General features: G+C 68.1%; 51 protein-coding genes (1 of these 51 only partly in view). 29 read left to right on the top strand and 22 right to left on the bottom strand.

The genetic code is table 11. From position 1 onward, the window contains the following. A protein-coding gene (locus LRR16_RS16935; protein WP_232206593.1) for a hypothetical protein crosses the window boundary here: on the bottom strand, nt 1-86 show its 5' portion. It extends 1,558 nt beyond the left edge of the window; the window shows 86 of its 1,644 coding nt (coding positions 1-86); it begins with the start codon at nt 84-86; its stop codon lies off the left edge, out of view. A 181-nt stretch (nt 87-267) separates the two neighbouring features. On the opposite strand from LRR16_RS16935, the gene blaOXA reads away from it, so the two are divergent. Continuing rightward, nucleotides 268-1,185 (top strand): OXA-837 family class D beta-lactamase, encoded by a 918-nt coding sequence (gene blaOXA, locus LRR16_RS16930; RefSeq protein WP_232206592.1) that lies wholly within the window; start codon nt 268-270, stop codon nt 1,183-1,185. A gap of 51 nt (nt 1,186-1,236) precedes the next feature. On the opposite strand, the gene LRR16_RS16925 is transcribed toward blaOXA, so the two are convergent. The 3 genes from LRR16_RS16925 to LRR16_RS16915 all read right to left on the bottom strand — a co-directional run bounded on the left by LRR16_RS16925 (nt 1,237) and on the right by LRR16_RS16915 (nt 3,172). After that, nucleotides 1,237-1,563, bottom strand: coding sequence for a GTP cyclohydrolase (locus LRR16_RS16925; protein ID WP_232206591.1), 327 nt, complete (start codon nt 1,561-1,563; stop codon nt 1,237-1,239). 26 nt (nt 1,564-1,589) lie between these two features. Then, the gene (locus LRR16_RS24520) at nt 1,590-1,967 is read right to left on the bottom strand and encodes a hypothetical protein (protein ID WP_370646835.1); all 378 of its coding nucleotides are present in this window, start codon (nt 1,965-1,967) and stop codon (nt 1,590-1,592) included. Between the two features lie 245 nt (nt 1,968-2,212). Further along, nucleotides 2,213-3,172 (bottom strand): chemotaxis protein, encoded by a 960-nt coding sequence (locus LRR16_RS16915; protein WP_232206590.1) that lies wholly within the window; start codon nt 3,170-3,172, stop codon nt 2,213-2,215. 916 nt (nt 3,173-4,088) lie between these two features. Here LRR16_RS16915 and LRR16_RS16910 point away from each other — a divergent pair. From LRR16_RS16910 to LRR16_RS16895, 4 genes are all read left to right on the top strand, one after another. Next, complete coding sequence (locus LRR16_RS16910) at nt 4,089-4,733, top strand: hypothetical protein (protein WP_232206589.1); 645 nt, start codon at nt 4,089-4,091, stop codon at nt 4,731-4,733. Between the two features lie 250 nt (nt 4,734-4,983). Further along, entirely contained in the window at nt 4,984-10,791 is a 5,808-nt protein-coding gene (locus LRR16_RS16905) for an ESPR-type extended signal peptide-containing protein (RefSeq protein WP_232206588.1), read from the top strand. 128 nt (nt 10,792-10,919) lie between these two features. Continuing rightward, nucleotides 10,920-11,351: an outer membrane protein assembly factor BamE gene (locus LRR16_RS16900; RefSeq protein ID WP_006575714.1), complete on the top strand. Its 432-nt coding sequence runs from the start codon at nt 10,920-10,922 to the stop codon at nt 11,349-11,351. A 177-nt stretch (nt 11,352-11,528) separates the two neighbouring features. Next, nucleotides 11,529-12,095, top strand: coding sequence for a hypothetical protein (locus LRR16_RS16895; protein WP_232206587.1), 567 nt, complete (start codon nt 11,529-11,531; stop codon nt 12,093-12,095). A 358-nt stretch (nt 12,096-12,453) separates the two neighbouring features. Here the strand turns inward: LRR16_RS16895 and LRR16_RS16890 are convergent, their stop codons facing one another. Both LRR16_RS16890 and LRR16_RS16885 read right to left on the bottom strand, forming a co-directional pair. Continuing rightward, the gene (locus LRR16_RS16890) at nt 12,454-13,074 is read right to left on the bottom strand and encodes a ParB-like protein (protein ID WP_064573976.1); all 621 of its coding nucleotides are present in this window, start codon (nt 13,072-13,074) and stop codon (nt 12,454-12,456) included. Between the two features lie 19 nt (nt 13,075-13,093). Continuing rightward, nucleotides 13,094-14,929, bottom strand: a complete 1,836-nt coding sequence (locus LRR16_RS16885; RefSeq protein ID WP_232206586.1) for a BON domain-containing protein — start codon at nt 14,927-14,929, stop codon at nt 13,094-13,096. Between the two features lie 278 nt (nt 14,930-15,207). Here LRR16_RS16885 and LRR16_RS16880 point away from each other — a divergent pair, with 278 nt between their 5' ends. The 11 genes from LRR16_RS16880 (at nt 15,208) to LRR16_RS16830 (ending at nt 28,208) form a co-directional block, all read left to right on the top strand. Beyond that, nucleotides 15,208-15,753, top strand: coding sequence for a low affinity iron permease family protein (locus tag LRR16_RS16880; protein ID WP_172682443.1), 546 nt, complete (start codon nt 15,208-15,210; stop codon nt 15,751-15,753). Between the two features lie 137 nt (nt 15,754-15,890). Then, nucleotides 15,891-16,847, top strand: a complete 957-nt coding sequence (locus LRR16_RS16875) for a hypothetical protein (protein ID WP_232206585.1) — start codon at nt 15,891-15,893, stop codon at nt 16,845-16,847. 44 nt (nt 16,848-16,891) lie between these two features. Next, complete coding sequence (locus LRR16_RS16870) at nt 16,892-19,606, top strand: ABC transporter transmembrane domain-containing protein (protein WP_232206584.1); 2,715 nt, start codon at nt 16,892-16,894, stop codon at nt 19,604-19,606. A 169-nt stretch (nt 19,607-19,775) separates the two neighbouring features. Further along, on the top strand, nt 19,776-20,243 hold the full coding sequence (locus tag LRR16_RS16865) for a heme-binding protein (protein WP_232206668.1): 468 nt from the start codon (nt 19,776-19,778) through the stop codon (nt 20,241-20,243). Nucleotides 20,244-20,721: 478 nt separating this feature from the next. After that, on the top strand, nt 20,722-21,462 hold the full coding sequence (locus tag LRR16_RS16860; RefSeq protein WP_064573971.1) for an SDR family oxidoreductase: 741 nt from the start codon (nt 20,722-20,724) through the stop codon (nt 21,460-21,462). Next, entirely contained in the window at nt 21,462-22,118 is a 657-nt protein-coding gene (locus LRR16_RS16855; RefSeq protein ID WP_232206667.1) for an HAD family hydrolase, read from the top strand. The genes LRR16_RS16860 and LRR16_RS16855 overlap by 1 nt, the downstream gene beginning before the upstream one ends. After that, entirely contained in the window at nt 22,115-23,311 is a 1,197-nt protein-coding gene (locus tag LRR16_RS16850; RefSeq protein WP_232206583.1) for a glycosyltransferase family 9 protein, read from the top strand. The genes LRR16_RS16855 and LRR16_RS16850 overlap by 4 nt, the downstream gene beginning before the upstream one ends. A 33-nt stretch (nt 23,312-23,344) precedes the next feature. Then, nucleotides 23,345-25,111, top strand: coding sequence for a carbamoyltransferase C-terminal domain-containing protein (locus LRR16_RS16845; protein WP_232206582.1), 1,767 nt, complete (start codon nt 23,345-23,347; stop codon nt 25,109-25,111). Continuing rightward, a complete protein-coding gene (locus tag LRR16_RS16840) occupies nt 25,098-26,144 on the top strand; it encodes a glycosyltransferase family 2 protein (protein WP_064573968.1) in 1,047 nt (348 codons plus the stop codon). Before LRR16_RS16845 ends, LRR16_RS16840 begins: the two co-directional genes overlap by 14 nt. After that, the gene (locus tag LRR16_RS16835; RefSeq protein WP_232206581.1) at nt 26,141-27,268 is read left to right on the top strand and encodes a glycosyltransferase family 9 protein; all 1,128 of its coding nucleotides are present in this window, start codon (nt 26,141-26,143) and stop codon (nt 27,266-27,268) included. The genes LRR16_RS16840 and LRR16_RS16835 overlap by 4 nt, the downstream gene beginning before the upstream one ends. Then, nucleotides 27,261-28,208 (top strand): glycosyltransferase family 4 protein, encoded by a 948-nt coding sequence (locus tag LRR16_RS16830; RefSeq protein ID WP_232206580.1) that lies wholly within the window; start codon nt 27,261-27,263, stop codon nt 28,206-28,208. The genes LRR16_RS16835 and LRR16_RS16830 overlap by 8 nt, the downstream gene beginning before the upstream one ends. A 257-nt stretch (nt 28,209-28,465) precedes the next feature. Here LRR16_RS16830 and LRR16_RS16825 read toward each other — a convergent pair whose 3' ends face one another. From LRR16_RS16825 to LRR16_RS16805, 5 genes are read right to left on the bottom strand one after another with little or no spacing between them, the layout of a single operon-like run. After that, nucleotides 28,466-29,383 (bottom strand): glycosyltransferase family 2 protein, encoded by a 918-nt coding sequence (locus LRR16_RS16825; RefSeq protein ID WP_232206666.1) that lies wholly within the window; start codon nt 29,381-29,383, stop codon nt 28,466-28,468. A 14-nt stretch (nt 29,384-29,397) separates the two neighbouring features. Beyond that, nucleotides 29,398-30,132, bottom strand: a complete 735-nt coding sequence (locus LRR16_RS16820) for a PIG-L deacetylase family protein (RefSeq protein ID WP_006578788.1) — start codon at nt 30,130-30,132, stop codon at nt 29,398-29,400. A 3-nt stretch (nt 30,133-30,135) separates the two neighbouring features. Next, a complete protein-coding gene (locus LRR16_RS16815) occupies nt 30,136-30,339 on the bottom strand; it encodes a hypothetical protein (protein WP_023263497.1) in 204 nt (67 codons plus the stop codon). Next, on the bottom strand, nt 30,336-31,433 hold the full coding sequence (locus tag LRR16_RS16810) for a UDP-glucuronic acid decarboxylase family protein (RefSeq protein ID WP_232206579.1): 1,098 nt from the start codon (nt 31,431-31,433) through the stop codon (nt 30,336-30,338). The genes LRR16_RS16815 and LRR16_RS16810 overlap by 4 nt, the downstream gene beginning before the upstream one ends. A 13-nt stretch (nt 31,434-31,446) precedes the next feature. Continuing rightward, nucleotides 31,447-32,718 carry a glycosyltransferase family 1 protein gene (locus LRR16_RS16805; RefSeq protein WP_064573960.1) on the bottom strand — a complete coding sequence of 424 codons (1,272 nt, stop codon included), beginning with the start codon at nt 32,716-32,718 and terminating at the stop codon, nt 31,447-31,449. A 499-nt stretch (nt 32,719-33,217) separates the two neighbouring features. On the opposite strand from LRR16_RS16805, the gene LRR16_RS16800 reads away from it, so the two are divergent. Continuing rightward, nucleotides 33,218-34,231, top strand: coding sequence for an SDR family oxidoreductase (locus tag LRR16_RS16800; RefSeq protein ID WP_064573959.1), 1,014 nt, complete (start codon nt 33,218-33,220; stop codon nt 34,229-34,231). A 9-nt stretch (nt 34,232-34,240) separates the two neighbouring features. Next, nucleotides 34,241-34,831, top strand: coding sequence for a diguanylate cyclase (locus LRR16_RS16795; protein ID WP_232206578.1), 591 nt, complete (start codon nt 34,241-34,243; stop codon nt 34,829-34,831). Nucleotides 34,832-34,852: 21 nt separating this feature from the next. On the opposite strand, the gene LRR16_RS16790 is transcribed toward LRR16_RS16795, so the two are convergent. The 3 genes from LRR16_RS16790 to LRR16_RS16780 form a co-directional block, all read right to left on the bottom strand. Beyond that, nucleotides 34,853-35,182 carry a hypothetical protein gene (locus LRR16_RS16790; protein ID WP_006576900.1) on the bottom strand — a complete coding sequence of 110 codons (330 nt, stop codon included), beginning with the start codon at nt 35,180-35,182 and terminating at the stop codon, nt 34,853-34,855. Between the two features lie 17 nt (nt 35,183-35,199). After that, on the bottom strand, nt 35,200-35,682 hold the full coding sequence (locus tag LRR16_RS16785; protein ID WP_232206577.1) for a hypothetical protein: 483 nt from the start codon (nt 35,680-35,682) through the stop codon (nt 35,200-35,202). Nucleotides 35,683-35,863: 181 nt separating this feature from the next. Continuing rightward, the gene (locus tag LRR16_RS16780; protein ID WP_232206576.1) at nt 35,864-36,193 is read right to left on the bottom strand and encodes a hypothetical protein; all 330 of its coding nucleotides are present in this window, start codon (nt 36,191-36,193) and stop codon (nt 35,864-35,866) included. A gap of 315 nt (nt 36,194-36,508) precedes the next feature. On the opposite strand from LRR16_RS16780, the gene LRR16_RS16775 reads away from it, so the two are divergent. After that, a complete protein-coding gene (locus LRR16_RS16775) occupies nt 36,509-38,533 on the top strand; it encodes an ATP-binding protein (RefSeq protein WP_232206575.1) in 2,025 nt (674 codons plus the stop codon). A gap of 308 nt (nt 38,534-38,841) precedes the next feature. Here the strand turns inward: LRR16_RS16775 and LRR16_RS16770 are convergent, their stop codons facing one another. After that, nucleotides 38,842-39,351: a CinA family protein gene (locus LRR16_RS16770; protein ID WP_232206574.1), complete on the bottom strand. Its 510-nt coding sequence runs from the start codon at nt 39,349-39,351 to the stop codon at nt 38,842-38,844. Nucleotides 39,352-39,662: 311 nt separating this feature from the next. On the opposite strand from LRR16_RS16770, the gene LRR16_RS16765 reads away from it, so the two are divergent. Then, the gene (locus tag LRR16_RS16765; protein WP_232206573.1) at nt 39,663-40,115 is read left to right on the top strand and encodes a BON domain-containing protein; all 453 of its coding nucleotides are present in this window, start codon (nt 39,663-39,665) and stop codon (nt 40,113-40,115) included. 70 nt (nt 40,116-40,185) lie between these two features. Then, nucleotides 40,186-40,653, top strand: a complete 468-nt coding sequence (locus tag LRR16_RS16760) for a hemerythrin domain-containing protein (RefSeq protein ID WP_006576894.1) — start codon at nt 40,186-40,188, stop codon at nt 40,651-40,653. Nucleotides 40,654-40,792: 139 nt separating this feature from the next. Here LRR16_RS16760 and LRR16_RS16755 read toward each other — a convergent pair whose 3' ends face one another. From LRR16_RS16755 to LRR16_RS16740, 4 genes are all read right to left on the bottom strand, one after another. Next, nucleotides 40,793-41,191 carry a BON domain-containing protein gene (locus LRR16_RS16755; RefSeq protein ID WP_064573947.1) on the bottom strand — a complete coding sequence of 133 codons (399 nt, stop codon included), beginning with the start codon at nt 41,189-41,191 and terminating at the stop codon, nt 40,793-40,795. A 91-nt stretch (nt 41,192-41,282) separates the two neighbouring features. Beyond that, nucleotides 41,283-41,903: a DUF4142 domain-containing protein gene (locus tag LRR16_RS16750; protein ID WP_232206572.1), complete on the bottom strand. Its 621-nt coding sequence runs from the start codon at nt 41,901-41,903 to the stop codon at nt 41,283-41,285. A 53-nt stretch (nt 41,904-41,956) separates the two neighbouring features. Further along, nucleotides 41,957-42,145: a DUF3008 family protein gene (locus tag LRR16_RS16745; protein ID WP_006576892.1), complete on the bottom strand. Its 189-nt coding sequence runs from the start codon at nt 42,143-42,145 to the stop codon at nt 41,957-41,959. 131 nt (nt 42,146-42,276) lie between these two features. Continuing rightward, nucleotides 42,277-42,750, bottom strand: a complete 474-nt coding sequence (locus LRR16_RS16740) for a CBS domain-containing protein (RefSeq protein WP_082928328.1) — start codon at nt 42,748-42,750, stop codon at nt 42,277-42,279. Between the two features lie 199 nt (nt 42,751-42,949). Here LRR16_RS16740 and LRR16_RS16735 point away from each other — a divergent pair, with 199 nt between their 5' ends. Then, entirely contained in the window at nt 42,950-44,449 is a 1,500-nt protein-coding gene (locus tag LRR16_RS16735) for a BON domain-containing protein (protein WP_232206571.1), read from the top strand. Nucleotides 44,450-44,603: 154 nt separating this feature from the next. Continuing rightward, nucleotides 44,604-44,915, top strand: coding sequence for a hypothetical protein (locus LRR16_RS16730; RefSeq protein ID WP_232206570.1), 312 nt, complete (start codon nt 44,604-44,606; stop codon nt 44,913-44,915). A 24-nt stretch (nt 44,916-44,939) separates the two neighbouring features. Here LRR16_RS16730 and serA read toward each other — a convergent pair whose 3' ends face one another. From serA to LRR16_RS16715, 3 genes are all read right to left on the bottom strand, one after another. Then, nucleotides 44,940-46,172 carry a phosphoglycerate dehydrogenase gene (serA, locus tag LRR16_RS16725; protein ID WP_006576888.1) on the bottom strand — a complete coding sequence of 411 codons (1,233 nt, stop codon included), beginning with the start codon at nt 46,170-46,172 and terminating at the stop codon, nt 44,940-44,942. A gap of 61 nt (nt 46,173-46,233) precedes the next feature. Continuing rightward, the gene (locus LRR16_RS16720; RefSeq protein WP_232206569.1) at nt 46,234-46,914 is read right to left on the bottom strand and encodes a hypothetical protein; all 681 of its coding nucleotides are present in this window, start codon (nt 46,912-46,914) and stop codon (nt 46,234-46,236) included. Nucleotides 46,915-47,035: 121 nt separating this feature from the next. Further along, nucleotides 47,036-48,343 carry an MFS transporter gene (locus LRR16_RS16715; RefSeq protein WP_232206568.1) on the bottom strand — a complete coding sequence of 436 codons (1,308 nt, stop codon included), beginning with the start codon at nt 48,341-48,343 and terminating at the stop codon, nt 47,036-47,038. 142 nt (nt 48,344-48,485) lie between these two features. On the opposite strand from LRR16_RS16715, the gene LRR16_RS16710 reads away from it, so the two are divergent. The 6 genes from LRR16_RS16710 (at nt 48,486) to LRR16_RS16685 (ending at nt 56,522) form a co-directional block, all read left to right on the top strand. Further along, nucleotides 48,486-49,400, top strand: coding sequence for a LysR substrate-binding domain-containing protein (locus tag LRR16_RS16710; protein WP_232206567.1), 915 nt, complete (start codon nt 48,486-48,488; stop codon nt 49,398-49,400). Nucleotides 49,401-49,564: 164 nt separating this feature from the next. Beyond that, nucleotides 49,565-50,539 carry a damage-inducible protein gene (locus LRR16_RS16705; protein WP_232206566.1) on the top strand — a complete coding sequence of 325 codons (975 nt, stop codon included), beginning with the start codon at nt 49,565-49,567 and terminating at the stop codon, nt 50,537-50,539. Beyond that, complete coding sequence (locus LRR16_RS16700) at nt 50,472-52,100, top strand: DNA polymerase Y family protein (RefSeq protein ID WP_232206565.1); 1,629 nt, start codon at nt 50,472-50,474, stop codon at nt 52,098-52,100. Before LRR16_RS16705 ends, LRR16_RS16700 begins: the two co-directional genes overlap by 68 nt. Nucleotides 52,101-52,206: 106 nt before the next feature. Beyond that, nucleotides 52,207-52,449 (top strand): antitoxin, encoded by a 243-nt coding sequence (locus LRR16_RS16695; protein ID WP_006577142.1) that lies wholly within the window; start codon nt 52,207-52,209, stop codon nt 52,447-52,449. Beyond that, nucleotides 52,446-52,838 (top strand): type II toxin-antitoxin system VapC family toxin, encoded by a 393-nt coding sequence (locus LRR16_RS16690; protein WP_006577143.1) that lies wholly within the window; start codon nt 52,446-52,448, stop codon nt 52,836-52,838. Before LRR16_RS16695 ends, LRR16_RS16690 begins: the two co-directional genes overlap by 4 nt. 240 nt (nt 52,839-53,078) lie before the next feature. Beyond that, entirely contained in the window at nt 53,079-56,522 is a 3,444-nt protein-coding gene (locus LRR16_RS16685; RefSeq protein ID WP_370646840.1) for an error-prone DNA polymerase, read from the top strand. The last annotated feature ends 349 nt before the right edge of the window (nt 56,523-56,871 follow it).

Here is a 56,871-nt window from a genome sequence, read left to right as displayed (position 1 = left end):
ACCAGCAGCCATACCGACTGGTAGGGCGCCCGGAGGCCATTGACGGTTTGCGGGGCGCACAGCTCGATTAGCAGGGGTTCGGGCATGGAGGCGGGCACAGAGAAGCGGAATCGGGCACAGGGACGTGACAGCCGTGACAGCGGATGCAGATTGTCGCACGCACCGCGTTGGACTGGCGCATGCCTGTGGCTACGATGCGGGCTGTCCGGTCGGTGTCGCGCCACGCCGCCCGGACCGGCGCGCCATTCCCAAGTACAAGGAGAGACCATGAAGTCCCGAACGAACGAGCAGCCTCTGCATGGGCAACGTCTGTATCGCCGCCGTCTGCTGCAATTGGCCGGAGGCGCGGCGTTGCTGCCGGCCGCCCGGCTGGTGCAGGCCGACGACATCGCCCGGGTGGTGCAGCGGGCCGAGACCGCGGCGCCAGCCGAAGCCATCCGCGAGGATCTGATGTCCCACTTCCGCGAGCTCGATGTCGACGGCTGCTTCGCCATGCTCGACGTCAAGGCGAACCGGCTGTCGCTGGTCAACGCGCCGCGCGCGAAGACGCGCATGGTGCCGGCCTCGACCTACAAGATTCCGAACAGCTTGATCGCCTTCGAAACGGGCGTCGTGGCCGATCCCGACCAGATTCAGCCGTACGGCGGCGGCAAGACGCGATTTCCGCAGTGGCAGCGCGACATGAACCTGCGTGAGGCGATCGCGATGTCGAATGTGCCGGTGTACCAGGGCGTCGCGCGCCGCATCGGCATGCAACGAATGCAGACGTGGGTCGACCGCCTCGACTATGGCAATCGCGATTTGGGCAAGCAGGTGGATCAGTTCTGGCTGCGCGGGCCGCTGGCCATTTCGGCCGTGGAGCAGACCCGTTTTCTCGCGCGGCTGGCGCAGCAGCAGCTGCCGGCCTCGCGGCTCAGCCAGCAATGGGTGCGGGAGATCCTGAAGGTCGAATCGGGCGGCGACTACGCGCTATTCGCGAAGACCGGCTGGGCGATGGACGCCGGGCTGAACCACGGCTGGTGGGTGGGTTGGGTCGAGCGCAACGGTGGCGTGTTTACCTTCGCGCTCAATATGGATCTGCAGCGCGAGGAACTGGCGCCAAAGCGCCTGACCATCGCGCGAGCGCTGATGGTAGAACTGGGCGCATTGCCCGCGGAAGGCGGGTCGGCGCGCAAGACGAGTTAGCGCGGGGGCTTGCCGCGCCTGTCGGATGACGACGGTGCGCGGGCCTCACGCCTACGAGGCGGTGGTCAGACTGTCGCGTCCAGCCGACGCGCGAGCTTTCGCCACGGCGGCCTTGCGCTTGCCCTTGGTGAAGCTCGACAGGCCGTCGATCACATCGCGCCCGTAGGCGACGGCCGCTTCGATCGCCTCGCGCGGGCTATTGGCGCGGTGCGAACGCAGCGCGGGCAGTCCGGTCGACGGCGCTCCGCCCAGGGCAATGATATTGATCGTTGCCTCGAAGCTGTCGCGCGCGGTGCCCGACTTGCCGGCCTGTTCGGCGGTGTGATGGACGTGGGCCGAGAGGCGATAGCCCTTGTAGACGGCGTGGTTGGCGTACATGGTGGACTCCTTGGTAATGCGCGCGCTCAATGGCGGCGCAAGCGCGCAATCGCGCGTTCGCCCGCTTGCCGGGCAACCTGCTTGGCCTGCGCTTCCGTGCGATGCAGCGTGTCGCGTACCGCGACGTTTTCGAGCACCCGCTCGCGGCCGCTTTCATAGCGGCTGACGATGTAAGTGGCGAACCACTGGCCGGGGCTTTGCTGGATCGGATGGACGGCGACGGTGTATTGATTGTGGTTTTGTTGTGGATTCATGTGATTGGAATGGGGCGGTCCCTTGCCCTGTCCGGTGGATCCGCGCGCGAATGCGTCAGCGTGAGAAACGACGCGTGCAGGCGGACTTCGGGCGCCGTGGCGCGTGGTGACACGCGCGACTTGCGACTTACCGAAAACGGCGATGGTCACTGCGCGTGATGCCGGCTCGGAGTGAGCGGGAACATCCGCGATGCGATGACTGATTGGGAACGCTTGGGTGGTGAATGCCGGACGTCAGGTCGGGCGGCGGGGCCCTCGGGGCCAGCCGGACAGTGTCTTGTCTTAATAATCTGTCCGGGTTTTCGCCTCTTGGGGCGAAGGCACACACTATAGCACGGTTACCTCGCGAGCACGGCGGCGCTGGAATTGCCGCCGTGCTGACGCGGGTCACATCCTCACAGATGCAGCACGCCCCGAATCGTCTCCGCCAGATCCTTCGCCAGGAACTTCGACACATACGCATCCGCGCCAACCTTGCGCACATGATCCTCGCTGGCATTGCCCGACAGCGACGAGTGGATGACCACCGGAATGCCCTGGAAGCGCTTGTCCGCCTTGATCTTGCGGGTCAGCGTGAAGCCGTCCATTTCAGGCATTTCCAGATCGGTCAGCACGCAAGCAATCTCATCGCGCACCGCGCGTCCGGCTTTCGCCGCGTGGGTGGCGATGTCGTTGAGCTCGTCCCACGCTTCCTGGCCGGTCTTGGTCATCACCACGGACACACCCATCGCATCGAGGCCCTGCTCGATCAGGCTGCGGGCGAGAGCGGAATCGTCTGCCGCGAGGATCTTCGTACCCGGACGCAGCGAGAGCTTCGGTCCCACAGTCGAAGGATCGACATCCGGCTGGCTGGTCGGCAGCACGTCGCGCAGGATCTGTTCGACGTCGAGCACCTGCACCAGCCGAGCGTCCGGGGTGTCTGCATTGAGCTTGGCAATGCTGGTCACCAGTCCGCCCTTGGTGCTGGCCTCGGCCGACACGACCTCGTTCCACTCCAGCCGCACGATCTCCTCGACACCTTCGACCGCGAAGCCCTGCGTTGAGCGCGCGTACTCGGTGACCAGCAGGATGCCGCAGCTGCCGCCCTGTGGCTGGCATCCAACGATTTTGGCCAGATCGATGACCGGGATAACCTGTCCCCGAATATCCGCCATGCCAAGCATGGCCGGCGCGCCGCCCACCACCGTGGTGATTTTCGGCATTACCAGAATTTCGCGAACTTTGAATACATTGATCCCGAAAATCTCGTTCTGACCCGACCGCTCCGCATTTCCTAGCCGGAACAACAACAATTCGAACTGATTATTGTTGGTCAGGTTGGTCCGCTCGTCGATTTCCTTCATCAAGCCGCTCATGACTTCCCTTTGCTCCTCGCGACGCCCGCACGAGCGGTGGCGCTGTGTCTTGTCAATGTCACACGAACGTCGAGCCGGGATACGCGCCCGGGCCGCTCGTGGTACGGACCATTAACGGCCTCGGCGCGCCAACCTTGAGCGGCCGTGTCTGCACCAAGACAGGGAATTTTGTAAACAGATATTTACTTAAGTCAGATGTAAAAACTTCTGAAGGCAGATTTTCAAATTCGCCGCTATGATCCCGTGTGCGTCGATGTAACACCATTGATACATCAATTACAAATAGACATCGTTCCCGGTACGCGCTCGGCTCGCGTGGCCGGAACGAGGCAAGGCAGCACCCGCGCGGTTTGCGGGATGTTTCCTGCTACGGGTAGAGCAAGAAGGGGCGGTTAGACCGGGTAAACCGGCGAATCGGGTAGGAGTAGTAGCTATGCACGAGCCGAATAGGGTGCAGTGGCGTCAACCCAGGCGCCTGCTCCCGACTGGCATGCGTTCGCGTCGCGGCGAAGGCATGCTGTCAAGTTGCGTCCATTCCACTTTGCAGTTCATCGGACCGCGAGGACGAGCCGTTCGTCCCGTTGCGACCGCGGTCGACGTTCGCCGTTTCCTGCTGCGTTCCGCCACAGGCGCTTTGCCCTGATGGCGGTCCTCGGCACGACCGTTTGATTCGTGCGACAAATTTTCCGCAGTTCACATTCGTTTTAATTCCTGTTCGCGGTCCGTCGCTATCATCGGCAACGAGCCCTTCGATGTATTTTCTTTAATACAAAGAATACATTTGAGGTGCATTGTTCCGGTTTGACGAAGGCTTACGCCACCAGAACAACAAGGCCACCGCTAATCCCGACCCGTAACGGATGGGAACTCGGTAGGGCCACAGCGGCGAAATCGGGACGGGACCAGGCAATTTGGTATGGAGAAATTCGAGATGCTCGAGCCGAACACCACAGCCCTGTCGCAAGGCTGTGACGCGCCCCTGGGCCACACCCTCCGTGTGGGCCGCATCGGCGTCCGCACGCCGATCGCCGCGCTGGCTATTGCCGCATCCGTGGGCCTTGGCGCAGTCGCGACCAATGCCGCGGCGCAAGCCGCACCGGCGAACGCGCCGCAAGGCGCTGCCGCAACGTTCCAGAAGCAGGCCGCCGACCTCGGCATCAAGTCGTGCGCGAACCTGTTCGCCGCGCTGGGCGAGAGCCTGACGCGCGGCACCACCTACGCGTCCAACGCGTCGACGCAAAAGGACGCACCGAACGATCACGCCGCGCAAGCCGTCGTCGGCATGCGCTATGACACGCCGAACTACAAGGGCCAATCGGCCGGCGTTATCTTCACGTCGCCGACCAAGACCGGTTGCGAGGGTGGGCTGGTGCGCGTCGCACCGTTCCCGCAATCGTGTCCCGATGTCGTCAAGCAGCTGCCGCAAGGCAGCTCCTTGGCCACCACGCTGTCCGGTACGCCGCTGTACAACCTCGGCGGCAACCAAGGGCAGGCGCTGCTGGTTCCCAGCGGCTCCAGCTGTGTCGTTGTCACGGTCGCAAGCGCCATGGATCGCCGATGAAGTGATCCAGGCAGCGGGCGCACCGCTTCTCTAACGCATCGGCCGCTTCAGGCCGGGCGTCTTTCTTATTCGATTTGGGGATCGAAACCCGGCTGGCGCCGGGGAAGGGGGGCTTTTTGTCTTCGCAAATGGCCCATGTCAGTTTGGCGAACTTTCTGGGGGTAGTCGCCATGCATCAAACCACTACGGTATGGCTGGCCAGTGCTCGGTCCAGCCTTGGCAATAACACAATCGCGCGGAGGGCTTTGGCATGAACAAGTCCTATCGCACGATCTGGAACGAGTCTCTCGGCGCGTGGGTTGCAGCCTCGGAGCTGACCAAGGCGCGCGGCAAGCCCAACAAGAGCGCGGTAGCTCTGGCCGTTGGGGCGATGCTGATCGGCGGCATGTCGCCGGCACTGGCGGGGCCGCAAGGCGGAGATAGCGGCGTAAACACCGGCGTAGGTGGCGCCATCGCGGTGTCGTCGAACATTGCTGGTTTTGATCCAGCCCGCGCATGGGCTGGCTCCATTGCGATTGGCGCTGGCGCGTTTGCCGATTCGATCAACGATACCGACGCGGCTTTGGCTGCCGCCAACGGTGGGATCGCCATCGGCAATGGCGCCACAACAGGAACAAATACGGGCAACCGCCAGGTTGCACTCGGTGCGCGCGCACAGGCATTCGGCACGGACAACGTCGCCCTCGGCACGCAGGCAAGTACCGCAGCGGGTACGGTCAATTCGGTGGCCATCGGCAATGCGGCTTCTGTGACGGCCAGCAATGCGCTGGCCTTCGGCTCTTCCTCCGTGGCTGGCGGCCTGAATTCCATCGCGATCGGTTTCCAGGCGAACGGGTCCGGAGCGGACGCTATTGCATTCGGACGCATGGCACAGGCAACGAATGCTGCGGCCACATCGCTGGGCAATGCCGCGGCGGCGCGGGGTAACAGTTCACTGGCACTTGGTCCGCAAGCACTTGCGATGGGCGACAGCACGGTCGCCGTTGGGCAGGGTGCAGGCGCCGGCTCCACCGTGGCCAATAATGGCTCCATTGCAATGGGGGTGGCAGCGGGCGCACTCGTTAGCGGCGCACAGAACACCGCCATTGGTGGAGGTGTTCCGAGCGCCATGCGTGGCGCGGGTTCCGGCGTATCAGGCGCGCGAAACGTCGCGGTAGGTGTAGGGGACGGCACCGTAACATATGACGGCACGCTGGACGCTGCCGCAGGTAGCCTGGTTTCGGGCAACGACAACGTAGCCATTGGTACCAATGCGGGCATCGGCGTCACCGCGAACGCAACCACCTCGATCGGCTATAACGCGAGCGCAACGGCCGAAAAAGCAACGGCCCTCGGCGTGAACAGCGTCGCGTCTGCCACAAACGCCATCGCGATCGGCGACGCGGACGCGACCGGTGGTGCCTCCATTGCTGCTGGTTACGGTAGCCAAGCGCAAGGCGTTACCTCCACGGCGCTTGGCTACAACAGCCGCGCGATCGGGGACAACACAACCGCTGTAGGACAGAGTGCCGGCTTGGGTTCAACTGTTGGCAGCACCGGCTCCCTAGCGCTAGGCGGGGCAGCCGGCATGAACGTCAGCGGTGCGCAGAACGTCGCTGCGGGTGGGGGCATCATCAGCGTCATGACAGGTGCAGGTTCGGGTGTTACGGGCACGCGGAACGTCGCCGTGGGCACCGGAGATGGCTCCGTCATGTATGACGCGACCTTCCAGGCTGCCGCCGGCAACAACGTGACGGGCAATGACAACGTCGCCATCGGCACGAACGCCGGTATCGGCGTTAGCGCCAACGCGACGACGTCGATCGGCCTCAATGCGAAAGCGAACGGCCTCAACGCGATCGCGATGGGTACGGGTGCGCAGGCTACCGGCGCGAACAGCATCAGCATCGGTACGGGCAACGTCGTCAGCGGCGCGAATTCCGGTGCATTCGGCGATCCCAGCACCATTACCGGTACGGGCTCCTACTCGCTGGGTAACAACAACACCATCAACGCGAACAATGCGTTTGTGGTCGGCAATGGCGTGACCATCCCGACGGGCCTCGATGGTTCGGTGGTGTTGGGCAATGCGTCGACGGTTGCAGCCCCGGTGCCGACGGCCAGCACCGTCATCAGCGGCACAACCTACAACTTCGCCGGAGCCGCGCCGACGAGCGTCGTCTCGGTCGGTGCCGCCGGTGCCGAACGCCAGATCCAGAACGTCGCGGCAGGCCGCATCGCCGAGACCTCGACCGACGCGATCAACGGTTCGCAGCTGTATGCGAGCAACCAAGCCATTTCGGCGGCAATCGCGGGCGCCGCGACGCATTACTACAGCGTGAATGACAACGGCACTCCCGCGGCGAACTACAACAACAATGGCGCTACCGGGCTCAATGCGATGGCGGCCGGCGTCGCTGCGACGGCGACGGCGAATATGGCCACCGCGATCGGTTATCAGGCGCGGAGCGAAGGGGCGTCCTCGGTCGCGATTGGTCACGGAGCCAACGTTACCGGCGCGTCGAGTACCAATTCCATCGCTATCGGATCCACTGCGACGGTGACCGGGTCAGACTCCATTGCGATAGGCGATGCCGCGCGCGCGCTGGCGCCGAATGCCTACAGCTTCGGGACTGGCGCGACGGCATCCGGGACGAACTCGATGGCGATGGGCCCAGGCGCCACTGCATCGGCAGATAATGCCAGCGCGTTCGGCCCGCACAGTTCCGCGACGGCCGTCAACGCTACCTCCCTGGGCAACAGCGCCCAGGCCGTAGCGACCAATTCGACCGCTCTCGGGACCGGCGCGGTCGCCAACAACGCGGGCGACGTGGCGCTGGGCCGGGGTTCGGTGACGGCTGCGGCGGTCGGTACGCCGGATGCCGTGATCGGGGGCAACACGTACACGTTCGCGGGCACTACGCCAACTTCGACGGTCAGCGTGGGTACACCTGGCTCGGAGCGCACCATCACCAACGTCGCGGCCGGGCGCCTGAGCAACACGTCGACCGACGCGGTGAACGGCTCGCAGCTGTACGCGACCAACCAGCAGGTGACGCAGAACACCACTGCGATCTCCAACATCAACAACGGCGCCGGCATCAAGTACTTCCACGCCAATTCGACGCTGCCGGACAGCCAGGCCATCGGTACGGATTCGGTCGCGATCGGTCCGAACGCCGTCGCCAACAACGCTGGCGACATCGCGCTCGGCTCGGGCTCGGTGACGGCAGCAGCGGTCGGCACGCCGGGTGCGACCATCGGTGGCAACGCTTACACCTTCGCGGGTGCCACGCCGACCTCGACGGTCAGCGTCGGTGCGCCGGGTGCCGAGCGGACCATCACCAACGTCGCGGCGGGACGCCTGAGCAACACCTCGACCGACGCGGTGAACGGCTCGCAGCTGTACGCGACCAACCAGCAGGTGGACCTGAACACCGCCGATATCACCAATCTGAACAACACGATCGACAACATCAACAACGGCGGCGGCATCAAGTACTTCCACGCCAATTCGACGTTGCCGGACAGCCAGGCGCTGGGTGCAAACTCGGTGGCGATCGGCCCGAACGCCGTCGCCAACAACGCCGGCGATATCGCGTTGGGCGCGGGTTCGGTCACTGCTGCCGCAGTGGGTACGGGCGGCGCGACCATCGGTGGCAACGCCTACACCTTCGCCGGTGCCACGCCGACCTCGACGGTCAGCGTGGGCGCGGTGGGCGCGGAGCGGACCATCACCAATGTCGCGGCTGGCCGCCTGAGCAACACGTCGACCGACGCGGTGAACGGCTCGCAGCTGTACGCGACGAATCAGCAGGTGGACCTGAACACCGCCGATATCACCAACCTGAACAACACGATCGACAACATCAACAACGGCGGCGGCATCAAGTACTTCCACGCCAATTCGACGTTGCCGGACAGCCAGGCGCTTGGCGCGAATTCGGTCGCGATCGGTCCGAACGCCGTCGCGAACAACGCCGGCGATATCGCGTTGGGCTCGGGTTCGGTGACGGCAGCGGCGGTGGGTACGTCGGGTGCGACCATCGGTGGCAACGCCTACACCTTCGCCGGTGCCACGCCGACCTCGACGGTCAGCGTGGGCGCGGTGGGCGCGGAGCGGACCATCACCAATGTCGCGGCGGGTCGCCTGAGCAATACGTCGACCGACGCGGTGAACGGCTCGCAGCTGTACGCGACCAACCAGCAGGTGGACCTGAACACGGGCAACATCGCCACCAACACGACCAATATCGCCAACCTGAACAACATCATCGGCGATATCAACAACGGCGCTGGCATCAAGTACTTCCACGCCAATTCGACGCTGGCCGACAGCCAGGCGCTCGGCACCGACAGCATCGCGGTCGGGCCGCAGGCGGTCGCCAACAACACGAACAGCATCGCGATGGGTAACGGCGCCGTCTCGAGTGTCGATGGCGGCGTGGCGCTGGGTTCGGGGTCGGTGTCGGATCGCGCGCTGGCGCCGGTCAGCGGCACCATCACGGCCGGTACCGCGATCGTTCCGTACAACACCACCGACGTGAACCTGGCCGGTGCGGTGTCGGTCGGCAATGCCGCGACCAACACGCTGCGCCAGATCACCAACGTGGCCGACGGTACCAGCGCGCATGACGCCGTGACGATCCGCCAGCTGCAGGGCGCGATCGGCTCGGTGACGGCCACCGGTACCAAGTACTTCCACGCGAACTCGACGCTGGCCGATTCGCTGGCCGTGGGTGTCGACTCGATTGCGGTGGGTCCGGAGACGATCGTCAACGGCGACAACGGCATCGGCATGGGCCGCAACGCCCAGGTCGCGCAGACCGCTCCCGGCGGTACCGCGATCGGCCAGAACTCGCTGGTGTCGCAGGCCGACGGCGTCGCGCTCGGTACCAACGCGCAGTCGCAAGGCATCCAGTCGCTGGCGCTGGGCGCGGGCTCGCAGGCGGTGTTTGCCAACAGCGTGGCGCTCGGCGCAGGCTCGGTGACGACGGTGGGCGCGCGTAGCGGCTACATCGGCTACGGCGTCGGCAGCCAGAACTCGGTCGGTGAAGTGTCGGTCGGCAATGCAGGCGCCGAACGCCAGATCACCAACGTGGCAGCCGGCTCGGCCCCGACCGATGCGGTCAACGTCAGCCAGCTGAACCAGGTCGCGCAGAACACCGCGACCTCGCTGGGCGGCGGTGCTTCGTACGATTCGACCACGGGTTCCTACACCGCGCCGACGTACTCGGTTGGCGGCGCCACGTATAACAACGTGGGCGACGCGCTGGGCGCACAGGACACCATCGTCAAGAATCAGGGTGACAGCATTGCCAACCACCTGGGCGGCGGCACGACCTACAACCCGGCAACCGGCACCATCGGCGGCGGCTTCACGGTCAACGGCAAGACCTACGCCAACGTGGCCGACGCGATCGGCGACACCGCCGGTCAGGTCGAGAACTCGATCCAGTACGACAACTCGGATCGGTCGCAGATCACGCTGGGCGGCACCAACGGGACGAAGATCACCAACGTCGCGGCGGGCAATATCAGCGAGAACTCGACCGATGCGGTCAACGGTTCGCAGCTGCACCAGACCAACACCACGGTCAACAACCTGGTCGAGGGCAAGATCGGTATCGTCAAGCAGGAAACGAGCAACGGTCCGATCTCGGTCGGTGGCGACACCGGCGGCACCACGGTCAACATGGCCGGCAAGGATGGCGATCGCCGCATCACCGGCGTGGCCGAAGGCACGGCGCCGACCGATGCGGTCAACGTCAACCAGCTGAACCGCATCAGCCAGGGCATCGACCAGAAGTTCGCGGGCATGGACAGCCGTATCCGCGCGGTCGAGAACCGGGCGAACGCCGGTATCGCGTCGGCGATGGCGATGGCTGGCCTGCCGCAGGCCTACCTGCCGAACAAGAGCATGCTGGCCATCGGTGCTGCCACGTTCAACGGTGAAACGGGCTACGCGCTCGGTCTGTCGCGAGTCTCGGACAACGGCTCGTGGGTCTACAAGGCGTCTGGTGCCGCTTCGTCGCGTGGCGACTACGGTGGCGCGGTGGGCGTCGGCTATCAGTGGTAAGCCGCACGGGATTGTCCGTGTAGCACGGGCGTGCGCCAGTCCCCCAGCTGGCGCACGCCCGACCACTACCCGATCATCAACGTCCCGCCGGCGCGATGACGCCATGCCGGGACAAGGAGTTCGAAACCATGTTTGATTCGATGAAACGCCATGCCGCACCCTGCGCCGCCTTGCTCGCGGCAGCGCTGCTGGCCGGCTGCGGCAACCTGAGCAAGATCGACGACAAAGGCCACACCGCTGCGCCGGTCTGGCCGAAGATGGATGTCGAGAACATGACGCTGCTCGAGGGCATCCATCCGGACCCGAACAGCCTCGCGCTGGTCAAGGCCGGCATGACCAAGGACCAGCTGTATCACCTGCTGGGCCGCCCGCACTTCCTCGAGGGCTTCTTCTTCGTGCGCGAATGGGACTACCTGTTCCATCTGCAGACGCCGTCCGGCGACAAGGCCTGCCAGTACAAGGTCCTGTTCGACCGCGACACGCGCGCGCAGGAATTCCTGTGGCGCGAGAAGGAGTGCGAGGAAGCGGCGAAGGCGTTGATCGCGAAGGCGAAAGCCTGACGCGTTGTGTTGGAAGCCGCTGGGCCCCCGCGTTCGCGGGGGCGTCGGAAGAATAGCCGTCGTCCCCGCGCAGGCGGGGACCCAGCGACTTGAGGTAGCATTGCCGGGCCTGTTTATTCGAGCAGACCATAGATATCTTGATCGGGCCGGTAACGGCCCTTGTTTTTTGGAGTTGCCATGTATCGCGCCGCATCGGTTGCCGCTTCCGTTCTTGCCGTGTTCGCCCTCGGCGCCTGCCAACAGATGCCCGCCCAGCAGGGTCAGCAGGCCGCGCCGATGGCGCCTGCCGCTGCGGCTCCTGTACCGGCTCCCGCTTCCGCACAAGCGCAGCGCGCCGCCGCTCCTCAACAGGCAGCGCAGCCCGCGGTTGAGTTCCGCCTGGCGCAGCCGGAACGCGCCCCCAACCTCAACGAACTGCGCATGGCCAATGCGACGTTGTGGGTCGCGCCGCAACCGGTTCTCGCGCGCGGTGATCTGAGCACGGTCGTGCCCGTCAAGGCGAAGGACGGCAAGTCGTACGTGCGCTTCAACTTCACGCAGCCCGGCGCGCAGAAGCTCGCTGCGTTGACGCAGCGGTTCTCCGGCAAGAACCTGGTGCTGACCGTTGGCGGCAATCTGGTGGCAACGCCGCGCATCGGCCGGCCCATCACCAACGGCGTGCTGTTCGTGCCGATGGCCAGCGAGCAGCAGGCGCTGAATGTCGCGGCCGTGATCGGCGGCGCCGGCGCGCCTGCAGCGCGGTAACACGATCCACCGTCGTCCCCGCGAACGCGGGGACCCAGTGACTTGATTGGGGCTGCAAAAGCCGCTGGGCCCCCGCCTTCGCGGGGGCGACAAAGACACGGGGCGACAAAAGACATCCCCGTCGTCCCCGCGAACGCGGGGACCCAGTGACTTGATTGCGGCCGCAAAAGCCGCTGGGCCCCCGCCTTCGCGGGGGCGACAAAGACACGGGGGCGACAAAGACACGCGGGCGACAAAAGACATCCCCGTCGTCCCCGCGCAGGCGGGGACCCAGTGACTTGATTGGGGCTGCAAAAGCCGCTGGGCCCCCGCCTTCGCGGAGGCGACAAAGACACGGGGGCGACAAGACCTTCCCGACTTATTTGCCGATATAGCCAGGCAGTCCTCGCGCCTTCGGACTCCTGGCCGCCTTGACGGCCAGCGCCAGCGCGTAGGCAAAGCACTCCGGGTTGTCCATCGGCCCGCGAATCTCGCGGCGGAAGAAGTCCGCCCATTTGAAATCCGGATAGGCCTGCTTGACCTTGCGATATCCGCCCGCGATGCGGGCGAAGGCCTCGAGGCTGCGATACGGATCGTCGCGCATGCCGGCGACCGAGCGCGGCAGGGCCGACAGCGGCTGGCGCCGGCCATGCTCGTCGTAGGGGTGGACCTGATGGCGGCGCAGCATGTACTCCCAGAACTCGTCCTCGGAGCGGTCGCTCAGGTCCTTGCGCACGAACACCGGGATGATCTCGAAGCCGAGCTCGTGCCACGCCCGCACCCAGTGGTGATGGTCCACGACCCACAGCACGTGCTGCGGTCCCACCACCACGTGAATGCGGTGCTTGTCGAAGAAGGCCTCGAGCCGGTCCTCGGGCTGGCGGCGCGTCGTCTGCATCTTGCGCTTGACATGCAGCGCGCCGACCGTGATCTGGGTCGGCCGCAGCTCCGCGATCGGGGCGCGGAGCTTGCTGCCTTTGGCCAGGGTCTTGGTGCCCACGTGCGCCGTTCCAGCGGGATCAGCGGTTGGTTCCCTTGCCGGTCGAACCGAGCCCGTCGCCGATATCGGGCGTGCTGCCAGAGGCCGAGGAGACCGACGAACCGGATGCGCCCGTCGTCCCCGTCGTGGCCGACGTTCCCGTCGTTCCCATCGTGCCGGTACTGCCCGTGGTGCCGGACGTGCCCATCGTTCCTGACGACAACGGCGAGCCGGTGGACGTGGCAGAGGTCGATCCCGACGAGCCAGTGGTGCCAGAGGTGCCAGACATGCTGCCGCCACTGCTGCGATAGTCGCCGCCGGCCTCCGAACCGGCGCCCGCGCTGCCCATGCTGTCGCGCGTCACGCGGATCTGGTTGTGGACTTCCTGGACGCCGAAGATCTCATCGGCGATATCCTCGATGACGAACTTCTCGTGCCGCTCGCGCACCGTGCCGGTCAGCGTCACGGCGCCGCCGCTGACCTCGACCGAGACCTGGCTGACGTCGACCATCGGCACATCGGACAGCCGCTCGCACAGGTCCTCGCGGATGCGCTCGTCCGAGCGCTGATAGCCCTTCGGGCCGACGCGACGGCGGCGCTGCTGTTGCCCGTATTGCTGGCCTTGCTGGCCGTACTGCTGGGATTGCTGGCCGCCGTATTGCTGCCCTTGCCCGTACTGCGATCCGTATTGCGAACCGTACCCCGACTGATACTGCGAACGCCCCCGGCCGCCGGATTCGTAGCTCTCCAGGCCATAACCGCGGCCGCCCTGGCCGGAACTGCCGCCATAGCCCGAGGTACCGCTCTGGCGATAGCCGGGGTCGCCCGGATAGGTCCGCTGTCCGCCGCTGTACGACTGGCCGCCGCTCGAACTGCTGCCGTAGTAGCCGCCGCCATAGCCGGCCTCGTTGCCGCGACGCAGACGTTCCCGCGCCTCGAGGTCGCGCCACGTGTCGCCGCCGCTTCCGCCTCGCCCCTGCTCGCGCCCATAGCCGCCGTACTGCTGGCCGCCATAGCCCTGTATCGAACTTTCACCGGAGCTCTGGCCCATCCGTCCATCATCTCGGCCGGTATCGCGCACGCCGTACATGCCGTAGCGCTCCACGCCGCCGCCGCTGGGGTCGTAGCCGGCATAGCCGCTGCTGTAGGGATTGCGCGCGCCGCCCATGTCGGTCGGGTCGTAGCGGCCCTGGCCGCCGCCGCGATAGCGCGGCGACGATTGCTGTTCGTACGAGGAACCGCCGCCGCCGCTGCGCGAACGATCGCCGCCGCCACGTCCGGCGCCCCATTCATCGCGCCACCGTTCGCGTTCGTTTTCAAAGCGTTGCTGGCCCTGTCCTTGGCCCTGCCCATAGCGCTGTTGGCTTTGACCCTGGCGCTGACCGCCATATTGACCGCCATATTGACCGCCTGATTGGCCACGGCCCGATTGCCCGCGGCCGTATTGCTCCCGGCCGCCGTATTGTTCGCGCGATTCGCCTTCGTCGCCGTACTCGCCAAACCGCATTTCTTCGCCCATATCGTCACCGTCCTTGTCACGCCACCATTCGCTGCCGCTCCCCTGATCCCGCCCCGGACCGCTGCCGTAGCCACCGTAGCCGCCGGGGTAGCGCTGATTGCTGCCGTTGCTCATCTGTCCCTCCTTGCGTACCGAGTGGCGGCACGCGCCGCGCACTGCGCCGGACCATTGCCCGACCGGGTAGAGAACCGCAAGAACCGTACCCTTGTGCGCGAGGGGCGGCATGCGAAAGCGACGCGCGGGATCGTCGTGCAGGACGTGCCAGACCTGAAAAGTTTGCCGCCGGCACTTGTAAAAAGTACGGCGCATGGTGGCGGCGGCGCCGAAGCGCAGTCTCTTTCGTCGTTGGCGTGTCATTGACGTGTCCCGTGCGCCCCGTGCTGCCGAGGCAGGTATGGAACTTGCCGTATGTCGAGATATTGCCGATTGTCCGGCGGGGCGCGCTTTGCTTGCTGCAGGCCGCGATGCCGGGAGGCGCCTAGAGAACTGCCATGCCCGATGTAGCCAGTACTGACCGCGAACGCCTCGCCAGCGTCGCCCGCGAAGTGATCAACGGCAAGTCCGCCAACGGCAATGCCAATGGCGCCGGCAGCGGCTCCTTGGAGGAAGACCGGCCGGGCTGGCGACGCAGGGTGATGCATGCCTTCGAATGGTTTGCCGGTCATGCCACCCGGGGCGCCGGCTCACCGATCGCCTTTGCGCTGGCGGTAGGCGTGGTGCTGCTGTGGGCGGTGACCGGCCCGATGTTCGATTACTCGGAGACCTGGCAGCTCGTGATCAATACCGCTACCACGATCATCACCTTCGTGATGGTGTTCCTGATTCAGCAGACGCAGAACAAGGATTCGCTGGCGGTGCATCTGAAGCTGAACGAATTGCTGGCTTCGCATCGCCACGCCAGCAGCCGGCTGGTGTCGATCGAGGATCTGGACGAAGAGGACCTGAAGAAGCTGGCGGCGTTCTACCGGCAACTGTCCGAGCTGGCCGAGCGCGAGAGCGATATCGAGGAAACCCACGGGCTCGACGACGCGCTGCAGACGCATGTTGCCAAGAAGGAAGCGCGGCACGACCTGGAGGAAGAGGTAGCGGCCGAGCTCGGATCGAAGGAGCGCCGTGGCGACGGTAGCCGCGACGGCGGCACGCCGGGCTCGCGCGGAAGCGGATCGGATGAGGCCGTGTAGTTCGGTGTGCGTGTTGCAAGTTCGACATGGGCTACCGATGCCGCCGTGACGACGGGGCGCGCCAGGTCCGCACGGCACGCGCGGGCGCATTCCTTGCACGACACCGGGAATGTCGTTGCCGAACCCAGGAGCCAATCATGTCGACCATCGTGGCAGGGCGTTTCGAATCCTTCGCCGACGCCGAGCGCGCGGCGCGAGGGCTTTATGGACACGGATTTTCGGTATGGGACGTGTCGATCTTCACGATCGGCACGCCGCAGGCCGCCGAGCAGCTGGCGCGCCCGCCCGGCGTGCTGCTGGCCGCGCGCGTCGAGCCCGAACGGCTGCAGACCGCGGCCGAACTGATCCGCCTGGAAGGCGGGCGCGACCTCGAGCAGGCGGAGGGGCAGTGGGAGAACGGCCGCTGGACGGACTTCGACCCGCTTGGTACGCCAAGGCCGCTGCAGGAGACCGCGCCCCACGAGCGTGCCGGCCAGTTGGGCGAAGGCGCGCTGAACCCGACCGGCAACGAGGATCCGGGCAGCGAGATCGATCAGTCGGTCCGGCAGGACGAGGATCGCCACGGTAGTCAGGCGGGTACCGGTGCAGCCGCGAACGGTGAGCGCGACCTCGGCGTGCTGCTGACGCCGGGCCAGCACACCACCACGCACGAGGGCGTCAGCAAGGGCGACCAGGCACGGATGGAGGGCCAGAGGGCGGGCGAACCGCGGCAGCAGGGTGGCACGGGCGAGACGCCGCCGGCCGGTCTGCGAGCGGAGCAGGGGGCGAGCCAAGGTCAATTCCAGGACCAAGGCCAGGGTCAGAGCCAGGACCAAAGCCAGCACCAAAGCCAGGACCAAAGCCATGGCCAGCACCCCGCCGAACAACAACCGCGCGAAGCGTGGGAATCGGCGCAGTCGCATCGCCAGCCGGGCGAGAAGGACAACGAGCCTGAACTGGTGCGCGGCGCGACGACCACGCCGGAGCCCAGCGGGCCGAACGACACCTTCCGCCAGATCCGCCGCGGGCAGTTCCCGCCGGGTGTCGGGGAGGGCGACCTGCGCGACCCGGGCAGCACCACGCCGGACGCGCCGAAGGTCGACAACCGTTCGTGACGGCCTGAGGGGTCCGCTCCGCGCCGCCCCCAACCAGAGAGACGATGGCGACGACCAACGGACATCCCACTCCCGCCTCCAAACGCCGGATCGCAGCCGAGCTGTGGGCAACGATCTGGCGTTTTCGTGCGCGCGTGGGCGTGGCGGTGCTGTTGCTGGTGCTGGCCAAGGCCGCCGCGGTGGCGGTGCCGCTGGTGCTGAAGCTGGTGGTCGACGATGTCGCCCCGGTAGCCACCGGCGCCGCCGCGATGGCCGGCGCGGCGATCACGATGCCGGTCTTCCTCGTGCTGGCCTATGCCGCGCTGCGCCTGCTCGGCAATGCTTTCAACGAACTGCGCGACGTCGTGTTCGCGCCGGTCACGCAGCGTACCGTGGCGACGTTCATGGAGCGCACGTTTTCCCATCTGCATGCGTTGGGGGCGCGCTTTCATGCGCGCCGCGAAACCGGCAGCGTGATCCGCGACCTGGAGAAGGGCACCGCGGCAATCGGCTTCCTGCTCGGCGTTGCCGTCTTCACGATCGTGCCGACGCTGATGGAGATCGGCTCGGTACTGATCATCATGATCGCCGCCTATGGTGGCGCCTTTGCGGCGATCATCGTCGTCACGTTCTCGCTGTATGCGGGGTACACCTTCGTGATGACGCGGCGTCGGACCAAGGTGCAGCGCAAGGTCAATGCGGTCGAGGCGCAGACCAACAGCAAGGTGGTCGACAGCTTGCTGAACTACGACACCGTCAAGTTCTTCGCGCGGGAGAAGTTCGAGACGAAGCGGTTGTCGGGGCTGCTCGAAGGCTGGGTCGATGCCAGCGTCGAGAACCAGTACGCGCTGTCCGCGCTGCATGTCGGCCAGAGCTGCTGCATTGCGCTGGGCGTGGCGGCAGTGATGCTGCTGGCGACCGAGCGCGTCGTCACCGGCGCGCTGACCGTTGGCGACCTGGTGCTGATCAACGCCTACATCATCCAGGTGGTGCTGCCGCTCAATACGCTGGGCTTCATCTTCCGGGAGTCGAACGACGCGATGACGCAGGTCGAGCGGCTGTTCGCGCTGCTCGATGCGCAGGGGCCGCCGGGCGAGGACCACGATGCGCCGGGCGCGCGGCCCTTGCACGTGTCCCGCGGCGAAATCGTGTTCGAGAACGTCAACTTCAGCTATGACCCGAGCCGGCAGACGCTGTGGGACGTCAGTATCCGCATCGGCGCCGGACAGACCGTGGCGGTGGTCGGCGGCAGCGGTTCGGGCAAATCGACGTTGGCGCGGCTGCTGTTCCGGCTCTATCTGCCGGACAGCGGCAAGATCAGCATCGACGGACAGGACCTGCGGCTGGTCACGCAGCAGAGCCTGCGGGAGGTGATCGGCATCGTGCCGCAGGACACCATCCTGTTCAACGACACCATCGCCTATAACATCGGCTATGGCCGCGAGGGCGCGACCCGTGCCGATATCGTCGAGGCCGCGCGCGCCGCGCAGTTGGACACCTTCATCGACCGGCTGCCCGACACCTACGAGACCCGCGTCGGCGAACGCGGCGTACGGCTGTCCGGCGGCGAGCGCCAACGCGTGGCGATTGCGCGCGCGCTGCTGAAGAAGCCGCCGATCGTCGTGTTCGACGAGGCCACCTCGGCCCTCGATACGCGTTCGGAGCGGGCGATCCAGCGCGAGCTGGCCGAAGTGGCGAAGGGCCGTACCGCACTGATCATCGCGCACCGGCTGTCCACCATCGCCGATGCCGACCACATCCTGGTGATGGAGCATGGCCGCGTGGTCGAGGAGGGCACCCACGATGCGTTGCTGGCGCGGCGCGGCGTCTACGCGCAGATGTGGCGGCTGCAACAGCAGCAGCGCGAACTGGAACGCACCGAGCAGAAGCTGGCGCTGCAGCCGATCCGGCTGGAGGCGATCGTGGCCGCGGTGGTCGACGGTCTGCGCGAGCTGATCGCCGAGCGGCAGGTCAATCTGTTTACCGTGCTGGGCGAGGCCGAACTGCGCGTGACGGGCGACCCTGGTGTCGTGCAGAAGGCGGTGTGGGAACTGTGCCATGCGCTGATCGACGACATGGAACCGGGCGGACGCATCGAGCTGCGGCTCGAGCGGCAGGGCGGCGAGGCGTCGCTGTACGTGGCCGCGCCGGACCGGCAGGCGCCGCTGCCCGATATGCGCGAACTGGAGGGCTTGCTGGAGGACCATGCGGTCCGCCTGACGGTCGACCCGCATGGCCACGGCTATCGGATGGCGATGCCACTGCGGCCGATTCGCGAAGCGCCGGTGCCGCCGCCGGTGGCCCCGCCGGATGTCACATCGACGCTGCCCGCTGCCGATGCGCTGAAGGGTTTGCGCATCCTGGTGCTCGACGACGACGAACCGACCCGCGAGGTGCTGACCAGCACGCTGGAGGACTATGGCGCCGAAGCACAGGCCTTCGGCCGCGGCGACGATCTGCTGGCACTGCTCGACCAGGCCGATCCGCAGCACTGGCCGCAGGTACTGCTGTGCGATATCGCGCTGGACGAGGAGGACGGCTACACCGTGCTGCGGCGCGTACGCCGGCTCGAGACCGACCGCAACGTGCCACTGGCCTGCCGCCTCAGCGCGATCGCGCTGTCCGGCCATGCCGAGGCGCAGGACCGCATGCGCGCGATGATGGCCGGCTTCCAGGTGCACCTGTCCAAGCCGGTGCAGATCGGCGAGCTGGTGATCGCGATCCATTCGATGGTGCGGCATCGCGATGCCGACGCCACGGTGCCGGGGCCGCGAGGTTAGCGCGGGGGCCTGCGGGCCGCGGTCGCGGTTCGTCGAATTTCGCTTGATTTTCCATTTCTCATTTCCCGATCGAGGAGAAACCATGCAGCCTCACGACAGGCCCGACCTGCCCAGTTCCACGCCTTCCCGATCCTCCGCCGACGTTCCCGGCGCCACCGCCTCGCCCGGCATGGCGCTAGGCAGCCGTTTCGCCGATGCGGCCAGCGCCGAGCGCGCCGTCGCGCTGGCGGTGCCGATGCTCGAAGCGGCGGTGCGCGACCGCGAGGTCGGCGAGGGCGGCTTCCTGCATGTGGTGGTAATGGACCCGGGCAAGTGCCCGGCGGACTGCCCGTTCGAGCAGGCGATCCTGTTCGAGTATTCGACGCCGGGACGGGAACGCTGGGACGCCGACTATGCCTGGTACGCCCGCGAGAAGGCCAAGGTCGCCTGGCGCACCGGCATGGCGACCGACCAGATCCAGGCGCGGGCGCCGCACCTGCTGCGCGCCGAAGAATCGATGCTGGGCGGCGCGGCAGTGCTCGACGGCATCGTCGTCGCGGTCAGCGGGGCGAACCCCTGGTACGACGAGGCTTTCGCGCTGAGCGTGGCAGCGCTGCTGCGGGCAGTGGCGCAGCAAAGGCGCAGAGCGGAGAAGTAGGGAGCGACCGGTCCTACATCGGTTCGAGTTTACCCAGCGCCTCCGCACGCCGCCGGTGTTCTCCCTCTCCCGCAAGCGAGAGAGGGGAGCAAAACCGCAAGCCGTACGCAAGCCGCCGGTGTTCTGCCTCTCCCGCTTGCGGGAGAGGGCCGGGGAGAGCCCGACCCGCCGCCACCACCCGCCCTGCAACTTTTACCAGCCACGGCATAAACGCCAACGCCCCCCATGTAACTCCTGACATGGGGGGAACCGTTTCCCCCGAAACGGCAAGCCACGGCGCCATCACGCGTCTGGCATGCAATTCGCTGAAGGCATCCCCACAGAGAACCGGATTCGCCGCCGTCGCACGGAGCGGCGGGCCACCGGAAATGGGGAGCGGTGCCGTGCGTTTCCCCTTTCCGTCCTGCCCGTCGAACGCGCCGATTCCATGCGCGCGCGCATCCGGTCAAGCCTTCCAAGCCAAACTTCAGGAGCCGAAATGACCGATGCGCCAGACGCCAGCCTGCAAGGCAAGACCTTTCTCGTAACCGGGGGAGGGCGCGGGCTGGGCGCCGCGATCTGCCAGAACCTGTCGGCCGCCGGCGCCAGCCTGGTGGTCGCCGATGTCGACGAAACCCTGGCCCGCAACTGCGCCGAGAAGCTCGATGCCAGCGGCGAGCGGGCCTATTCGCTGTCCTTCGACGTGGCCGAGCCGGCCGCCGTGCGCTCGGCCTTCGAGCAGGTGCGCGAACGCAGCGGCCGCCTCGACGGCATCATCAACAACGCCGCCATCGACATCACGCTGCCGGTCGACGAGGTCGAGACCGAACGCTGGCACCGCGTGCTGATGGTCAATCTGTACGGCCCCTATCTGATGTCGCACGCGGTGGTGCCGATGCTGAAGGCGCAGGGCGGTGGCCATATCGTCAATATCGCGTCGACCGCGTCCAAACGCGCCTGGCCCAATGCCTCGGCCTACCACGCCACCAAATGGGGGCTGCTGGGCTTCTCGCACGCGCTTCACGCGGAACTGCGGCCGCACGGCATCAAGGTGTCGGCCATCGTCGCCGGCGGCATGCGCACGCCATTCCTTCTCGACCGCTTCGCCGATATCGACCAGTCCACCCTGCAGGACCCGGCCAATGTCGCGCGCGCGGTGCGCTTCGTGCTGACGCAGCCCGAAGAGACCGTGATCCCCGAGGTCATGGTGCTGCCGATGAAGGAAACGTCGTGGCCCTGATCGACGACCCTGGCGCCGCCGTTCGGGCCGGAGCACGCAGCGCACTCGCCGGACTCCCCGGCGCGGTACTGCTGGACAAGGACGGCACGGTGCTGCAGGACGTGCCGTACAACGTCGACCCCGACAAGATGCGGCTCGCACCGGGCGCCGCGCGCGCGCTGCGCCGGCTCGGCAAGCTGGGCGTGCCGCTGGTGGTGGTGTCCAACCAGCCGGGCCTCGCGCTCGGCCGCTTCACGCCCGAGGCGCTGGCGCCGATGCGTCAGCGCCTGGGCGAGCTGTTCGCGACCCACGGCGCGCGGCTGTCGGGCTTCTTCTTCTGTCCGCACCATCCGGAAGGCGTGGTGCCGCGCTTCACCCGCACCTGCCTGTGCCGCAAGCCCTTGCCGGGGTTGCTGCGCAATGCCGCGACGCTGCTGCATTTCGATCTGCGCCGGTCCTGGATGATCGGCGACATCCTCGACGACATCGAGGCCGGCCAGCGCGCCGGTTGCCACACGATCCTGGTCGATTGCGGCAACGAGACCGAATGGGTGCGCGGGCCGTACCGCACGCCCGAGCATGTCGTTGCCGATCTGGATCAGGCCGCGCGCATCGTGGTCCGTCATCTGGGCGGCACGGTGCGGCACGCCGAACGTTGCCGGGCGGAGGCCTCATGACGATGACGGCATGGCGCGACGCCAAACGCATCCTGTGCGTGAGGCTGGACAATATGGGCGATGTGTTGATGACCACGCCCGCGATGCAGGCACTGAAGGACAGCGACCCGTCCCGTCATCTGACCTTGCTGACCTCGAGCGGCGCCGCGGCGCTGGCCAGCCACCTGCCGATGATCGACACGCTGCTGACGTGGGATGCGCCCTGGGTCAAGGGCAACGGCACCGGCAACCGCACGGCCAGCAGCGTGCTGCCGTGGGCGCAGCGGCTGCAGGCCGCCCGCTTCGATGCGGCGGTGATCTTCACCGTCTACAGCCAGAACCCGTTGCCGGCCGCGCTGCTGTGCACGATGGCCGGCATTCCGCTGCGGCTGGCGCATTGCCGCGAGAACCCATACGAGTTGCTCAGCGATTGGGTGCCGGAGACCGAACCGCAATCGCAGGTCCGCCACGAGACGCAGCGCCAGCTCGACCTGGTGGCCACCGTCGGCGCGGTGGCCTTCGACACGCGGCTGCGCTTTCGCGTGCAGCCGCACGATCGGCGCGCGGTGCAGCGGCTGCTGCAACGCTGGCAGGGCGAGGGCGAGCAAGAAGGCGCCGTGCCCCGCCGCTGCGTGGTGATGCATCCGGGCGCGACCGCCGAGTCGCGCCGCTGGCCGGCGCCGCGCTTCGCCGAGGTCGCCCGCACGCTGGCCGAGCAGGACGGCGCGCTGGTGCTGCTGACCGGCGGCGTCAGCGAGCAGCCGCTGGTCGACAGCGTGTGCCGTGCCGCCGGCCATCCGCGCGTGCTCGGCATCGCCGGCGAACTGACGCTCGGCCAGATGGGCGCGCTGGTCGAGCATGCCGACCTGCTGATCTCGAACAACAGCGGGCCGGTGCATCTGTCGGCCGCGCTCGGCACGCCGGTGGTCGATCTGTATGCGCTGACCAATCCGCAGCACACGCCGTGGCAGGTGCCGCACCGCACGCTCTACGCCGACGTGCCGTGCCGCTATTGCTACAAGAGCGTCTGCCCGCAACAGCACCACCGCTGCCTCAACGATGTCGCGGTCCCCGACGTGGTGGCCGCTGCGCGCGAACTGCTGGCCGGCGCGCCGGCGGAGGCCGCGAACGTGCTGCCGCCGCTGGTCGTACCCGCCCCCGTCATGCCCCCGTTGCCGCCGGTACGCGCCAGTGGCGCGGTGCTGGCCACCTGAATCGGACACAAGGAATCGCGCAGAGGAGCCGCCATGTACACGCTTGGAATCAACGCCGCCTATCACGACACCTCCGCCTGCCTGGTGCGCGACGGCGAGGTCATCGCCGCGGCGGAAGACGAACGGTTCACGCACATCAAGCACGGCAAGCGGCCGGTGCCGTTCACCGCCTGGGAGCTGCCCTACCACGCGATCGACTATTGCCTGAAGGAGGCCGGCATCACGCTGGCCGACGTGGACCATATCGCCTATTCCTTCGACCCCGCGATCATGCTCGGCGAGCGTCGCAACGACGAAACGGTGACGCTGCCGCTCGAGCCGTCGAAGCACGCCAGTCCCGGCGTTGCCGATTCTCCGTGGGACCCGCTGTTCCTGTCCTATGTCGTCAACGCGCCGCGGCAACTGGTGTCGGGCGTGCCGCATCACCTGCAGAAGCGCTTCGCCACCGTGCGCAGCAGCGCCGAGGCGCCGTATCGCTGGCACTACGTCGAGCACCATATGGCGCACGAAGCCAGCGCCTTCCTGGCGGCGCCGTTCGACCGCTGCGCGGTGCTGACGATGGACGGCCGCGGCGAGAGCGCGACCACCAGCTATGGCGTGTTCGACGGGCGCGACTATCGCCGCATCAAGCAGATCGACCTGCCCGATTCGCTGGGCCTGCTGTATGAGCGCGTGACCCGGCATCTGGGCTTCCTGCATTCGTCCGACGAGTACAAGGTGATGGCGCTGGCCTCGTACGGCGAGCCGACCCGTGCCGACGTATTCCGCGCAATGGTCCATGGCGATCGCGAGGGCGGCTACCGCATCGACCAGGCCGATCTCGAAGCGGTACTGGGGCCGCCGCGCGTGCGCGGCAGCGAATTCACGCGCGAGCATTTCAATATCGCGCGCTCGCTGCAGCTGATCCTCGAGGAAACGGTGCTCGGCATGACGGCCTGGCTGGCCGCCGAGACCGGCGAGCGCAAGCTGGCAATGGCGGGTGGAGTTGCGCTGAACTGCGTGATGAACGCGCGGGTGCGCGACCAGGGCGCGTTCGACGAGGTCTGGGTGCAGCCGGCCGCCGGCGATGCCGGCACCGCGCTGGGCGCGGCGCTGTGGGTCGACTGGCAGCAGCGCGGCAAGCCGGCGCGGCGCTGGGCGATGGAGCACGCCTATTACGGCCCGGCCTTCGACGAGCAGGAAATCGCGGCCTTCCTGGACCAGGCCAAGCTGCCGTACCGCCGGCTCGACGACGTGGCCGGCGAGACCGCCGAGCTGCTGGCGCAGAACAAGATCATCGGCTGGTTCCAGGGGCGCATGGAGTTTGGCCCACGCGCGCTAGGTGGCCGCTCGATCCTGGCCTCGCCGATCGATCCGTCGATGCAGCAGAAGCTCAACCAGATCAAGGACCGCGAGGACTTCCGTCCGGTCGCGCCGGTCGTGATGGAGGAGCGCGCGGCCGAATGGTTTACCGCCGCCTGTCCGGGCAACTGGCGCGCGCCGTTCATGCTGTTCGTGTTCAACGTCAAGCCGGGGCGCGAGGATCGCATCCCCGCGGTCTGCCACGTCGACGGCACGGCTCGCGTGCAGACCGTACGGCGCGAGCAGAATCCCGCCTACTACGACGTGCTGGCGGCGTTCGAGCAGCGCACCGGCGTGCCGATCCTGGTCAATACCTCGTTCAACACGCGCGGCGAGCCGATCGTCTGCACGCCGCGCGATGCGGTCGAGTGCTTCTGGACCTCGCCGCTCGATGCGCTGGTGATCGGCCCGTTCCTGCTGGAAAAGCCTGCGCGGGAGGGCGCCCATGCCGGTGCATGAGCCCGCCGACCGAACCATCGACCGTGTCGAAACGGCGGAGACGGCGGAGACCGCGGACGAGCCGCTGATCTCGGTCGTGATCCCGACCTATCGCCGGCCGGACCTGCTGCACCGTTGCCTGCGCGCGATCGGCGTGCAGCAGTTCGGCGCCGGTTCGTTCGAGGTGATCGTCGCCGATGACGGCTGCCAGCCCGAGGTCGAGCGTCTGGTTCAGGAACTGAACGGCGCGTGGCCACGCTGCGCGCTGCGCTATCTGGCGGTGCCGGACACGCAAGGGCCGGCCGCCGCGCGCAATGCGGGCTGGCGCATCGCGCGCGCGTCGGTGATCGCGTTTACCGACGACGACACCATCCCCGATCCGGGCTGGCTGCGCGAGGGTTGCCTGGCACTGTCGACCTCGCCGCAATGCTGCGCGATGACCGGCAAGGTGGTGGTGCCGCTGCCGGCGCGGCCTACCGACCATCAGCGCGATACCGGCGGCCTCGCCACCGCGGAATTCGTCACTGCCAACTGCTTCGTCCGCAAGGAAGCGCTGGTCAAGGTCGGCGGCTTCGACGAACGCTTCAAGCGCGCGTGGCGCGAGGACTCCGATCTGCAGTTCCGCCTGCTGCAGCAGGTCGGGCCGATCGGCAACGCGCCGGACGCGATGGTCGTGCATCCGGTGCGGCCGGCCCCGTGGGGCAGCAGCCTTGCCGCGCAATCCAAGGTGTTCTTCGACGCGCTGCTGTACAAGAAGCATCCGCGCTGGTATCGCGAGCGCATCCGGCCGATCCCGCCGTGGCACTACTACGTGTCGGTGCTGGGCTTGCTGGTGGCGTTGATCGCCGCGCTGGTTGGCCACGCGCCGCTGGCATGGAGCGGCTTCGGCCTCTGGTTGGCACTGACGGCGTGGTTCTGCGCCCGCCGCTTGCGTGGCGCCGCGCTGACCCCTTCGCATGTCGCCGAGATGATCGCGACTTCGATTCTGATTCCCCCGCTTTCCCTGTACTGGCGCCTGCGCGGCGCCCTTGCCTTCAAGGTTGGTTTCCTATGATCAGATTCGCGGAGCGTCCGCGCCGGATCGCTGTATTCCGAGCGCTGCAACTGGGTGACATGCTGTGCGCGGTGCCGGCGCTGCGCGCGCTGCGCAAGGCGGAGCCGCAGGCGAGCATCACGTTGATCGGGCTGCCATGGGCAGCCTCGTTTGTCGAACGCTTCTCGCATCTGGTGGACGACCTGATGGTGTTCCCGGGCGCGCCCGGCATGCCCGAGCAGCCGATCCGCGAAGAGGAAGCCCAGGCCTTCTACGAGCAGGCGCGCGCGCGCCAGTTCGATCTGGCGATCCAGCTGCACGGCAGCGGACTGGTGACCAACGCGATCGTGCGGCAGCTTGGCGCGCGGCAGATGGCCGGATTCCGGCCGGTGCCGGCGGCGCCGAGCGCTGGCCGCGCCGAGCGCAAGTGGCAGCCCGGCGTGTTCTCGTACGGTGCTCGGCCGGTCAACGAGCTGCTGATCGACTGGCCGGGTGGCAACGAGATCGAGCGGCTGCTGGCGCTGACCAGCCGGCTCGGCTATGCGCCCGATGGCAACCACCTCGAATTTCCGCTGCGCCCGGCTGATAACGCGGCGTGGCAGCGCCTGGCGCTGATGTACGACCTGATACCGGGCAATTTCATCTGCGTGCACCCCGGCGCGCGCATGCATTCGCGGCGCTGGCCCGTCGAGCGCTTTGCCGCGGTGGCGGACATGCTGCGCCAGCACTGGAAGATCGTCGTGACCGGCACGCCGGACGAGGCCGAACTGACGGGGCAGCTGTGCGATGCGCTCGGCTCGCCGGTGATCAACCTGTGCGGCAAGACCGATCTGGGCGCGATGGCGGCGGTCGTCAAGCACGCCCGGCTGCTGTTGTGCAACGACACCGGCGCCTCGCATATCGCCGCGGCGATGCGCACACCGAGCGTCGTGGTCTCGTGCGGCAGCGACAGCGCGCGCTGGGCACCGCTCGACAATGCACGCCATCGCGTGCTGGCCGACTATCCGGCATGCCGCCCCTGCATGCATCAGGACTGCCCGGTCGGGCATCTGTGCGCCGAGGGCGTCGAGGTCGACGACGTGGTGGCCGCTGCGATGGCGATGATCGGGCAGTCGCGCGAGACGCAGGAGGTCAGCCATGCCTGAGCGGCTGCGCATCCTGACCTGGCACGTTCACGGCAACTATCTGTACTACCTGTCCCAGATTCCGCACGACCTGTATCTGGTCACCAAGCCGGGCTCGCCGCCGGGCTATGCCGGCGCGGTGGGCGCGCTGCCGTGGGGGGACAACGTGCACGAGGTCGCCTACGACGATGTGCCGAAGCGCGAGTTCGATTGCGTGCTGTACCAGCACCAGCGGCACTGGGACAGCGATCGCGAGACGTTGTTGACCGAGGCGCAGCGGCGGTTGCCGACGATCTTCCTGGAACACGATCCGCCGCAGCAGCATCCGACGGCGTCCGTGCATCAGGTGCAGGACCCCAACGTGATGCTGGTCCATGTGACGCCGTTCAATGCGCTGATGTGGGACAGCGGCGTCACGCCGCACTGCGTGATCGAGCATGGCGTGCTGGTCGATCCGTCGGTGCGCTACAGCGGCGAGGCGCCGCGCGGCATCAGCGTCGTCAACAACCTGACCAAGCGCGGCCGCCGGCTTGGCGCCGACATCTTTGCGCAGGCGCGCGAGCAGGTGCCGCTCGATCTGGTCGGCATGGCGGCGGAGGAGGCCGGTGGGCTCGGCGAGGTGCCCAATCCCGAGCTGGCCGCCTTTGTCGCGCGCTACCGCTTTTTCTTCAATCCGATTCGCTATACGAGCCTCGGGCTTGCCGTGGTCGAGGCGATGATGATCGGCATGCCGGTGGTCGGACTGGCGACCACCGAGATGTCGACCGCGATCCGCAATGGACACAGCGGCTATGTCGATACGCGGCTCGAGCGGCTGGTCGAGGTGATGCGGCGGCTGATCGACGATCCGGGGCTCGCCAGGGAATGGGGCGAACAGGCGCGGGCGAGCGCGATGGAGCGCTTCGGGATCGGGCGGTTTGTCGAGGATTGGTGTGGGGTGTTGAGGCAGGTGGCGCAGTAAGGGGTGAGGGCGGGCGTTGTCGCGGAGTGGGCGGCCGTTTGCCCTCTCCCCCAACCCCTCTCCCGCAAGCGGGAGAGGGGAGCACATCCGCAGCCCTTTGTTTGCTGCCTCTCCCGCTCGCGGGAGAGGGCCGGGGAGAGGGCAGCAAACCGGCAGCTCTTTCATCAACCGCCTGTGTTCTCCCTCTCCCGCTGGCGGGAGAGGGCCGGGGAGAGGGCAAGCGGCGCCCGCTCAACCACTGCCGCCTGCCTCAACCCTCACCGCATCTGCGCCGACCCCAGATAACGCCGCAACCGCTGCACCGTCGGCGGAATCACCGCGCGCTCGCGCCATACCCACGGCAGCCCGCGCGCGGTGTCGACGCATCCCACCAGTCCCCCTTCGCGCAGCAGCGCCGGCACCATGCGCAGGCTCTCGCGCAGCGCCGCGCCGGCCGGCAGGCGCAGCCACGCCGACCAGATCGCATTGCGCGCCAGCAGCCGCCGGCGCGTCCGGTGCGCGCGGATCGGGCAGGGCTGGTGGTAGGCGATCAGCGCCGGACAATAGACCAGTTGCCAGCCCAGCGCCGCCAGATCCAGCGCGAGCAGCGTTTCCTCTCCGCCGATGAAAAGCCGCGGATGGTAACCGCCGGCGCGGCGGTAGGCGTCCACGCGGAAGACCGTCGCGCCGGCCAGCAGGCCGAGGATCGCCTTGCCGGGCAGCCCGGCGGAAGGCAGCGGACTGTCGGCCATGATGCGGCTGATCGGGTCGGTCTGCGGCTCGCTGTCTTCCCGCACGACCATCAGATGCGCGGTCAGCGCGGCGACGTCGGGATGGCGGTCCAGCGTGTCCGCGGCCAGCTTCAGCGCGCCGGGGTGCCACCAGGTGTCGTCGTCGCAGAACGCGACATAGGGCGTCCGAGCCCAGTCGACGCCGACATTGCGCGCCGCGGCGCCGAGATTGGCCGGCAGCCGCAGCAGGGCAGCCTGCGGAAAATCGCCACGCACCATGTCGGCGGTGCCGTCGCTCGAGCCGTTGTCGACCACGGCGATGGCGGGGCGCTCCGGCAGCGCGCACAGGCGCGACAGCGTGGCGCGCAGCCATTCGCGCCGGTTGTACGTCAACACCACGACGCTGACGCGCGCTTCCTGCTGCGCCTGCGTACGACGGTCGCCGCCGGGCGCCAGCGCCGTCATGCCGTCCGCTGCGTTCACACGCTGCCCTCGCTGGTGCAGGCGGTCTGCGCCTCGGTCGAATCGCCGGCGCTGGCTTCCCACTGCCAATAGCGCTCGGGCGCGCTCAGATCGCTGATCGTATTCGAATCGAACATCGCCAGCTGGCTGGCGTAGGCGTTGCAGGCGCGGGCCTTGGTGGCGGTGTGCTCGCCGATCGCCAGGTCCACCGGCGTCGACACGGTGCCGGCCGCGTGCCAGCGCGCCAGCAGCTTGTGCAGCATGCCGGGCTTGCGCCGGTAGATCGCCTCTTCGTAATAGAGCCACGGCGGTCCGCCGTGATCGCGCTCGCGCCACAGACGCGCGCAGGCCTCGTGCACCAGCGTATGGTCCGAATGGTAGAGACCGCATGGCGCCACCACGGCGCAGGCGTTATGCAGCGAAATCACCTTCGACAGCTGCGCGGCGATCTCGCCCGCGGTGTGGCGCCGGTTGTACTGGCTGTCGAGGAAATCGAGCCAGACCGGTTGCGCGTCGAGGATCGCCAGGCCGGCGCGGTCTTCCTCGCGCCGCGCCAGCACCGCCTGCGCCGCGCTGGAAAAGCCGGCGCGCCGGTCCCAGTCCGGCGCCGGCATGTCGACCGGCGGCACGCCGGCGAACACGGTGACGACCACGGAGCCGGGGCATGCCGCCAGCAGGTTGCCGCAACTGAAGACGGCATCGTCCAGGTGCGGCGAGATCACGACCAGGGGAATGGAGACCGACAGGGACATGGTTCATTCCGGTTCGGTTTGCAGGTCGCCGATCCGCGGCGCCGCGGCGTGACCGCGGTGTGCGAAGGCGTCGGCGGCCCAGTAGATCTTGCACGAGGGCAGATCGGCGAGCTCGCGCAAGCGTCCGCTGCGCGCCGCGTGCAGGGCTTCGGCACGGCGGCGATGCCATTCGAGCCGGTAGACCAGGAAGGTGATATTGCCGTTCATCGCGTCGCTCCCCTTGGCGTCGGGCCGGCGCCGCGCCGTGGCGCGAGCGTCGCCATGCCGGCGGAAACCTGCGCCGCCGCGGCAACGCCATCGGCCTGCTGCGCGACGGTGTCGTTGACCGCCGGCGCCGGCATGCCGGCGCCGCGCGCCAGGCGCTCGGCGAAGTAGGCCACCGTGCGGCGCAGCCCCTCGTCCAGGTCGATGCGCGGCACCCATTGCAGCTGCTGGCCGGCCTGCGTGATATCGGGGCAGCGCTGGCGCGGATCGTCCTCCGGCAGCGGCCGCATCACGATCGGCGCCGATGAGCCGGTCGCCGCCAGTACTTTCCGCGCGATCTCCAGCATCGACAGCTCGCAGGGGTTGCCCAGGTTGATCGGCGTGCTGTGGTCGCCCGGGGCTTCCATCAATCGGATCAGCCCTTCGATCAGATCGTCGACATAGCAGAACGAGCGCGTCTGCGAGCCGTCGCCATAGACCGTCAGCGGCTGGCCCGACAGCGCCTGCGTGATGAAGTTGGACACCACGCGGCCGTCGGCCGGATGCATGCGCGGCCCGTAGGTGTTGAAGATCCGCGCGATGCGCACGTCGACGCCGTGCTGGCGGTGGTAATCCATGAACAGCGTCTCCGCGCAGCGCTTGCCCTCGTCGTAGCACGAGCGCGGACCGATCGGATTGACGTGGCCCCAGTAAGACTCCTGCTGCGGATGGCAGTCGGGGTCGCCGTAGACCTCGCTGGTCGACGCCTGCAGGATGCGCGCCTTCACGCGCTTGGCCAGTCCCAGCATGTTGATCGCACCGTGCACGCTGGTCTTGGTGGTCTGCACCGGATCGCTCTGGTAATGGACCGGCGAGGCGGGGCAGGCCAGGTTGTAGATCTGGTCGACCTCGACATAGAGCGGAAAGGTCACGTCGTGACGCATCAGCTCGAAGTTCGGCTCGCGCAGCAGGTGCGCGATATTGTCCTTGCTGCCGGTATAGAAGTTGTCCACGCACAGCACATCGTGGCCGGCCTGGACCAGCCGGTCGCACAGATGCGAGCCGAGAAAGCCCGCGCCTCCGGTGACCAGCACGCGGCGTCGGTTGGCTTCTTTCATGAGGTCGCTCCGTTCAAGCCGCGGCTTGCGGCGTTTGCGCCGTTTCATCGATCGTGACGCCGGCCAGCCGCGCATACACGCCTTCCATGCGCGCGGCGACGCCGGCCCAGGTGAAATGCGCGTGCGCGCGGCGGCGGCCCGATGCGCCCATCCGTTCCGCCAGCGTCGGATCGCAGGCCAGCCGCGCGAGCCGCGCGGCCAGCGCCGCCGGATCGTTGGGCGGCACCAGGTAGCCGGTGCGGCCATTCAGCACGGTGCTGCGGATGCCGCCGACCGCGGCGCCGATCACCGGCACGCCGCAGGCCATCGCCTCGACCGGCGTGATGCCGAACGGCTCGTACCACGGCGTGGTGACGAATACATCGGCCGCGCTATAGAACAGCCGCAGCTGGTCGCGGCCGCGCCGGCCGACGAAGGTGACCGCATCGCCCACGCCTTCTTCGGCGGCGATCTTCTGCAGCCGGCCGATTTCGGGCGTGGCGGCCGGGCTCGGCTGGTCGGAATTGCCGCCGACCACGTAGAGCCGGGCGCGCAGGCCGAATGCACGCCGCAGCTCGCCCATCGCGCGCACCACGTTGTCGATGCCCTTGCGCGGCACCATGCGGCCGAGCTGCAGCACCGAGAATTCATGCGTGGGCCAGCCGAGCGCACGGCGCGCCTCGCTACGCGGCACCGGCGAGAACTCGTCGCCGTCGAAGCCGCAGGGCACCGTTTCGATCGTGCCGGGGTCGGCGCCGTAAAGCCGGATCAGATCGTGCCGGTCCTGCGGGCACTCGGCGATCACGCAGTCCGATTCGCGCACCAGCTGCTCCTCGATCTCGAAGCGGCAGTCGGGGAAGCCATCCGCGCTGCCCTGGTGCTGGCGCCGGACCTTGCCGAGCGCATGGAAGGTCATGACCAGCGGAATATCAAGCTTTTGCTTGACGTGCAGCGCGGCGAGCCCCGACATGAAGAAGTTTGCGTGCATCACCATATAGCCGACGCGATCGCGCGCCATGAATTCGGCCATGTAGGCGCCGAATTCGTCCATATAAGGCAATAGCTGTTCCTTCGGCACGTGCACCGCGGGCCCGGCGGGGACATGAATCACGCGGACGTTGGGCGCGAACGCGACGACCTCGGGCAACAGGCCCTTGTCGCGCCGCGTGAACACATCGACCGGATAGCCCCGTTTGCCGAGATGGCGCGCCAGCTGCGCCACGTAGATGTTCTGTCCTCCACTGTCCACGCTACCCGGCCCGGCCAGAGGGGAAGCGTGCTCGCTGATCAACGCGATCCTTTGCATGGTTGGCTCCCAGGGGAGCGAGCTGCCAGCCGTCACAGCCGCGATCCGCTCGCTAGTAAAGCCACCGTGTTTGCAGCTTGCATGCCAGCGTGCGACTTCTCAGGCTGTTGATGGCGGGAAGAACTGGAGAAGCGTTATATCGCTTCTGCTTCGGTTCCCATGCCGCACATGAAAATTTGCGCACGCACTTTCGCTCGCTGCGGGCGGGCATGGCGAAATTGCAGCTTTTTGTAATACGCGCCAGCAGCGCGCGCTGGCATCGGCCGTGCATGCGCGGCGCGGGCGAAACAGCAGCGCAATGCAGGGCGAATGGGGCCGGGAACGCTCCTTGCGAGACGTGCAACGCTGTCGGCGGCAAGGCCCGTGCCGGCGGCCGCGCGCGTGCGGCGTCGTTCGGATGGATGAGACCGACGGCATCGATCAAATCGATGCGGGGCGACTGCACTGGGGAGAGCGCGACGCAATACATCGAGACCCGGGCCGCTGGAGTAGCAAGCAGATGAGAATGACGCTGAAGAAAATCGGATCGCAGGTCATCGTGATCACCGGCGCCACCAGCGGTGTGGGCCTGCTGGCCGCGCGCAAGGCCGCGGCGCGCGGTGCCAAGCTGGTTCTCGCCGCGCGCGGCGAAGAAGCACTGCACCAACTCGCCGAGCAGCTGCGCGAGAACGGTACCGAAGTGATCACCGTGACCACGGACGTCGGCGATCTGCAGGCGGTCAAGGCGCTCGCGCAGGCCGCGATCGAGCGCTTCGGCGGCTTCGATACCTGGGTCAACAACGCCGGCGTGACGATCTATGGCCGCTACAACGAGGTCCCGGTGGAGGACCAGCGCAAGCTGTTCGATACCAACTACTGGGGCGTGGTCCATGGTTCGCTGGTCGCGGCCGCGCATCTGCGCGAGCGCGGCGGCGCGATCATCAATATGGGCAGCGAGGCCTCCGACGTGCCGTTGCCGCTGCAGAGCGCCTATGCGGCGTCCAAGCATGCGATCAAGGGCTTCACCGATTCGCTGCGGCTCGAGCTTGAACAGGAGCGCGCGCCGGTCTCCGTCACGTTGATCAAGCCGGCGGCGCTCGACACGCCGTTCGCCAGCCATGCCAAGAACTACCTGGACGTCGAGCCGGAACTGGCGCCGCCGGTCTACGACCCGGAGATGGCGGCCGAGGCGATCCTGTTTGCCGCCGAGCATCCGCGCCGCGACATGTTCGTCGGCGCGGCGTCCAAGGCGATGTCGTCCGCCGCCTACCATATGCCGGCGCTGTACGACCGCGTGATGCGGCGCTTCCTGGGCCGCGCGCAGTGCACCGCCCGGCCGGCCGGCCCGCGCGAGAACAACGCGCTGTTCCAGGCCACCAACGACCTGGTCGAGCGGGAGGGGCGCCGGCACGTGGTCCGGACCTGTCCCTATACGGCCAGCACCCGTCATCCGGTGATGACCGGCGCGATGGTGGTCGGCGCATCGCTGGCGCTCGCCGCGGCGCTCGGCATGCGGCGCACGCGCATGCGATGAGCGGGGACGATGGCTGAGGCGGCCACGCTGATCCTGATGTATGGCCTGGTCCCGCTGTGGCTGCTGGCGGGGCTGGGCGACTGGGCCTGCCATCGGCGCGAGCGGATCGAGCGCAATGCCGGCACCTACGAATCGGCGCTGCATCTGTTGATGCTGGCCGAGGTCGGCGTGCCGGTGCTGCTGGCGCTGTTCTTCGAGATCAACGCGCTGGCGCTGGCGATCATGATGGTGGCCGTGGTCGTGCATGCAGCCACCGCCTGGTGGGATGTCCACTACACGTACGGGCGCCGGATCATCGGGCCGACCGAGCAGCATATGCACGGTCTGCTCGAGGTGTTGCCGTTGTCGGCGCTGGCGCTGGTGGCGGTCGCGCACTGGCCGCAGGCGCTGGCGCTGTTCGGCCTCGGCGAGCAGACCCCGGATTTTTTGCTGACGCCGAAACAGCCGCCGTTGCCCGGCTGGTATCTCGCGGTAGTGCTCGCCGCGACGGCGCTATGCGGCGTGTTGCCTTTCGTCGAGGAGTTTTACCGCTGCCGGCGCTGGCGGCGCCGGCATGGCGTCGAGCGCGAGCAGGGCGCGGCGGTGGTGACGGAGGGATAAGGCTGAGGGGCGGCCCAACGCTCAGCCGACGCGCCGCCAGCTGCGCACGACCAGATAGGCCCCATAGGCCGCGGCCAGCGCGAACACGACGCCGACCACCACCGCGTTGTCGCTGCCGCCCGCACTCGGAAGGCGCGCCAGCCAGCCCTCGCCTCCCAGCCAGATGATCGCCTCGTGCACACCGGCAATCACCAGCAGCGTCATCGCCAGCGCATCGAGCAGGCGCGTCCAGGCAGGCCGGGGCACCGGCGGCATTGCCGCCGGCCCGGCATCGGCCGGCGTGCGGCGCAGATCGGCATGGGGAGTCTGCGGATTCGGGGAGTTCGGCGAGTTCGGCGGATTCGTTGGCATTGACGGGACCAGGCGGACTAGCGGTGCGGCAGCGGCCGGTTGACGATCGGCCGCGACGGCGACCGGCGTGCTGAGGCCGGGTACTGCTCGCGCGTCAGTTGCTCAAGCACGCGCAGCAGATCGGCCGCTTCGTGGTAATAGCGGATCAGCCACGGGCGCAACGTCGGATCGTCCAGTTCGCCGCGCAGCAGCGCACCGCATGCGCTCACCGAACGGCTCGCCCGCCGACAGGCCAGTTGCAGCGGTGTATCGCCGGGGCGCTCGCGATGCGCGGCGCCATCTCCTTGCGGCGCCGCGCCCGGCGCACCGAGCACGCGCTGCGACAGATCGGCGGCCGCGCGCCGCTGCAGGTTGGCGCGATGGATCAGCAGCGCCCGCAATTGCGGATCGGCGGCGCTGACCGAGGCGGCTTCGAGCGCCTGCCCGCAGAGCGCGGCCAGTTCGCCCAACGCCGCCAGCATGGCGGTCGGGTCGTCTGGGGACGGAAGGGTCGATTTCACGGTGTGCGGGCAGTTTGGCGAACGGGCGTGGGCGAACACGGCAATGTCGGCTTGGTAAGGAGACGGTCGTACGGGGTGGACCGGGGGTCGGCCGGATCCGCGGCGCGCGACCGCATGCCGGCGATGGCTGCGTGCCGATGGCGGCGTGCTCTAGTGTTTTAGGACGTTTTTCGCGATCGGTTCAGATGTTTTCCACCGGCGGCTCACTTTCTTCCGGATTGCCGCCGGGCCGCTTGACCGAGGGCGGCTCGCCGTTTTCATCGGGAAGGTCGCGCCCGGCCGCCGGGTCGGCCTCGCGCGCGGACCCGCCGCCGCTGTCGCGTTCGATGTCGCGTTGGCCGCTGCGCTCGTCATTGCGCTGCTCATTGCCTTGATCGTTGCGGCCGCCGGCATCGGGCGCGCTCTGCGCCGGGGTCGGCCCCGAACTCTTGCTGCCGCTCGGATCGTTGCGTTGGCCGACGGGGTCGCCGCCATTGGGGGATTCGGTCCCGGGCCGTGGTTCTGGTGCCATGCGTCCACTCCGCCGAAGGCAAGTTGCACTTCCCTCGATCGAGCACTAACCATGCCAGTCGCGAAGCCTGCTGCACATGCCCTTTGTGGGGCTGCCCGGCGCCGAGTGCGCTCGTTTTTCGGCCGGTTTTACATGGACGTTGTAATTCGTTGGGCAAGCGGCGGCACCCGCACCGTGACGGCATCGTCCCGCCCCGGACCCCGGCGGGCGGCAACTATAGCTTCTGGCGCCGCCGGTCTTGCAGCCTCGGCAGCGCTCACTAAGCTGGCCCGCACCCGGCCGAACGGCGATCTGATGCCGCGCCCGGCTCACGCCATGGACACGTCGAATTCCCCGCAGACCTTTGACACCCACGCACAGGCCGAGCCCCCGGCCGCCGCGCATGCCGAGTCCCACGCCGACTACCCGCTGCGCCGCCGCGTGGCCGCACTGCTGCTGGCCGGTACCGTTCTGTTGCCGCTGTGCCTGCTTGCCGGCTGGGGCTGGCTCGCGCTGCGCGATGCGTTCGCCGATGCCGAGCGGCAATGCGTGCTGATCGCACGGGTGGTGCAGGAACACGCGAGCAAGGTGATGGAAAGCAACCGCCTCGCCGACCAGCGCCTGCGCGACCTGACCGTGCATTGGAGCAACGCGGACATCCGGCACCATGAGCTCGAGCTGCATCGGCGCATGGCGCGGATGGGCCGCGATCTGCCGCAGGCCTTCGCGCTGGGGATCTTCGGCGACGATGGCACGCTGCTGGCCAGCAGCCTGCTGTATCCGGCTCCGCCTCTCAATATCGCGGGACGGGAAGACTATCGCGCCATCATGCTCGAGCGCGAGCCCGCGCACCTGTCCGCGGTGCTGCTGGGCGGCGTGATCCCCGAACCGGTGTTCAAGGCGAGCATGCCGCGCATGCACGGCCAACGGCTTGCCGGCATCGTGTCGATCTCGCTGCGGCCTTCCTATTTCGCCGACTTCTACCGGCAATTGCTGGAGAACACCGATGGATACCGCGCGGCGCTGGTGCGCGGCGATGGCGCGGTGCTGGCCGCCTATCCATGGCCAGACCCGGACGCCGCGCGGTTCGCCGCCCAGGTCCGGCACCTGCGCGAGGGAGATGGACCGGAGCGGGTCGGGCGCGCCGACGGCCATGCCTGGCTGGTCGCGGTCCACCCGGTCGGCGACGGGGTGGCCAGCGCGATGGTCAGCGTGCCGTATCGCGTGGTCTACCGCGCCTGGTGGCGGCGCATGGCGCCCGCCTCGCTGGCTGCCGCCATTGTCTCGGCGGTGCTGTCCTTGTCGTTGTGGAGCGCGCTGCGGCGCATTCGTGCCGAGGAGGCGGTGCGGCGGCGCTGGCGCGACGAACGCGCGCGGCGAGAGCAACTGGAGAAGCGCTACCGGCAGTCGCGCAAGTTCGAGGCGATGGGGCAGTTGATCGCCTCGGTCGCGCATGACTTCCGCAATGTGCTGGCGGTGATCTCGGCCTATACCGATGTGCTGATCCTGCGCACCGGCGGGGCGGGACATCGCAGCGGGGGCGATGGCGCGGATCGGGGGGATCGGGTGGAGCGGGTGGAGCGAGCCGAGCGAGCCGAGCGAGCCGAGAGGGCGGACCGCGCCAACCGTACCGCGCTGGCCGGCATCCGCAAAAGCCTGGCCAGCGGCGCGCTGCTGGCCGATCGGCTGCTGGGCGTGGTGCGGCGGCGCGAGCATCGCCGCGAGTCGATCGCGCTCGACGAGGAGCTGCAGCAATGCGATCCGCTGATCCGCGCGACCCTCGGCCCCGGGATTGCGTTGCGCTATGCGGTCAGTCCCGATTGCCTGCCGGTCCATGCGGACCGCTGCGAGCTGGGGCTCGCGCTGTTGAACCTCGCGGCCAACGCGCGCGATGCGATGCCCGAGGGCGGCCTGCTGGAGATCGGTGCCGCCAATCTGGGCGCGGCCTCAAGCGGCGCGGCGACGCTGCCGCCGGAGCTCGATGCACGCCGCGGGGTGGAGGGTTCTGTCGATGGGGCAGAGCGTCGACGGCCGGAAGAGCGGACGGACGGGCCGGCCGATGAGGCGGCCGATGAGGCGGCGGACGGTCCTGCGGCCGATGCCGCGACGCCGATGCGGGGCGTCTACGTGCGGATCTGGGTCAGCGACAGCGGCATCGGCATGCCGGCCCATGTCGCGGACCGGGCGCTGGAGCCGTTGTTTACCACCAAGCCGGACGGGGTCGGCACCGGTCTGGGCCTGAGCCAGGTCGCCGATTTCTGTCGTGAGGCGGGCGGCGCGGTGACGGTGCGCTCGGCGCCGGGAAAGGGGACCACGGTGACGCTGTTCCTGCCGGCCTGCCATCTGCCCCGGCGCAGCTGAGCTGGCGCAAGCGCTGCGGTTTGCCAGTGCCCAACGCCCTCTCCCCCGACCCCTCTCCCGCAAGCGGGAGAGGGGAGCAAACCAGCGCGCCTTCTCCATGCCGACGGTGTTCTCCCTCTCCCGCAAGCGGGAGAGGGGAGCAAACCAGCGGGCCTTCTCCATGCCGACGGTGTTCTCTCCCTCTCTCGCAAGCGAGAGAGGGCAGCAAACCAGCGGGCTTTTCCCATGCCGACGGTGGTCTCCCTCTCCCGCTTGCGGGAGAGGGCTGGGGAGAGGGCAGCGGCGCGTCTGTTGGCGCCGCGGTTCGGTCAGCGCTCCCGCTGCTGTGCCAGCGCGTAATAGCGGGGGATCTGCGCGAGCGCGAATTCGGCCGCGGCCTCGCGAACCTCGTTGCGGGCGCCGCGCAGGCGCACGGTTTCGGAAAACTCGACGGTGCGGCCGTTACCGCGGCCGGTCTGCCTGAAGATCCAGGCGAAGCACTGCGTACCGGGCGGCGTGCCGTCGTCTCCCTTGCCATCGGCAATGCCGGTATTGGCGATCGCCAGGTTGGCATCGGTCAGCGCGAGTACCCCGCGCGCCATCGCCAGCGATACCTCTTCACTGGTCAGGCCGTAACGGCGGATCGTTTCCGGCGAAACGCCGAGCACGCGATGCTTGATCGCCGGCGCATAGGCAACCACCGCGCAGCGCAGCGCGTCGCCGCAGCCGGGCACATCGGCGATGCGCGCGGCGATCAGGCCGGCCGTGCACGACTCCGCGGTAGCCAGTTGCAGGCCATGCCGCAACAGAAAGCGTGCGGCCTCCTCATGGGCATTCATCTCGTTTTCCTCCCGAGTCAATGACCGCCGGTGTGCAGATTCCATGCCATCGGCGGCCTTGGTCAAATCTGCACGTTTTGCCGAGTGGTCCACGGCGGACATCGGAAAAGTGTGTAAAAAGCGGCCCCTGCATGAAATTCCGAACGCCGGCAGCACGCCGACAGTGGTGATTGGCCACGGTCGGAGCGGTGCTCGGCCACGCAAGCGGCGGCGGTATGGATATTGCGTCTGGCCTCGAAGCCGCGGGTGCCCAGCGCTGATGCGCCCGCTCCGTGGCGATCCGATACAACCGGAGCACAAGGAGTCGAGGCATGCAGCAATCCACCAGCAATCCGCGAGAACGCAGTGTCACCGGGGCACCGTTTGCCGCGCCGGGGACCCGCACCGACCGGTCTGGCGATGAGGTGCGCAGCCGCAGTGCCGATCCCGGTCAAAGCAGTTACGGCGGCTTCAAGAACGAGAACCCCAGCTACCAGCGGCAGGGCGATGCGGCGCGCGGATCGGAGACCGGCCCGGCGCGCAACCGCGTCAGCTATTCCGACGATCGCATTCTGGATCGGGTCTGCGAGCGCCTGTGGCGCGCGGGGCTCGACGTCAGCGAGGTATCCGTTCGCGTCGAAGGCGGCCACGTGACGCTCGAAGGCCAGGTCGGCAGCCGCACGGCACGCCGGCAGATCGAAGCGTGCGTCGACGGCTGCCAGGGCGTCTCCGATATCGAGAACCGGATCCGGGTCGCGCCGGACCGCACCGAGTCTCAAGGGTGAGCCATCGAACGAGGGCCAACCCACGCAGTGCCTGCACAGTAAATCCCCACCACGATAAAAGGAGTTTCGAATGGACAAGTCCAAGATTCCGAGCGCCCAACGCGCCGCGCTGAGCCTCCTGCTCGACGACCACCGCAACGTCAAGAAGCTGTTCAAGTCGTTCGAGAGCGCGAAGGAGCGTTCCGAGAAGGAACAGATCGCGCAGCAGACCTGCCACGAGTTGACCGTGCACGCGCAGATCGAGGAGGAGATCTTCTATCCCGGCTTGCGCGGGGTCCACGAGAAGCTCGACGACATGCTCGATGAAGCGAAGGTCGAACACCAGGTCGCCAAGGACCTGATCGCGGCCATCGAAGGCGATCTGGGCGGCGAGATGCTGGAGGCCAACTACAAGGTGCTGTCGGAGTACGTCAACCACCACGTGCAGGAAGAGGAGAACGAACTCTTCAAGATGGTCATCAGCAAGAACGTGGAATTGGGCGAGATGGCCGAGCAGATGGCCGCCCGCAAGGAAGAGCTGATGGGGGCCATGGCCTAGGTTGGCCACCGTCGCCCCCGCGCAGGCGGGGGCCCAGCAGCTTTGCGGCTCCGGGTTTGCGGCTTGGATAAGCCGCTGGGTTCCCGGCTGCGCGGAAACGACATTCCCATCCCACTCGGCGGCGAGCTTGCCGCCCCTCTCACACCTTGTGGTGAATCGGCCCGGGCACCGGCGGCAACGGTGCGCCGCGCTCTCCGCGCTCCCCGGGCTCCGGCGCGTCGATCGCATCGGCGGCTTCGGCCCCGGCGATCGGGCTGGCCGGTTCGCCTGGATCGGCCGCCTCCAGCTCGTTGTAGACGCCCAGGATGCCAGGCCCGATCGCCGCCGCCTTGGCGATGCGCTCGGCGGTCGGCAGGTCGGCCACGCGTCCGCGCAGCCGGATGCGCTTGTCCTCGATTCCGACCTCGATACCCTGCGGCATGGCGCCGCCGAATTCCTCGGCGATATGCTCGCGTGCCTGCCGCAGCAGGTCATCGTCCTGTGCGGCGGTATCGGTGCCGGCCGGCGGAGAGGGCTGCGAAGGATTGGCGTTTGACATGGGCATGCTCGTCGGAATCAGGAAAGGAAAGAAGGGCGCGCGCCGTGGTGGTTCTCACGCGCCCGGCCAATGAGACAGCGGGGCCGCGCCATCAGCGCTGGGCGATGCCGCTGCGCCACGTCATGGTCCGCGTCGACATCGACTTGCCCTGCGACAGCCGTTCTTCCAGCATCGGCAACGACCGCTTGGCGAAGGCCCGCAACGCCGGATCCTTGCCGATCTCGGCCTGCCGCTGGAACAGCGCCAGCGCCTGCCGATTAGCGTCGACCGCGACGATCTGCACGAACATCTTGTCGAACTCGGCGCCCTTCAGCGAACGCAGCTTGGTGACCTCGGGCGCCTCGGGCAGCCGCTGTTCGGGCTGAACGCCCTTGCTTTGCGCGATGCGCGCCAGTTCCGCCGCGAGCGCGCGGTAGTCGCGCGCGGCGCTGCGGGCGTAGGCCAGCAGCGTCGGATCGGCGGAGACCTCGAGCGCCATGCTCGCGGTCTCGACGCCCATCGCGGCGGTCAGGATCGCTTCGTCGATAAAGCGCAGGTCGTCGGTCGACAGCGACGTCGCGGGCGGCTTGGAAGCGCCGGTGGGCGGCGTCGCCAGCGGCGAGGTGGCGGACGGCTGCGCCGACACCGGTCCGGCAGCAAGCGCGGTGGCCACGGCCACGGCGGCCAGCAGTAACTGGGCCGCCATGCCAGGGGTGGATGCGATCGTCGTCATCGCGGATCTCCATCGACGCAACGCCGCCGGCGCGCCAACGCCGGTGACGCGCGTCAGCTCTCGGACTTGTGGTCCGGCTTGCCCTTCTGGGGCGTCGATGCCATGTCGTGCAGTTCCTTCTCGCTCATCGACTTGTACATCGACTTCGACGCGCCCTTGAGCTCGCCGACCTTCCTGTCGCCGCGCTTGGCCGACAGCGCCGCGCCGGCGGCCATTTGCTGCGATTTCGATTTGGCTGGCATCGGGTCCTCCATTGACAGTCAGGGTCGGGTGGTGGGGGAGGGTTGCAATCTTGCAAGCCTTGTAAATCCCGGTCGTTGCCCCGGTCGTTGCCGCGGCCCGCAGGCAAGCGGCATTCGACGTCAGCGGGACGTCAGCGGGACGGCTTGGCCGGCTGCGAAACGCCTTCCAGCGCCTCGCCCGCGCCGCCGGTATCGCCGGTCTTCACCGCCAGGTCGCCCAGCGACACCATGCCGACCAGATGATGGTCCTTGTCGATCACCGCCAGACGGCGGATCTGATGCGCCGCCATCTTCTCGCGGGCGGTATCGATCGACTCGTCATCGCTGCACCACTGCACGTCCTCGCTCATCGCCTGGGTGACCTTGGTGTTGGCCGGGTCGGCCCCGGCGGCGGTGCAGCGCACGGTGATGTCGCGGTCGGTGACCATGCCGGTCAGCCGGCGCCCGTCGCAAACGGGAAGCGCGCCGACATCGAGCTGCGCCATCAGTTCGGCCGCGCGCTTGATGGTGTCGTCCTGCGTCAGAAAGGCCGGCTGTGCGGTCATCACATCGCGTAGCACGCCGCCTGACCGCTGGGCGCCGCCTCCTTGCATCTGGGTTGCCATCGTCGTTTCTCCTTGCGGATGGTTGGCACTGCGTGCGCTTCGCACGCATCGACGGTTTCGCAAGATGCGTTCCAGAGCGCCTGCCTGGATGACGCCGCCGTGACACGCCGCGCGCGACCGTTCGCCGCGACGGTACGGTTCTTGCGCGGCTGCATGGATACGGGCGCGCATCGCGCCGGACCACGTGCAGGAGATCGATATGCGAAACGAATCCATGCGACGCAATCGGCCGGACCAATCCTGGCCTGGCTACGACCAACGTGACGATGGCTGGAGCGACAACCGCTCCGAACGCTGGGCCCAGGACGACTGGCAGGCGGAATCGGAAGGCAACGAGTGGGAGTCGCGCTGGCGCCGGGCGCAGATGACGCCCTACCAGCTCAGCGAGGGCGGCCCGCCGCGTGGCGCGTTCGATGACGACGATACCTACGGTACCGGCTATGGCCGCGAAGCCGGCCGGCAGAGCCAGCCATACCGCGGCGGCGGCAGCGGCGGCTATGGCGAGGGGCGCTACAGCGGCGAGCAATACACCAGCGGTCAGTCAGGCCGCGGTCAATACGGCCGCGCGCAAGGTGGCGGGCAAGGCGGCGGTGGCGGCCAGTATGGGCGCGGATATGGCCGCGGCGGATACGGTGGCAGCCAGTCCGGCTATGGCTCCGAATATGGGTCGGAGTACGGCGGCCGATATGGCGGCCGATATGGCGGTGAATATGGCGGCGAATACGGCAGCCAATATGGGCGTCAATACGGCGGGCAATCCGGCAGCGAATATGGTGGTCAATACGGTGGCCAATACGGCGGTGAATCCGGCAGCAGCAGCGGATATGGCCGCGGCGAATCTTCGACCCGCCGCAACGAGTACCGCACCGACCCGTGGCAGTCCGGCTATTCCGGCGCCGCGGCGCTGGAGACCGGCACCGGCCCCTCGTACGCGACCGGCACGCGCGGCGACGAATGGAGCGACGAGGACGAGCGCTACGGTGGAACGAGCGGAACGACCACGTGGCGCGGCGGCCAGCGGCAGGGCATGCGCAACCGAGACCAGGACTGGCTGCGCGAAGCCGAACGCAGCGGTGGCTACAGCAACGCCGGCACGTCGAACTACGGCTGGGATCGCTTCGACGACGACTGGCCCGGCCGCAACTACGCGGTGCCGGAACACCGCTACGGCGGTGACTATCGCGAGGAATGGTCGGGCCGCGACGCCGGCCGGCTGTCGGCCGGCGAGCTGAGCTATGGCGGCGGCTACGGCGGCGAATATCGCGGCGGATACCGCGGTGACTATGGCCGCGACGAGCGCCGCGAACGCGACGACGATCGCGACGAACATGGTCCGCTGTACAACATCGGCCGGCGCATCGGCGAGGCGGTCAGCGAATTCTTCGGCACCGACGACCGGCCGCAGCGCCGGGTCGGCCCGAAGGGCTATCGCCGCAGCGACGAGCGGGTCCGCGAGGCCGTCTGCGAACGGCTGGCCTATGCCGAAGGGCTGGATGTCAGCGAGGTGACGGTCGACGTCGACGGCGGCATCGTCAAGCTCGGCGGCACCGTGCGCGACCGCAACGAGAAGTACGACATCGAGGACCTGGTCGACAACGTATTCGGCGTGACCGACGTGGAGAACGATATTCGCGTCCGCCGCGACAGCGGGGAATCGCCGGCGAAGATGGACGATCTGAAGGGCTGGACGCCGGACTGATCGCGTCGGCGAGGCGGGCGGTTTTGTCCGGCGGCCCGCCCGCCGCCCGCCGGCAACCTGACGTTGCGTGCGCCACCGCACGCGTGTCAGACAGCCGCCGATGGCGCCGCGCCGCCTCCTTGGGCAATATTGCGCCCACAACAGGGAGGGCGCCATGACCGCCAATGAGGGTTTGATCGCCGCCAACCGCACGGCGGCACCGCGCGATGCCGGCGCACCGGCATCGGGCCAGGCTGACACCGGAAACACGCGCGCGCCATGGTGGCAGCTGGGCGTCTACTGCAGCGCGCCGGCCGTATTTCTGTGGATCGCGTCGCGCCTGCCGGAACCCATGCTGGCCCAGATGTTCCGCGGCGACGCGATGCCGCTGGTGCTCAATCAGCTCGGCGACGCGCTGTTCTTCTGCGGCTGGGTCATCAGCGCGATCCTGCTGTGGGGCAGCCGGCGCCAGCCGCCAGCCGCCTGACCTGCGAAATCCACCATCAACCGGTTACGAGGCCGCGCCGGCCACGCCGGCCTCCTCGCGCCTGAGCACGCGCAGCCGCAGCACGCCGGGCAGCGCGGCCAGCGCCTGCTCCAGCTCGGCCGATGGCGCCTTGTCCAGATCGGTGACGACATAGCCGGTGGTGCCGCGCGTCTCCAGATGCTGTCCCGCGATATTGATGCCCTCGCGCGCGAGCAGCGTGTTCAATGCCGCCAGCGCGCCCGGCGCATTGCCGTGGACGTTCAATAGCCGCGCCGGACAATCGACCGGACCGGGATCGACCTCGGGGAAATTGACCGCGCCGATGGTGGCGCCGGTGGTCAGGTAATTGACCAGCTTGGCCGCGACCTCGACGCCAATGTTCTGCTGCGCCTCCTCGGTACTGCCGCCGATATGCGGGGTCAGCAGCACGTTGGGCAGGTTCTGCAGTTCGCTGACGAAGGCGTCCTTGTTGTTCTTCGGTTCGCTGGGGAAGACGTCGATGGCGGCGCCGCCGAGCCGTCCCTGGCGCAAGGCTTCGGCCAGTGCGGGAATATCGACCACGCTGCCGCGCGAGGCGTTGATCAGCATCGCGCCGCGCTTGAAGGCGGCCAGCACGGTCGCGTCGATCATATTGCGTGTGCGCGGCGTCGCCGGAACGTGCAGCGTCACCACGTCGGCATGCGCGACCGCGTCGGCCAGCGAGCCGGCCGCCTTGGCCGAGCCCAGCGACAGCCGCGGCTGCACGTCGTAGTAGACCACCCGCATGCCCATCGCCTCGGCCAGCACGCCGACCTGCGAGCCGATATTGCCGTAGCCGACGATGGCGAGCGTCTTGCCGCGCGCCTCGAACGCGCCGGCCGCGCCCTTGGCCCATTTGCCGGCATGCGCCAGCGTGTTTTTCTCGGGGATCCGGCGCAGCAGCATCACCGCTTCGCTGACGACCAGCTCGGCCACCGAACGCGTATTCGAGAACGGCGCGTTGAATACCGGAATGCCGGCCGCGGTCGCGGCGGCGAGGTCGACCTGCGAGGTGCCGATGCAGAAGCAGCCGATCGACAGCAGATTCGCGGCGTGGCGAATGTCGTCGGCATGCAGATGGGTCGCCGATCGGATGCCGATCAGCTCATTGGCGGCCAGCACTTCGTGCAGTTCGCCGCCGGCCAGCGCACCGGCGCGGCGGTCGACCTGCAGTCCGGCCTCGGCCAGCCGTTCGCTGGCGCTTTCGTGAATGTTCTCGAGCAGCATTACCTTGGTCATCGCGGCCTCTTGTGGCGATCGTGGTGGGCCCGACGGTGTCGGTGCAGCGCTCTATCTTGCCTCAACTTCGGCAGGGAAGTGAGGTAGGCGACGATTTGCGGCGCGCCGGACGGACCGGCAGCGGGCCGCGTTCGGCGTTCTTGGCGTGGGACGTGGAGTGGGCGCCGGAGTGCGAGCTGGAGTGCGGGGACGTCGATGTCCTGGCCGAAGCGCCGAGCATTGCGTGGGCACGGATCAGCGGGGTCTCGTCGTTCGCCGCTTCCGCGTGCTGCGCATCGCGACGGTCGCTGAATTCGTTCAGGTTGACCTGCATCCGCTGCAGCAGCGTCGACAGCATCGTGCGTTCGTCGCTGCTGAACGGGCTGACCGACACCGAATGCAGGGCCTTGAGCGACTGCGCGATGCGCTGCACGCGCGCACGCTCGGCCTCGGGAACGACCGGCTGTCCTTCAGGCAGCGCGGGGCCGCACGCCATGCCGGCGCCGTCGACGAAACCGATCCAGCGATCGCGATGCAGTTCGGCCAGCAGATGCTCGGCCATCTCGACGTCGATCAGGATTGCGCCGAGGTAAGGGCGGTGCCGCACATAGTCGCCGCGCGCGATGGCACGCAGCAGGATCCATTTGACGTAGGTCAGGCCGGAGGAAGACAGCGTCGTATCGAGCGCGCGCTGCCAGGCTTTCATCGCCTCGACCAGGGCCACGATCGTCGGCTCTCCTGCATCACTGCGGTGCAGCGTCATCCATGTCTCCCTGTCATGTTTTTGAACGGCGTAACGTACACGAAAACGATGGCAGTTCGAGGGCAACTAAGGGAAATCGAGGACAACGTTTCCCTTCGATATGACGGCCGCGCCGCAGCGTTCACGCCGCCGCCATCGCCGCTTCCCGGTGACCGACCGGCCGGTCGTCGATTGGCCAGTGCAGCACGACCGCGCCGAGCCCGACCACGATCGCGCCCATCCACACCAGATCGTAGGAACCGGTCCGGTCGAACAGATAGCCGCCGAGCCAGACGCCGAGGAAGGAGCCGAGCTGATGGCCAAGAAAGACGAAGCCGAACAGCGTCGCCACATAGCGGGTGCCGAACACCTGCGAGACCAGCCCGCTGGTCAGCGGCACCGTGCCCAGCCAGACGAAGCCCATTACCGCGGCGAACACGAAGACGCTGACGCTGGAGAGCGGCACCAGCAGGAACAGCGCGATCGCCGCGGTGCGCAGCAGATAGATGCCGGCCAGCGCCCGATGCCGCCGCACATGGTTGCCGAGCAGTCCGCACAGATAGGTGCCGGCGATATTGGCCAGCGCGATGATCGCCAGCGCGATCACCGCGTCGCGCGCGGACAGCCCGCGGTCGAGCAGATAGGCGGGCAGGTGCGAGGCGATGAAGGCGAGCTGGAAGCCGCAGGCCAGAAAGCCGATGTTCAGCAGCCAGAAGCCGCGATGCCCGCAGGCCTGGCGGATCGCGGCGCGCATCGATTGCCGGTTGCCGTCCGTGTTCGCCTGCGGCGCTGCCGATGCCGCCGCCGATGCTGTCGTCGATGCCTCGGCTGCCCGGGCACCGCGTTCGCGCAGCGGCCATACCAGCGGCAGCGCCAGCAGCGCGCAGACGGCCATCGACCACAGCGCGGCGCTCCAGCCGATCTGCTCGACGCCCGCCTGCACCGCCGGCACCAGCAGGAACTGGCCGAGTCCGCCGAACGAACCGGCCACGCCCAGCGCCCAGCCGCGTCGCTCGGCGCTGACCAGCCGGCTCAGCGCGGCGAACACCACGCCGAAGGTCGTGCCCGACAGCGCCAGGCCGAGGCAGATGCCGGCGCTCCAGACGAAGGCGGCGTTGGTGGTCGCCTGCGTCATCGTGTAAAGCCCCAGCGCATACAGCAGCAGGCCGGCCAGCATCACCCGGGCCGAGCCGAAGCGGTCGGCGATCATGCCGGCAAACGGTTGCGCCAGCCCCCAGACCAGGTTCTGCACCGCCATCGCGAAGCCGAACGCCTCGCGCGTCCAGCCGCGCTCCATCGTGATCGGCAGCAGGAACAGGCCCTGCACATGGCGCATGCCGAGCGCGAGGCCGAGGATCAGGCCGCCGGCCACGACCAGCACCAGCGGATCGGTGGCGGACAGCCGGGGAGCGGGGGAGGCGGCGCCGAGGGGAGAGCGGGAATGGGGCATGGTCGTGACGGCCTTCGAATGAGCGGTTAGCATGCGGTGACATCCACCGGATTCCATTAAGCCGGCTGCATGCGTGCAGCTCAATTGATTTCTTTGTCCGCTCGCATGCGATAGTGGAATGCGAAAGATAGAAAGGACCGCCATGCAACACCTCGTCGGCTTGCCGTCGCTCGATCTGCTCAAGGGATTTGTCGCCGTCGGCCGGCGCATGAGCATCACGCTCGCCGCCGAGGACCTGTGCCTGACCCAGTCGGCGGTCAGCCGGCAGATCAGCGCGCTGGAGGCGCAGCTCGGGGTGCAACTGCTGGTGCGCCGGCATCGCGCGATCGCGCTGACCGGTGCCGGCGAGCGGCTGTTCCGCAGCGCCAACGCCGCGGTCCAGCAGATCCAGGACGTGGTCGGCGAGTTGCGCGTGCAGGTCGCGCAGCGGCCGGTCACGCTGACCGCGAGCGTCGGCGTCACCGGGCTGTGGCTGCTGCGGCGGCTGGGGCGTTTGCAGCAGGCGCATCCGGGGCTGGAGCTGCGGCTGTCGGCCAGCAACCGGGTGGCGGACCTGCGCGCCGAGCAGATCGATCTGGCGATCCGCTACTGCGCCGCCGACCATGCGCCGCCGGGCGCGATCGCGCTGTTCGGCGAGACCATCGTGCCGGTCGCGCATCCCGCGCTGGGCGTCGCGGCGATCGACAGCGTGCGGGCGCTGCAGGGCCTGAATCTGCTCGAGCTCGACGACGACACCAATCCGCGGCTGCGCTGGCGCCATTGGCTCGAGGAGCGCGGCTGGCAGGGAGCGAAGCCGCGCGCGATGACGCAGTTCAACCAGTACGACCAGGTCATCCATGCCGCGCTGGCGGGACAGGGCGTCGCGCTGGGGCGGCTGGAACTGATCCGTGACCTGCTCGACGACAGGCAGCTCGGCGTGGTCGCCGCGCCGCCGCCGGCTTCGGGCGACAGCTTCGGCTACTGGCTGATCCAGGCGGACGAGCGTCCGCGTGCCGATGTGTTGAAGGTGGTGGCATGGATCCGCCAGGAGGCGGCGGGGCATCGGATCGGAAGTTGACTTTCCCGAGTTCGGCGGTGGGTCTCTGTTGAGTTCGGTCAAAATACTGTATAAATATACAGTATCCGAAAGCCGAGTCTTTCCGGCGCTGTGAAGCGCATAACAGCGCACAAGAGCGCGCACACCAATGCACAGATGGTGCACGGAGAGACCTAGAGACCACCATGATTGCGTCATCGCCTGCCGTCACGTCACCGCCTTCCCTGCCGCAAGCCCCGCTGGATCGCCAGCGCGCGCTGGCCGAACTGGAGCGGCGCCATCCCGACCTGTGGCGGGCCGGCCAGCTCGGCCGCGCCGCCTCGCTGCCGGTATGGCCGACCGGCTACGACGCGCTGTCGGCACAGTTGCCTGGCGGCGGCTGGCCGGTCGGCGCGGTGACCGAGCTGCTGGTGCCGGACCACGGCGTCGGCGAAGTGCGCCTGTTGCGGCCGGCCTTGCAATCGCTGACCGAGGCCGGGCGCCGGCTGGTATGGATCGGCGCGCCGCATGCCGTCAATGCGCCGGCGCTGGCGGCCTGGGGTTTGCCGGCCCGGCAGGTGTATTGGGTCCGGGCCAACGAAGAGGAGGGCGCGGCCCGCCAGGCCGCCGCCAAGGGCAGGCGTCCGGCTCGCCAGACCGCCCAGGCCACTCAGGCCGCCCGCCAGGCCGATCTGCTGTGGGCCGCCGAGCAGGTGTTGCGCAGCCAGGCCTTCGGCGGCGTGCTGGTGTGGCTGCCCTCGGCCCGTCCCGAGGCGGTGCGGCGGCTGCAGGTGCTGGCCCAGGCCAGCGACGCGGTGGTCTGGGTCTGCCGTCCGGCCGCGGCCCTGCGCGAATCGTCGCCGGCGGTGCTGCGGCTGCTGCTGTCGCCGCTGCCCGGCAATGCGCTGTCGATCGTGTTCCACAAGCGGCGCGGACCGGTGCGCGATACCCCGCTGATCCTGCCGCTCGGCGCGATGCCGGCGGTGCCGGCCGGGCGCTCGGCGGTGGCCGAGCCGGTGCCCGAATCGATGCCGGAGTCGATGTCCGAATCGATGTCCGAATCGATGACCCCGGCGGCCGCCAGCGCCAACGAATCCCTCCACGAGTCCGATCATGCCGTTCTGGATCGCGGTGCATCTGCCGCGCCTGCCGCTGGACGCGCTGCACCCCAGCTGGCCTGAGGCCGCGGGCAGCACCGGCAGCCACCGCGGCAGCCACACCGGCACGCTGAGCCATGCGGTGCCGACGGTCGTGCTGGAGCAGGAGCGGGTGGTGCTGGCCAACCGGCCGGCGATGGCGCTGGGCGTGTCCGCCGGCATGCGGCGCGGCGGCGTGCAGGCGCTGTCGGCGGAGATCGTCCATCTGGAGCGCGACCCGGCCGCCGAAGCGCAACTGCTGACCGCGGCCGCGCTGGCGCTGCTGCGCTTCACGCCGCAGGTCACGCTGGACGAGGAACTCGGCCCCGCCACCGTCGCGCTCGACGTGACCGCCAGCCTGCGCCTGTTCGGCGGCCATCGCGCGCTGTGCCGCGCGGTGCGCGCCTGCGTGCGCAGCCTCGGCACCTTCGCCCAGATCGGCTGCGGTACCACCGCCCATGGCGCCGCCTGGCTGGCCGCGATGCCGCTGCGGCTGGGGCGCCGCGGCCAGGTGCTGCGGCCCGCGCGGCGGGCGGTGCGGGCCGAGCGGATGGCGCGGCTGCTGGACCGGCTGCCGGTCGAGATGCTGGCAAGCCTGGCCGATCCGCGCTGGCTCGACGGCATCGGTTGCCGCACCGTCGGTGAGGTCCGCTGGCTGCCGCGCGCGGGACTGCAGCGCCGGCTCGGCACGGACCTGCTGGCGCGGCTGGACCAGGCCTATGGCGAGACGCCGGCGCGCCTGGGCTGGTTCGCCGCGCCGCCGGCCTTCGCCGAACGGATGGAACTGCCGGGGCGGACCGAATCGGCCGCCGGCGTGCTGGCCGGCGCGCAGCGTCTGCTGCAGGCGGTGGCCGGCTGGCTCACCGTGCATCAGGCCGGCGTCACGCGCTTCGTGCTGCGGCTCGAACACGAACGCCAGCGGCGCGACGCCGCCATCGCCGCCACGCCGGTGACGGTCAGCCTGGCCCAGCCCAGCCGCGATCCCGGGCATCTGTCGCGGCTGCTGCAGGAAAAGCTCGACCGGCTGCAGTTCGATGCGCCGGTGGTCGGCCTGATGCTGAAGGTCGAGACCGTGGCCGAATGCCTGCCGCAGAGCGACACGCTGTTTCCCGAGCCGGGCGGCGGGCAGGCCGAACTCGGCCGCGTGCTCGATACGCTGGTGGCGCGGCTGGGCCGCGAAAACGTGCTGCAGCCGCATCCGCTGGCCGACCATCGGCCCGAATGCGCCAACCGCTGGCGGCCGGTCGACGAAGCCGGCGCGGGCCGCGCCAACGCATCACCGCGCACTTCGCCGCGCGCTTCGACGCGCGCTTCAATGATTGCGGCCGATGGGATTGCCTTGCCCGACCGCCCGCTGTGGCTGCTCGAACCGCCGCTGCGCCTGCCGGTGCGCCGGCATCGCCCCTGCCACGGCACCCCGTTGACGCTGCTGTCCCGGCCCGAACGCATCGAGTCAGGCTGGTGGGACGGCGCCCTCGCCACGCGCGACTACTTCATCGCCGAACGCAGCGACGGCCTGCGCTGCTGGGTCTATCGAGAACGGCCGGGGCGCGAGGGGGACGAGGAGGGGGAGTACCGGTGGTTTTTGCAGGGGTTGTTTGGGTGAGGAGAGCGCGTATGTTCTCCGCCGAGGGGCCTCAATGCACTTCCGCGACTTGCTATCGCCCGACTATTGGTATATCTTTTTGATATACATCAAACAGGAGGGTAGCGTGGAAACCGCAAAGATCTTCTGGTCCGGCCGCTCCCAGGCCGTCCGTCTGCCAAAGGACTTTCGCTTCGAGAGCGCCGAAGTTCGCATTCGCCGCCACGGCAATGCGGTCATTCTCGAACCCATCGCCGACGATTGGAAATGGCTCGATCAGGTCGTCGGTCCCGTCGACGAAGACTTTGTGCAGGCGGTCAACGAGCAGCCCGCTGAACAGGATCGCCCCGAGCTGGATTTTTTCAAGTGAGATATCTGCTCGACAGCAACGCCGTGATCGCCATCATGAAAGGCCACACCGGCGTCCTTTCGCACCTGCGCCAGCATCAGCCCCGGGATTTTGGCATCCCGTCAATCGTGGCGCATGAGCTCTTCTATGGAGCGTACAAGGGACAGCGCACTGCCGAAAATCTGGCCCGAGTGGAGGCATTGCAGTTCGAAGTCCTGGATTTCGACCGTGAGGATGCACGCCATGCGGGGGAATTGCGGGCGATGTTGGCAGCGGCCGGCACACCCATAGGACCGTACGATGTCCTGATTGCAGGGCAAGCAGTCGCCCGAAAGCTCACGCTGATTACGCACAATGTGAGGGAGTTCCAGCGTGTGCCTGGTATCTCGGTAGAAGATTGGGAGTCCTGAAAATACGTCGGGACTGGTTGCGGTGCCTCTTCAGTAGCCTCCTTCGGGAGGCTTTTTCATTGGCCGCCGTGCTGGCATGGGGCGTGATGTGTCTTGCCTTCTCGAAGGCAAATACTGTATAAATATACAGTGCCAATCCAAGGCATTCCTTCTCGCAGTGCTGTGTCCCAAGCTCCACCCCAACCCCCGTTTTCCACGTCGTCGCTGCCGCCATCGCTGGCGTCGCTGCTGCTTGGCAGCCTGCCCGACTACGCGGAGCTGCACTGCATTTCCAACTTCACTTTCCTGACCGGTGCTTCCCATCCCGAGGAGCTGATCGAACGCGCGCTGGCGCTGGGCTATCGCGGGCTGGCGCTGACCGACGAGGCCTCGGTGGCTGGCACGGCGCGGGCGCATCACGCGCTGAAGACGCTGCGCGAGCGTACCCGCGAGGCGGTGGAGCGCAGTGCGGCGCGGCTGGCGAGGATGGCCGCCGGCGCTTCACCCGACGACGCGGACGACGATGACGAATACGACGATGACGACAACGAAATGTGGCTCGCGGCGCCATCGTCAGGCCCGGGGGCAGCCGCTGCCATGGCCGATTCGCCGGCAGGCGGGACGGTCCAGCCGGAGTTCCTGCGCCGGCATGCGCGCCTGCTGGCCCGGGCCGAGGCGGCCGAAGCCTTCCGGCTGCTGATCGGCAGCCGCATGACGCTGCAGGCGGATGCGGGGGAGGGCAACGGCGAACTGGGTTTGCGGCAGCGCGACGTCCCGTCCGATGTCCCCTCCGGCATCCGGCTGATCCTGCTGGCGCAGGACCGCGAAGGGTTCGGCAATCTGTGCGAGCTGATCACGCTCGGACGCCGGCGCGCCGACAAGGGCAGCTACCAGCTGTACCAGCACGACATCAGCGATCCCGCTGCCGAAGAAGCGCATCTGCTCGGCATGCCGCATTGCCTGGCGCTGCTGCTGCCGGACTACTGCGCCGACCCCGACACGCTGCGCGCGCAGGCGCAATGGTGCCGGGCGGTCTTCGGCGAGCGCGTTTGGATTGCGCTGGAGCTGCTGCAGGAACATGCCGACGCGCTGCATCGCGAGCGGCTCGAGGCGGTGGCCGCGGAAACCGGCGTGCCGCTGGTGGCCGCCGGCGCGGTGCAGATGCATGTGCGTTCGCGCAAGCCGCTGGCCGATGTGCTGACGGCGATCCGGCTGGGCCAGCCGCTGGGCGCCTGCGGCATGGCGCTGGCGCCCAATGCCGAGCGCCATCTGCGGATGCGGCAGCGCCTGTCGCGGCTCTATCCGCGCGAGGCGCTGGCGCAGACGGTGAAGATCGCGCAGGCCTGCGACTTCTCGCTCGATGCGCTGCGCTACGAATATCCCGAGGAGCTGGTGCCGAAGGGCCATACGCCGAGTTCCTACCTGCGCCAGGAGACGCTGGCCGGCGCGGCACTGCGCTATCCCGACGGCATTCCGCAATCGGTGCGGCAACGGCTCGAGGACGAGTTCGCGCTGATCGAGGAAAAGGGCTACGAGCATTTCTTCCTGACCGTCTACGACATCGTCCGCTTTGCCCGCGGCAAGGGCATCCTGTGCCAGGGCCGCGGCTCGGCCGCCAATTCGGTGGTCTGCTACTGCCTGTACATCACCGAGGTCAGCCCCGAGCAGACCAATCTGCTGTTCGGCCGCTTCATCTCGCGCGAGCGCGACGAGCCGCCCGATATCGACGTCGACTTCGAGCACCAGCGGCGCGAGGAGGTGATCCAGTACATCTACGACCAGTACGGCCGCCATCGCGCCGCGCTGGCCGCGACGCTGATCACCTATCGCGCCCGCAGCGCGCTGCGTGACGTGGGCCGCGCGCTCGGCATCGACCCCGGCGTGGTCGAGCAGGTGGTCAAGGGCCAGGCGTGGTGGGAGAGCGGCCACACCTTCGTCGAGCGCATCGCGCGCTACGGGCTCGACCCGGATTCGCCGGCGGTGCGCCAGTGGGCCAGCCTGGTGGCGCAGCTGCGCGGTTTTCCGCGCCACCTGTCGCAGCATGTCGGCGGCTTCGTGATCGCGCGCGACAAGCTGTCGCGGCTGGTGCCGATCGAGAATGCGGCGATGGAGAAGCGCAGCGTGATCCAGTGGGACAAGGACGATCTCGAATCGCTGGGCCTGCTGAAGGTCGATGTGCTGGCGCTCGGCATGCTGACCGCGATCCGGCGCGCGCTGGCGATGATCCCGAATCCGAATCCCGCGCATCCGCAGCTGCCTTGCCGCATGGAGGACATTCCGCAGGACGACGAGGATACCTACGACATGCTGTGCAAGGCCGACACCATCGGCGTGTTCCAGGTCGAGTCGCGCGCGCAGCAGTCGATGCTGCCGCGGCTGCAGCCGCGCCGCTACTACGACCTGGTGGTCGAGGTCGCGATCGTGCGGCCGGGGCCCATCCAGGGCGGCATGATCCATCCCTATCTGAAGCGGCGCGAGATGGTCCGCCGCACCGGCAAGCTGCCGACCTATCACAACGAGGTGATCCGCCGCGTGCTGGGCCGCACGCTGGGCGTGCCGATCTTCCAGGAACAGGTGATGCAGCTGGCCATCGATGCGGCGGGCTTCACGCCGGGCCAGGCCGACCAGTTGCGCCGCTCGATGGCCGCGTGGCGGCGCAAGGGCGATCTGAAGCGACACCAGGATGCGTTGATCAAGGCGCTGACCCGCAACGGCTATCCGGATGCATTCGCGCAGGCGATCTGCAAGCAGATCGAGGGCTTCGGCGAATACGGCTTCCCCGAAAGCCACGCCGCGAGCTTCGCCAAGCTGGTCTATGTCAGCGCCTGGATCAAGCGCCATCATCCCGCGGCCTTTCTTTGCGCCTTGCTGAACAGCCAGCCGATGGGCTTCTATTCGCCGTCGCAGCTGGTGCAGGACGCGCGCCGCCATCGCGTCAGGTCGCTGCCGCCGGACGTGACGGTCAGCGGCTGGGAAAGCGTGCTGGAGAACGACGCGGTACGGCTCGGCCTGAACCGGGTCAAGGGCATGCGCGAGGCCGCGGCGCTGCGGATCGAACAGGCCCGGCTCGAGCGGCCCTTCGCCAGCGTCGAGGACCTGGTGCTGCGCGCCGGGTTCGATCGGCACGATATCGACGTGCTGGCCGCGGCCGATGCGCTGCGCTCGCTGGCCGGCCATCGCCGCCAGGCCCGCTGGCAGGCGCGCGCCGCGGCGGTGCAGGCCGCGCATCGCGACCTGCTGCACAGCGCGCCGCCGGCCGAGGGCGCGCTGGCGCTGCCGGCGCCGAAGCTGGGGCAGGAGCTGGTGGACGACTACGCCAGCCTGGGCCTGTCGTTGAAGGCCCATCCGCTGACGCTGCTGCGCCGGCGCCTGGCGGCGATGGGCTATGCCACCGCGCGCGATCTGGCCCGGCTACCCAATGGGCGGCGGGTGCGCGCCTGCGGCATCGTCACCGTGCGCCAGCGGCCCGGCACCGCCAGCGGCACGATCTTCTCGTCGATCGAGGACGAGACCGGTTCGGTCAACGTGATCCTGTGGCCCGATCTGGTCGACCGCCAGCGCAAGGAGGTGCTGGGCGCGGCCTTGCTCGGCGTGGTCGGCACCTGGCAGCGGCAGGGCGAGGTCCGGCATCTGATCGCCAAGGAACTGGTCGACCTCAGTCCGCTGCTGGGCCGGCTGGTGGCGGGCAGCCGGGATTTTCATTGACGTTGTTGCAGGGCGGCTTCGTTGCGAAAGCCGCTGGGCCCCCGCCTTCGCGGGGGCGACGAATCCATGCGATGTCGCTTGTTGCCACGTCGTCCCCGCGTACGCGGGGACCCAGTGACTCTCGACGCTGCGTCACCGGTCCTCCAAAACGCCGCTGGGCCCCCGCCTTCGCGGGGGCGACGAATCCATGCGATGTCGCTTGCTACCACGTCGTCCCCGCGAACGCGGGGACCCAGTGACTCTCGACGCTGCGTCACCGGTCCTCCAAAACGCCGCTGGGCCCCCGCCTTCGCGGGGGCGACGAATCCATGCGATGTCGCTTGCTACCACGTCGTCCCCGCGAACGCGG

This window comes from Cupriavidus sp. UGS-1, from assembly GCF_021213615.1.
In the GTDB taxonomy this organism is placed as follows: domain Bacteria; phylum Pseudomonadota; class Gammaproteobacteria; order Burkholderiales; family Burkholderiaceae; genus Cupriavidus.
Note: the sequence above shows the minus strand (reverse complement) of the source record. Positions and strands in the feature narration are given on the sequence as shown.

What these genes read in the sequence shown, in the direction of transcription:
- blaOXA (WP_232206592.1), top strand. Translation starts at nt 268, where the DNA reads ATGAAGTCCCGAACGAACGAGCAGCCTCTGCATGGGCAACGTCTGTAT.
- LRR16_RS16925 (WP_232206591.1), bottom strand. Translation starts at nt 1,563, where the DNA reads ATGTACGCCAACCACGCCGTCTACAAGGGCTATCGCCTCTCGGCCCAC.
- LRR16_RS16915 (WP_232206590.1), bottom strand. Translation starts at nt 3,172, where the DNA reads ATGAGCGGCTTGATGAAGGAAATCGACGAGCGGACCAACCTGACCAAC.
- LRR16_RS16910 (WP_232206589.1), top strand. Translation starts at nt 4,089, where the DNA reads ATGGAGAAATTCGAGATGCTCGAGCCGAACACCACAGCCCTGTCGCAA.
- LRR16_RS16905 (WP_232206588.1), top strand. Translation starts at nt 4,984, where the DNA reads ATGAACAAGTCCTATCGCACGATCTGGAACGAGTCTCTCGGCGCGTGG.
- LRR16_RS16900 (WP_006575714.1), top strand. Translation starts at nt 10,920, where the DNA reads ATGTTTGATTCGATGAAACGCCATGCCGCACCCTGCGCCGCCTTGCTC.
- LRR16_RS16895 (WP_232206587.1), top strand. Translation starts at nt 11,529, where the DNA reads ATGTATCGCGCCGCATCGGTTGCCGCTTCCGTTCTTGCCGTGTTCGCC.
- LRR16_RS16885 (WP_232206586.1), bottom strand. Translation starts at nt 14,929, where the DNA reads ATGACACGCCAACGACGAAAGAGACTGCGCTTCGGCGCCGCCGCCACC.
- LRR16_RS16880 (WP_172682443.1), top strand. Translation starts at nt 15,208, where the DNA reads ATGCATGCCTTCGAATGGTTTGCCGGTCATGCCACCCGGGGCGCCGGC.
- LRR16_RS16875 (WP_232206585.1), top strand. Translation starts at nt 15,891, where the DNA reads ATGTCGACCATCGTGGCAGGGCGTTTCGAATCCTTCGCCGACGCCGAG.
- LRR16_RS16870 (WP_232206584.1), top strand. Translation starts at nt 16,892, where the DNA reads ATGGCGACGACCAACGGACATCCCACTCCCGCCTCCAAACGCCGGATC.
- LRR16_RS16865 (WP_232206668.1), top strand. Translation starts at nt 19,776, where the DNA reads ATGGCGCTAGGCAGCCGTTTCGCCGATGCGGCCAGCGCCGAGCGCGCC.
- LRR16_RS16860 (WP_064573971.1), top strand. Translation starts at nt 20,722, where the DNA reads ATGACCGATGCGCCAGACGCCAGCCTGCAAGGCAAGACCTTTCTCGTA.
- LRR16_RS16850 (WP_232206583.1), top strand. Translation starts at nt 22,115, where the DNA reads ATGACGATGACGGCATGGCGCGACGCCAAACGCATCCTGTGCGTGAGG.
- LRR16_RS16845 (WP_232206582.1), top strand. Translation starts at nt 23,345, where the DNA reads ATGTACACGCTTGGAATCAACGCCGCCTATCACGACACCTCCGCCTGC.
- LRR16_RS16840 (WP_064573968.1), top strand. Translation starts at nt 25,098, where the DNA reads ATGCCGGTGCATGAGCCCGCCGACCGAACCATCGACCGTGTCGAAACG.
- LRR16_RS16835 (WP_232206581.1), top strand. Translation starts at nt 26,141, where the DNA reads ATGATCAGATTCGCGGAGCGTCCGCGCCGGATCGCTGTATTCCGAGCG.
- LRR16_RS16830 (WP_232206580.1), top strand. Translation starts at nt 27,261, where the DNA reads ATGCCTGAGCGGCTGCGCATCCTGACCTGGCACGTTCACGGCAACTAT.
- LRR16_RS16825 (WP_232206666.1), bottom strand. Translation starts at nt 29,383, where the DNA reads ATGACGGCGCTGGCGCCCGGCGGCGACCGTCGTACGCAGGCGCAGCAG.
- LRR16_RS16820 (WP_006578788.1), bottom strand. Translation starts at nt 30,132, where the DNA reads ATGTCCCTGTCGGTCTCCATTCCCCTGGTCGTGATCTCGCCGCACCTG.
- LRR16_RS16815 (WP_023263497.1), bottom strand. Translation starts at nt 30,339, where the DNA reads ATGAACGGCAATATCACCTTCCTGGTCTACCGGCTCGAATGGCATCGC.
- LRR16_RS16810 (WP_232206579.1), bottom strand. Translation starts at nt 31,433, where the DNA reads ATGAAAGAAGCCAACCGACGCCGCGTGCTGGTCACCGGAGGCGCGGGC.
- LRR16_RS16805 (WP_064573960.1), bottom strand. Translation starts at nt 32,718, where the DNA reads ATGCAAAGGATCGCGTTGATCAGCGAGCACGCTTCCCCTCTGGCCGGG.
- LRR16_RS16800 (WP_064573959.1), top strand. Translation starts at nt 33,218, where the DNA reads ATGAGAATGACGCTGAAGAAAATCGGATCGCAGGTCATCGTGATCACC.
- LRR16_RS16795 (WP_232206578.1), top strand. Translation starts at nt 34,241, where the DNA reads ATGGCTGAGGCGGCCACGCTGATCCTGATGTATGGCCTGGTCCCGCTG.
- LRR16_RS16790 (WP_006576900.1), bottom strand. Translation starts at nt 35,182, where the DNA reads ATGCCAACGAATCCGCCGAACTCGCCGAACTCCCCGAATCCGCAGACT.
- LRR16_RS16780 (WP_232206576.1), bottom strand. Translation starts at nt 36,193, where the DNA reads ATGGCACCAGAACCACGGCCCGGGACCGAATCCCCCAATGGCGGCGAC.
- LRR16_RS16775 (WP_232206575.1), top strand. Translation starts at nt 36,509, where the DNA reads ATGGACACGTCGAATTCCCCGCAGACCTTTGACACCCACGCACAGGCC.
- LRR16_RS16770 (WP_232206574.1), bottom strand. Translation starts at nt 39,351, where the DNA reads ATGAATGCCCATGAGGAGGCCGCACGCTTTCTGTTGCGGCATGGCCTG.
- LRR16_RS16765 (WP_232206573.1), top strand. Translation starts at nt 39,663, where the DNA reads ATGCAGCAATCCACCAGCAATCCGCGAGAACGCAGTGTCACCGGGGCA.
- LRR16_RS16760 (WP_006576894.1), top strand. Translation starts at nt 40,186, where the DNA reads ATGGACAAGTCCAAGATTCCGAGCGCCCAACGCGCCGCGCTGAGCCTC.
- LRR16_RS16755 (WP_064573947.1), bottom strand. Translation starts at nt 41,191, where the DNA reads ATGTCAAACGCCAATCCTTCGCAGCCCTCTCCGCCGGCCGGCACCGAT.
- LRR16_RS16750 (WP_232206572.1), bottom strand. Translation starts at nt 41,903, where the DNA reads ATGACGACGATCGCATCCACCCCTGGCATGGCGGCCCAGTTACTGCTG.
- LRR16_RS16745 (WP_006576892.1), bottom strand. Translation starts at nt 42,145, where the DNA reads ATGCCAGCCAAATCGAAATCGCAGCAAATGGCCGCCGGCGCGGCGCTG.
- LRR16_RS16740 (WP_082928328.1), bottom strand. Translation starts at nt 42,750, where the DNA reads ATGGCAACCCAGATGCAAGGAGGCGGCGCCCAGCGGTCAGGCGGCGTG.
- LRR16_RS16735 (WP_232206571.1), top strand. Translation starts at nt 42,950, where the DNA reads ATGCGAAACGAATCCATGCGACGCAATCGGCCGGACCAATCCTGGCCT.
- LRR16_RS16730 (WP_232206570.1), top strand. Translation starts at nt 44,604, where the DNA reads ATGACCGCCAATGAGGGTTTGATCGCCGCCAACCGCACGGCGGCACCG.
- serA (WP_006576888.1), bottom strand. Translation starts at nt 46,172, where the DNA reads ATGACCAAGGTAATGCTGCTCGAGAACATTCACGAAAGCGCCAGCGAA.
- LRR16_RS16720 (WP_232206569.1), bottom strand. Translation starts at nt 46,914, where the DNA reads ATGACGCTGCACCGCAGTGATGCAGGAGAGCCGACGATCGTGGCCCTG.
- LRR16_RS16715 (WP_232206568.1), bottom strand. Translation starts at nt 48,343, where the DNA reads ATGCCCCATTCCCGCTCTCCCCTCGGCGCCGCCTCCCCCGCTCCCCGG.
- LRR16_RS16710 (WP_232206567.1), top strand. Translation starts at nt 48,486, where the DNA reads ATGCAACACCTCGTCGGCTTGCCGTCGCTCGATCTGCTCAAGGGATTT.
- LRR16_RS16705 (WP_232206566.1), top strand. Translation starts at nt 49,565, where the DNA reads ATGATTGCGTCATCGCCTGCCGTCACGTCACCGCCTTCCCTGCCGCAA.
- LRR16_RS16700 (WP_232206565.1), top strand. Translation starts at nt 50,472, where the DNA reads ATGCCGTTCTGGATCGCGGTGCATCTGCCGCGCCTGCCGCTGGACGCG.